This window comes from Streptomyces sp. P9-2 (genome assembly GCF_051903975.1).
Lineage (GTDB): Bacteria > Actinomycetota > Actinomycetes > Streptomycetales > Streptomycetaceae > Streptomyces > Streptomyces cellulosae.
Genome location: NZ_CP192633.1, coordinates 1,587,916 through 1,642,470, shown reverse-complemented (window position 1 = coordinate 1,642,470; position 54,555 = coordinate 1,587,916). Strand labels below are relative to the sequence as shown.

Annotated in this window: 53 protein-coding genes, 7 tRNA genes and 1 other RNA gene (2 of these 61 cut by a window edge); 33 read left to right on the top strand and 28 right to left on the bottom strand. The window is 73.2% G+C overall.

All coding sequences use genetic code 11. The features are described 5' to 3' along the window. The 3 genes in view from purL to purS are tightly spaced (each overlapping or abutting the next) and all read right to left on the bottom strand, a layout consistent with a single transcriptional unit that may run on beyond the window. Positions 1–1,241, bottom strand: the 5' portion of a protein-coding gene (purL, locus tag ACQY0Z_RS07740; RefSeq protein WP_439812008.1) for a phosphoribosylformylglycinamidine synthase subunit PurL. 1,018 nt of this gene lie to the left of the window's left edge; only the first 1,241 of its 2,259 coding nucleotides appear in the window; the start codon lies at positions 1,239–1,241; its stop codon lies beyond the left edge, outside the window. Then, the gene (purQ, locus tag ACQY0Z_RS07735; protein ID WP_048460403.1) at positions 1,238–1,918 is read right to left on the bottom strand and encodes a phosphoribosylformylglycinamidine synthase subunit PurQ; all 681 of its coding nucleotides are present in this window, start codon (positions 1,916–1,918) and stop codon (positions 1,238–1,240) included. Before purQ ends, purL begins: the two co-directional genes overlap by 4 nt. Further along, on the bottom strand, positions 1,915–2,178 hold the full coding sequence (gene purS, locus ACQY0Z_RS07730) for a phosphoribosylformylglycinamidine synthase subunit PurS (RefSeq protein WP_006133353.1): 264 nt from the start codon (positions 2,176–2,178) through the stop codon (positions 1,915–1,917). Before purS ends, purQ begins: the two co-directional genes overlap by 4 nt. A 355-nt stretch (positions 2,179–2,533) precedes the next feature. Here purS and ACQY0Z_RS07725 point away from each other — a divergent pair, with 355 nt between their 5' ends. From ACQY0Z_RS07725 to ACQY0Z_RS07690, 8 genes are all read left to right on the top strand, one after another. Beyond that, on the top strand, positions 2,534–2,851 hold the full coding sequence (locus tag ACQY0Z_RS07725) for a histone-like nucleoid-structuring protein Lsr2 (RefSeq protein WP_006133354.1): 318 nt from the start codon (positions 2,534–2,536) through the stop codon (positions 2,849–2,851). A gap of 181 nt (positions 2,852–3,032) precedes the next feature. Next, positions 3,033–3,104, top strand: a tRNA-Gly gene (locus tag ACQY0Z_RS07720). 80 nt (positions 3,105–3,184) lie between these two features. Next, positions 3,185–3,257 (top strand) — tRNA-Gly (locus tag ACQY0Z_RS07715). A gap of 147 nt (positions 3,258–3,404) precedes the next feature. Next, positions 3,405–4,376, top strand: coding sequence for an ABC transporter ATP-binding protein (locus tag ACQY0Z_RS07710; RefSeq protein ID WP_189897290.1), 972 nt, complete (start codon positions 3,405–3,407; stop codon positions 4,374–4,376). After that, on the top strand, positions 4,373–5,149 hold the full coding sequence (locus tag ACQY0Z_RS07705; RefSeq protein WP_189897288.1) for an ABC transporter permease: 777 nt from the start codon (positions 4,373–4,375) through the stop codon (positions 5,147–5,149). The genes ACQY0Z_RS07710 and ACQY0Z_RS07705 overlap by 4 nt, the downstream gene beginning before the upstream one ends. Positions 5,150–5,231: 82 nt before the next feature. Then, complete coding sequence (locus ACQY0Z_RS07700; RefSeq protein ID WP_254585770.1) at positions 5,232–6,470, top strand: sensor histidine kinase; 1,239 nt, start codon at positions 5,232–5,234, stop codon at positions 6,468–6,470. Continuing rightward, positions 6,467–7,081, top strand: a complete 615-nt coding sequence (locus tag ACQY0Z_RS07695) for a response regulator transcription factor (RefSeq protein ID WP_189897283.1) — start codon at positions 6,467–6,469, stop codon at positions 7,079–7,081. Before ACQY0Z_RS07700 ends, ACQY0Z_RS07695 begins: the two co-directional genes overlap by 4 nt. A 25-nt stretch (positions 7,082–7,106) precedes the next feature. Further along, positions 7,107–7,179, top strand: a tRNA-Gly gene (locus ACQY0Z_RS07690). 98 nt (positions 7,180–7,277) lie between these two features. On the opposite strand, the gene ACQY0Z_RS07685 is transcribed toward ACQY0Z_RS07690, so the two are convergent. The 6 genes from ACQY0Z_RS07685 to ffs all read right to left on the bottom strand — a co-directional run bounded on the left by ACQY0Z_RS07685 (position 7,278) and on the right by ffs (position 16,222). Beyond that, a complete protein-coding gene (locus ACQY0Z_RS07685; RefSeq protein ID WP_439812007.1) occupies positions 7,278–8,177 on the bottom strand; it encodes a phosphoribosylaminoimidazolesuccinocarboxamide synthase in 900 nt (299 codons plus the stop codon). A 179-nt stretch (positions 8,178–8,356) separates the two neighbouring features. Beyond that, positions 8,357–9,721: a N,N-dimethylformamidase beta subunit family domain-containing protein gene (locus tag ACQY0Z_RS07680; protein ID WP_439812006.1), complete on the bottom strand. Its 1,365-nt coding sequence runs from the start codon at positions 9,719–9,721 to the stop codon at positions 8,357–8,359. A 184-nt stretch (positions 9,722–9,905) separates the two neighbouring features. Further along, positions 9,906–11,669, bottom strand: coding sequence for a hypothetical protein (locus ACQY0Z_RS07675; RefSeq protein WP_381726671.1), 1,764 nt, complete (start codon positions 11,667–11,669; stop codon positions 9,906–9,908). A gap of 287 nt (positions 11,670–11,956) precedes the next feature. Then, the gene (gene purD, locus ACQY0Z_RS07670) at positions 11,957–13,210 is read right to left on the bottom strand and encodes a phosphoribosylamine--glycine ligase (RefSeq protein ID WP_439812005.1); all 1,254 of its coding nucleotides are present in this window, start codon (positions 13,208–13,210) and stop codon (positions 11,957–11,959) included. Between the two features lie 588 nt (positions 13,211–13,798). Beyond that, complete coding sequence (locus ACQY0Z_RS07665; RefSeq protein WP_439812004.1) at positions 13,799–16,075, bottom strand: DNA polymerase III subunit gamma and tau; 2,277 nt, start codon at positions 16,073–16,075, stop codon at positions 13,799–13,801. A gap of 48 nt (positions 16,076–16,123) precedes the next feature. Next, an RNA gene (ffs, locus tag ACQY0Z_RS07660) (signal recognition particle sRNA small type) lies at positions 16,124–16,222 on the bottom strand. A gap of 72 nt (positions 16,223–16,294) precedes the next feature. On the opposite strand from ffs, the gene ACQY0Z_RS07655 reads away from it, so the two are divergent. The 3 genes from ACQY0Z_RS07655 (at position 16,295) to ACQY0Z_RS07645 (ending at position 18,701) form a co-directional block, all read left to right on the top strand. Next, a tRNA-Ser gene (locus ACQY0Z_RS07655) sits at positions 16,295–16,382 on the top strand. Between the two features lie 215 nt (positions 16,383–16,597). Continuing rightward, positions 16,598–16,819 carry a hypothetical protein gene (locus ACQY0Z_RS07650; RefSeq protein ID WP_019527018.1) on the top strand — a complete coding sequence of 74 codons (222 nt, stop codon included), beginning with the start codon at positions 16,598–16,600 and terminating at the stop codon, positions 16,817–16,819. A gap of 337 nt (positions 16,820–17,156) precedes the next feature. After that, entirely contained in the window at positions 17,157–18,701 is a 1,545-nt protein-coding gene (locus ACQY0Z_RS07645) for a PH domain-containing protein (RefSeq protein ID WP_439812003.1), read from the top strand. A gap of 15 nt (positions 18,702–18,716) precedes the next feature. Here the strand turns inward: ACQY0Z_RS07645 and ACQY0Z_RS07640 are convergent, their stop codons facing one another. The 5 genes from ACQY0Z_RS07640 to ACQY0Z_RS07620 all read right to left on the bottom strand — a co-directional run bounded on the left by ACQY0Z_RS07640 (position 18,717) and on the right by ACQY0Z_RS07620 (position 24,552). Continuing rightward, on the bottom strand, positions 18,717–20,468 hold the full coding sequence (locus ACQY0Z_RS07640) for a copper resistance CopC/CopD family protein (protein WP_439813350.1): 1,752 nt from the start codon (positions 20,466–20,468) through the stop codon (positions 18,717–18,719). 137 nt (positions 20,469–20,605) lie between these two features. After that, positions 20,606–21,385, bottom strand: coding sequence for an SDR family NAD(P)-dependent oxidoreductase (locus ACQY0Z_RS07635; RefSeq protein WP_439812002.1), 780 nt, complete (start codon positions 21,383–21,385; stop codon positions 20,606–20,608). Then, complete coding sequence (locus ACQY0Z_RS07630; protein WP_189897224.1) at positions 21,382–21,861, bottom strand: cupin domain-containing protein; 480 nt, start codon at positions 21,859–21,861, stop codon at positions 21,382–21,384. The genes ACQY0Z_RS07635 and ACQY0Z_RS07630 overlap by 4 nt, the downstream gene beginning before the upstream one ends. Then, on the bottom strand, positions 21,858–22,466 hold the full coding sequence (locus ACQY0Z_RS07625) for a GNAT family N-acetyltransferase (protein ID WP_439812001.1): 609 nt from the start codon (positions 22,464–22,466) through the stop codon (positions 21,858–21,860). Before ACQY0Z_RS07625 ends, ACQY0Z_RS07630 begins: the two co-directional genes overlap by 4 nt. After that, complete coding sequence (locus ACQY0Z_RS07620; RefSeq protein WP_439812000.1) at positions 22,459–24,552, bottom strand: penicillin acylase family protein; 2,094 nt, start codon at positions 24,550–24,552, stop codon at positions 22,459–22,461. Before ACQY0Z_RS07620 ends, ACQY0Z_RS07625 begins: the two co-directional genes overlap by 8 nt. Positions 24,553–24,633: 81 nt before the next feature. On the opposite strand from ACQY0Z_RS07620, the gene ACQY0Z_RS07615 reads away from it, so the two are divergent. From ACQY0Z_RS07615 to ACQY0Z_RS07600, 4 genes are all read left to right on the top strand, one after another. Further along, positions 24,634–25,356: a siderophore-interacting protein gene (locus ACQY0Z_RS07615; RefSeq protein WP_439811999.1), complete on the top strand. Its 723-nt coding sequence runs from the start codon at positions 24,634–24,636 to the stop codon at positions 25,354–25,356. Between the two features lie 44 nt (positions 25,357–25,400). Then, entirely contained in the window at positions 25,401–26,003 is a 603-nt protein-coding gene (locus ACQY0Z_RS07610) for an HhH-GPD-type base excision DNA repair protein (protein ID WP_189897220.1), read from the top strand. A gap of 192 nt (positions 26,004–26,195) precedes the next feature. After that, positions 26,196–26,492: a type II toxin-antitoxin system VapB family antitoxin gene (locus tag ACQY0Z_RS07605; protein ID WP_004943146.1), complete on the top strand. Its 297-nt coding sequence runs from the start codon at positions 26,196–26,198 to the stop codon at positions 26,490–26,492. Positions 26,493–26,624: 132 nt separating this feature from the next. Next, positions 26,625–27,245 (top strand): LytR C-terminal domain-containing protein, encoded by a 621-nt coding sequence (locus ACQY0Z_RS07600; RefSeq protein WP_189897359.1) that lies wholly within the window; start codon positions 26,625–26,627, stop codon positions 27,243–27,245. A gap of 38 nt (positions 27,246–27,283) precedes the next feature. Here the strand turns inward: ACQY0Z_RS07600 and upp are convergent, their stop codons facing one another. Beyond that, on the bottom strand, positions 27,284–27,919 hold the full coding sequence (gene upp, locus ACQY0Z_RS07595; RefSeq protein WP_189897219.1) for a uracil phosphoribosyltransferase: 636 nt from the start codon (positions 27,917–27,919) through the stop codon (positions 27,284–27,286). A gap of 137 nt (positions 27,920–28,056) precedes the next feature. Between upp and ACQY0Z_RS07590 the strand changes: the two genes are divergently transcribed. From ACQY0Z_RS07590 to ACQY0Z_RS07555, 8 genes are all read left to right on the top strand, one after another. Then, the gene (locus tag ACQY0Z_RS07590; protein ID WP_381728538.1) at positions 28,057–28,290 is read left to right on the top strand and encodes a hypothetical protein; all 234 of its coding nucleotides are present in this window, start codon (positions 28,057–28,059) and stop codon (positions 28,288–28,290) included. 762 nt (positions 28,291–29,052) lie between these two features. Next, complete coding sequence (locus tag ACQY0Z_RS07585) at positions 29,053–29,589, top strand: tRNA adenosine deaminase-associated protein (protein WP_019527030.1); 537 nt, start codon at positions 29,053–29,055, stop codon at positions 29,587–29,589. Positions 29,590–29,654: 65 nt separating this feature from the next. After that, on the top strand, positions 29,655–30,086 hold the full coding sequence (gene tadA, locus ACQY0Z_RS07580; protein WP_254588035.1) for a tRNA adenosine(34) deaminase TadA: 432 nt from the start codon (positions 29,655–29,657) through the stop codon (positions 30,084–30,086). A gap of 45 nt (positions 30,087–30,131) precedes the next feature. Further along, positions 30,132–30,216, top strand: a tRNA-Ser gene (locus ACQY0Z_RS07575). Positions 30,217–30,317: 101 nt separating this feature from the next. Next, positions 30,318–30,494 carry a hypothetical protein gene (locus ACQY0Z_RS07570; RefSeq protein WP_019527032.1) on the top strand — a complete coding sequence of 59 codons (177 nt, stop codon included), beginning with the start codon at positions 30,318–30,320 and terminating at the stop codon, positions 30,492–30,494. Then, positions 30,494–30,787 carry a Dabb family protein gene (locus tag ACQY0Z_RS07565; protein ID WP_254588027.1) on the top strand — a complete coding sequence of 98 codons (294 nt, stop codon included), beginning with the start codon at positions 30,494–30,496 and terminating at the stop codon, positions 30,785–30,787. The genes ACQY0Z_RS07570 and ACQY0Z_RS07565 overlap by 1 nt, the downstream gene beginning before the upstream one ends. A 189-nt stretch (positions 30,788–30,976) precedes the next feature. Further along, positions 30,977–31,813, top strand: coding sequence for an RNA polymerase sigma factor SigF (locus ACQY0Z_RS07560; protein WP_189897216.1), 837 nt, complete (start codon positions 30,977–30,979; stop codon positions 31,811–31,813). Positions 31,814–32,059: 246 nt separating this feature from the next. Continuing rightward, on the top strand, positions 32,060–32,962 hold the full coding sequence (locus ACQY0Z_RS07555; protein ID WP_189897215.1) for an RNA polymerase sigma factor SigF: 903 nt from the start codon (positions 32,060–32,062) through the stop codon (positions 32,960–32,962). Between the two features lie 191 nt (positions 32,963–33,153). On the opposite strand, the gene ACQY0Z_RS07550 is transcribed toward ACQY0Z_RS07555, so the two are convergent. Then, on the bottom strand, positions 33,154–33,348 hold the full coding sequence (locus tag ACQY0Z_RS07550) for a hypothetical protein (RefSeq protein ID WP_189897214.1): 195 nt from the start codon (positions 33,346–33,348) through the stop codon (positions 33,154–33,156). A gap of 195 nt (positions 33,349–33,543) precedes the next feature. On the opposite strand from ACQY0Z_RS07550, the gene ACQY0Z_RS07545 reads away from it, so the two are divergent. The 5 genes from ACQY0Z_RS07545 to ACQY0Z_RS07525 all read left to right on the top strand — a co-directional run bounded on the left by ACQY0Z_RS07545 (position 33,544) and on the right by ACQY0Z_RS07525 (position 38,492). Further along, on the top strand, positions 33,544–34,035 hold the full coding sequence (locus ACQY0Z_RS07545; RefSeq protein WP_189897213.1) for a MarR family winged helix-turn-helix transcriptional regulator: 492 nt from the start codon (positions 33,544–33,546) through the stop codon (positions 34,033–34,035). A gap of 13 nt (positions 34,036–34,048) precedes the next feature. After that, on the top strand, positions 34,049–36,586 hold the full coding sequence (locus ACQY0Z_RS07540) for an MFS transporter (RefSeq protein ID WP_381726505.1): 2,538 nt from the start codon (positions 34,049–34,051) through the stop codon (positions 36,584–36,586). A 127-nt stretch (positions 36,587–36,713) separates the two neighbouring features. Then, positions 36,714–37,535 (top strand): YceI family protein, encoded by an 822-nt coding sequence (locus ACQY0Z_RS07535; RefSeq protein WP_381726504.1) that lies wholly within the window; start codon positions 36,714–36,716, stop codon positions 37,533–37,535. Between the two features lie 145 nt (positions 37,536–37,680). Beyond that, positions 37,681–37,986: an STAS domain-containing protein gene (locus ACQY0Z_RS07530; protein WP_254588036.1), complete on the top strand. Its 306-nt coding sequence runs from the start codon at positions 37,681–37,683 to the stop codon at positions 37,984–37,986. Positions 37,987–38,021: 35 nt separating this feature from the next. Beyond that, on the top strand, positions 38,022–38,492 hold the full coding sequence (locus tag ACQY0Z_RS07525) for a PPOX class F420-dependent oxidoreductase (RefSeq protein ID WP_189897210.1): 471 nt from the start codon (positions 38,022–38,024) through the stop codon (positions 38,490–38,492). Positions 38,493–38,522: 30 nt separating this feature from the next. Here ACQY0Z_RS07525 and ACQY0Z_RS07520 read toward each other — a convergent pair whose 3' ends face one another. The 8 genes from ACQY0Z_RS07520 to ACQY0Z_RS07485 all read right to left on the bottom strand — a co-directional run bounded on the left by ACQY0Z_RS07520 (position 38,523) and on the right by ACQY0Z_RS07485 (position 48,998). Further along, positions 38,523–39,296, bottom strand: coding sequence for a TetR/AcrR family transcriptional regulator (locus ACQY0Z_RS07520; protein WP_381726503.1), 774 nt, complete (start codon positions 39,294–39,296; stop codon positions 38,523–38,525). Between the two features lie 36 nt (positions 39,297–39,332). Further along, positions 39,333–40,886, bottom strand: coding sequence for an MFS transporter (locus ACQY0Z_RS07515; protein WP_189897208.1), 1,554 nt, complete (start codon positions 40,884–40,886; stop codon positions 39,333–39,335). A gap of 50 nt (positions 40,887–40,936) precedes the next feature. Further along, positions 40,937–43,219 carry a glycosyltransferase family 39 protein gene (locus ACQY0Z_RS07510; protein WP_439811998.1) on the bottom strand — a complete coding sequence of 761 codons (2,283 nt, stop codon included), beginning with the start codon at positions 43,217–43,219 and terminating at the stop codon, positions 40,937–40,939. Next, positions 43,216–44,724 (bottom strand): glycosyltransferase, encoded by a 1,509-nt coding sequence (locus tag ACQY0Z_RS07505; RefSeq protein ID WP_439811997.1) that lies wholly within the window; start codon positions 44,722–44,724, stop codon positions 43,216–43,218. Before ACQY0Z_RS07505 ends, ACQY0Z_RS07510 begins: the two co-directional genes overlap by 4 nt. Positions 44,725–44,738: 14 nt before the next feature. Continuing rightward, positions 44,739–46,280 carry a sensor histidine kinase gene (locus tag ACQY0Z_RS07500; protein ID WP_347226114.1) on the bottom strand — a complete coding sequence of 514 codons (1,542 nt, stop codon included), beginning with the start codon at positions 46,278–46,280 and terminating at the stop codon, positions 44,739–44,741. After that, a complete protein-coding gene (locus tag ACQY0Z_RS07495; RefSeq protein WP_189897205.1) occupies positions 46,277–47,017 on the bottom strand; it encodes a response regulator in 741 nt (246 codons plus the stop codon). Before ACQY0Z_RS07495 ends, ACQY0Z_RS07500 begins: the two co-directional genes overlap by 4 nt. Positions 47,018–47,095: 78 nt before the next feature. Continuing rightward, the gene (locus ACQY0Z_RS07490; RefSeq protein WP_254587609.1) at positions 47,096–48,064 is read right to left on the bottom strand and encodes an amidohydrolase family protein; all 969 of its coding nucleotides are present in this window, start codon (positions 48,062–48,064) and stop codon (positions 47,096–47,098) included. Between the two features lie 61 nt (positions 48,065–48,125). After that, positions 48,126–48,998 (bottom strand): DUF2797 domain-containing protein, encoded by an 873-nt coding sequence (locus ACQY0Z_RS07485; protein ID WP_254587608.1) that lies wholly within the window; start codon positions 48,996–48,998, stop codon positions 48,126–48,128. 197 nt (positions 48,999–49,195) lie between these two features. Here ACQY0Z_RS07485 and ACQY0Z_RS07480 point away from each other — a divergent pair, with 197 nt between their 5' ends. From ACQY0Z_RS07480 to ACQY0Z_RS07470, 3 genes are all read left to right on the top strand, one after another. Continuing rightward, entirely contained in the window at positions 49,196–49,627 is a 432-nt protein-coding gene (locus tag ACQY0Z_RS07480) for a DUF7144 family membrane protein (protein WP_189897203.1), read from the top strand. A gap of 38 nt (positions 49,628–49,665) precedes the next feature. Next, positions 49,666–50,154: a potassium channel family protein gene (locus ACQY0Z_RS07475; protein WP_189897202.1), complete on the top strand. Its 489-nt coding sequence runs from the start codon at positions 49,666–49,668 to the stop codon at positions 50,152–50,154. A 275-nt stretch (positions 50,155–50,429) separates the two neighbouring features. Then, the gene (locus ACQY0Z_RS07470; RefSeq protein ID WP_347226115.1) at positions 50,430–51,815 is read left to right on the top strand and encodes an FAD-binding oxidoreductase; all 1,386 of its coding nucleotides are present in this window, start codon (positions 50,430–50,432) and stop codon (positions 51,813–51,815) included. Here the strand turns inward: ACQY0Z_RS07470 and ACQY0Z_RS07465 are convergent. Next, the gene (locus ACQY0Z_RS07465) at positions 51,761–52,384 is read right to left on the bottom strand and encodes a hypothetical protein (protein ID WP_347226116.1); all 624 of its coding nucleotides are present in this window, start codon (positions 52,382–52,384) and stop codon (positions 51,761–51,763) included. The two genes, ACQY0Z_RS07470 and ACQY0Z_RS07465, sit on opposite strands and share 55 nt — an antisense overlap. A gap of 182 nt (positions 52,385–52,566) precedes the next feature. On the opposite strand from ACQY0Z_RS07465, the gene ACQY0Z_RS07460 reads away from it, so the two are divergent. Then, positions 52,567–53,061 (top strand): PP2C family protein-serine/threonine phosphatase, encoded by a 495-nt coding sequence (locus ACQY0Z_RS07460; protein WP_347226117.1) that lies wholly within the window; start codon positions 52,567–52,569, stop codon positions 53,059–53,061. A 173-nt stretch (positions 53,062–53,234) separates the two neighbouring features. On the opposite strand, the gene ACQY0Z_RS07455 is transcribed toward ACQY0Z_RS07460, so the two are convergent. The 3 genes from ACQY0Z_RS07455 to ACQY0Z_RS07445 form a co-directional block, all read right to left on the bottom strand. Then, the gene (locus ACQY0Z_RS07455; RefSeq protein WP_189897200.1) at positions 53,235–53,786 is read right to left on the bottom strand and encodes a hypothetical protein; all 552 of its coding nucleotides are present in this window, start codon (positions 53,784–53,786) and stop codon (positions 53,235–53,237) included. 105 nt (positions 53,787–53,891) lie between these two features. Beyond that, positions 53,892–53,964, bottom strand: a tRNA-Arg gene (locus ACQY0Z_RS07450). 197 nt (positions 53,965–54,161) lie between these two features. After that, positions 54,162–54,252 (bottom strand) — tRNA-Ser (locus tag ACQY0Z_RS07445). Positions 54,253–54,430: 178 nt separating this feature from the next. Between ACQY0Z_RS07445 and ACQY0Z_RS07440 the strand changes: the two genes are divergently transcribed. Beyond that, on the top strand, positions 54,431–54,555 hold the 5' portion of the coding sequence (locus ACQY0Z_RS07440; protein ID WP_254587604.1) for an SSI family serine proteinase inhibitor. It continues 364 nt past the right edge of the window; 125 of the gene's 489 nt are visible here — the first part of the coding sequence; it begins with the start codon at positions 54,431–54,433; its stop codon lies off the right edge, out of view.

The following is a 54,555-nucleotide window of genomic DNA, read 5'->3' as shown; positions in this document are numbered from 1 at the left end:
TGCGGGCGGGGCAGCTTGCCGGCGTCGTCCGCCTGCAGCTCGTCCTGCCAGGCGGGGCGGGCGTAGGGGCGCTCGTAGGTGGGGCCCTCGTGGGCGACCGTGCGCGGGTCGACGTCGACGATCTTCTCGCCGTGCCAGAAGATCTCCAGGCGGTCGCCGTCGGTCACCTCTCCGATGACGGTGGCGATGACGTCCCACTTGTCGCAGATCTCGAGGAAGCGGTCGACCTTGCCGGGCTCCACGACGGCGCACATGCGCTCCTGCGACTCGCTCATGAGGATCTCCTCGGGCGAGAGCGTGGAGTCGCGCAGCGGGACGTCGTCCAGCACGACGGTCATGCCGCCGGAGCCGTTGGAGGCCAGCTCGGAGGTGGCGCAGGACAGGCCGGCCGCGCCGAGGTCCTGGATGCCGACGACGAGCTTCTCGGCGAAGGCCTCCAGGGTGCACTCGATGAGCAGCTTCTCCTGGAAGGGGTCGCCGACCTGCACCGCGGGGCGCTTCGACGGCTTGGCGTCGTCGAAGGTCTCGGAGGCGAGGATCGACGCGCCGCCGATGCCGTCGCCGCCGGTGCGGGCCCCGTAGAGGATGACCTTGTTGCCGGCGCCGGAGGCCTTGGCGAGGTGGATGTCCTCGTGCCGCATGACGCCGATGGCGCCCGCGTTGACCAGCGGGTTGCCCTGGTAGCAGGCGTCGAAGACGACCTCGCCGCCGATGTTGGGCAGGCCCAGGCAGTTGCCGTAGCCGCCGATGCCGGCGACCACGCCGGGAAGCACCCGCTTGGTGTCGGGGTGGTCGGCCGCGCCGAAGCGCAGGGGGTCGACCACGGCGACCGGGCGCGCGCCCATCGCGATGATGTCGCGCACGATGCCGCCGACGCCGGTGGCCGCTCCCTGGTAGGGCTCGACGTACGACGGATGGTTGTGCGACTCGACCTTGAAGGTGACGGCGTAGCCCTGGCCGACGTCCACGACGCCCGCGTTCTCGCCGATGCCGACGAGCAGGGCGTCGGACTCGGGGGCCTTCTCGCCGAACTGGCGGAGGTGGACCTTGGAGGACTTGTACGAGCAGTGCTCGGACCACATGACGGAGTACATGGCGAGTTCGGCGCCGGTCGGGCGGCGGCCGAGGATCTCCACGACCCGCTCGTACTCGTCCTTCTTCAGGCCCAGCTCGGCCCAGGGCAGCTCGACGTCGGGGGTCGCGGCCGCGTGCTCGACCGTGTCCAGGGGCGTCTTGCTCATGCGTTGACCAGCTTCTTGAGGATCGACGTGAAGAAGGGCAGGCCGTCGGTACGGCCCGTACCGATCAGCGACTCGACGGCGTGCTCGGGGTGCGGCATGAGACCGACGACGTTCCCGGCCGCGTTGGTGATGCCGGCGATGTCGTTGAGCGAGCCGTTCGGGTTGAAGTCGAGGTAGCGGAAGGCGACGCGGCCCTCGGCCTCCAGCTCGTCCAGCGTCCGCCGATCGGCGACGTAGCGGCCGTCCATGTTCTTCAGCGGGATGTGGATCTCCTGGCCGGCCTCGTAGTCCGTGGTCCAGGCGGTGTCCGCGTTCTCCACCCGCAGCTTCTGGTCGCGGCAGATGAAGTGCAGGTGGTCGTTGCCCAGCATGCCGCCGGGGAGCAGGTGCGCCTCGGTGAGGATCTGGAAGCCGTTGCAGATGCCGAGGACCGGCAGACCGGCCTTGGCCTGGTCGATGACGGTGTCCATGACCGGCGAGAAGCGCGCGATGGCGCCGGCGCGCAGATAGTCGCCGTAACTGAAACCGCCGCAGAGCACCACGGCGTCGACCTGCTTGAGGTCCTTGTCCTTGTGCCAGAGGGCGACGGGTTCGGCACCCGCGACGCGGATCGCGCGCTGGGTGTCCCGGTCGTCGAGACTGCCCGGGAAAGTGACGACGCCAATACGAGCGGTCACTTGGCCGCCTCCGCGACTTCCTCGACGCGGACGGTGAAGTCCTCGATCACGGTGTTGGCGAGGAAGGATTCGGCAAGATCATGGATACGGGCGAGCGCGGCCTCGTCGACCGGCCCGTCAACTTCCAGTTCGAATCGCTTTCCCTGACGGACGTCCGAGATCCCTTCGAAACCCAGACGCGGCAGTGCGCGCTGCACCGCCTGGCCCTGGGGGTCGAGGATCTCCGGCTTGAGCATGACGTCGACTACGACGCGTGCCACTGGCACTCCCGGTGTGTGGTGCTGAGCAGGTCCCTTCAGACTACCCGCACAAAATTTCTACGCGAGTAGAGTTGTAGGAAACTACGTGAGCGCCGTCACGATTCGGCATCGCGGGGAGACGCGCTGGAAAAGATCCGGGAAAGATCGGCGTTCTTCCTCACATCGCTATTGCGCCCGGACACGCGGGAAGATTTAGTCGGGCTTCCCATTGCATTGCCGGGCACTGTACAAATGAATTGTCATTAGCAGATACTTTGCCCGATTACAGGCGGACAGCCGACATCTCGGCGACCGTACCGGCACGTCGTCACGGACGTCCGGACGGAAGAGGTGTCGCACGAAGGGACCGATATTCGTGGCGCAGAAGGTCGTGGTCACTCTCTTCGACGACATCGACGGCTCGGAAGCGGCGGAAACGATCGCCTTCGGGATCGACGGCACGTCGTACGAGATCGACCTGAACGAAACCAATGCCAGGAAACTGCGCGAGGCGCTCGAGCCCTACGTGGACGCCGGCCGCAAGCGCGCCCGCTCCGGCAAGGCCTACCGGCAGACCGAGGTCGCCCCGGACCCGGCGGCCGTGCGCGCCTGGGCGCAGGCGAACCGGATGGACGTCCCGGCCCGCGGCCGCATCCCCAAGAAGGTCTACGAGGCGTTCGCCGCGGCCCGCTGAACCGCGGCCGGCCCCACACGCGAGGTCGCACCCGTGTGCGGGGCGGACCCCGGCCGGGTGACCCCCGCCGACGGCCGGTCACCGGGCGCTCCGGGCAACCGACTTGCGCATCCCCCCTGCTGATCAGCTAAAGTCTGGAGCACGCCGAGGGGCGAGGCCGAAAGGCCCGGTCCGAGGACACGCGGGTGTAGTTCAGTAGTAGAACATCCCCCTTCCAGGGGGAAGGCGCAGTGTGCAATTCCTGTCACCCGCTCTGCACCGCCTCACCAACCACTCTTGTGGATCAGGTAAGATGGTGCTCGCGCCGATCGGTGAGAGCCGGTCGGAGGCAATGCGGACGTAGCTCAGTTGGTAGAGCGCAACCTTGCCAAGGTTGAGGTCGCGAGTTCGAGCCTCGTCGTCCGCTCGGGAACAAGGCCCCGGTCCATCGGACCGGGGCTTTTTCGTGTGCCCGCTTCAAGAAGGCCTCTCCGTACGGCCATCTGACATTTGTCATGTCCGGTGATGACACCGCGCACTGCCGAGCTCCTCCGTCCACCGCGAAGCTCGAGGCATGGAAACCAACGGACTTGAGCACGTGATCGAGGTCACAGGGCTGCGACGCGTCTACGGGGGCGGGTTCGAAGCGGTGCGCGGGATCGACTTCACCGTGCGACGCGGGGAGATCTTCGCCCTGCTGGGCACCAACGGCGCCGGCAAGACCTCCACCGTCGAACTCCTCGAAGGACTCGCCCCGCCGGCCGGCGGACAGGTCCGGGTCCTCGGCCACGACCCCTGCACCGAGCGCGCCGCCGTACGGCACCGCACCGGCGTGATGCTCCAGGAGGGCGGCTTCCCCTCCGAGCTGACCGTCGCCGAGACCGCCCGCATGTGGGCCGGCTGCGTCAGCGGCGCCCGCCCCGAGCGGGAGGTCCTCGAAATGGTCGGCCTCGGCTCCAAGACCGACGTCCGGGTCAAGCAGCTGTCCGGCGGCCAGCGCCGCCGCCTCGACCTGGCGCTCGCGCTGCTCGGCGACCCCGAGGTGCTGTTCCTCGACGAGCCGACCACCGGCCTCGATGCCGAAGGCCGCCACGACACCTGGGAGTTGGTGAGCGCCCTGCGCGACGCCGGCACCACGGTGCTGCTCACCACGCACTACCTGGAGGAGGCCGAGAACCTCGCCGACCGGCTCGCGATCATGCACGACGGGCGGATCGCCGTCACCGGCACCCCGGCCGAGGTCACCGCGGCCGAGCCGTCCCGGATCACGTTCGACCTGCCCGACGGCTACCACCTGGGCGACCTCCCCCCGCTCGGCCCGATGGGTGTGAGCGACCACACCGTGGACGGCCGCACCGTCCGGCTGCGCACCCGCGAGCTGCAGCGCGCGGCCACCGACCTACTGGTGTGGGCACGGTCCGCGGGCGTCGAACTGCGCCGGCTCGACGTGCGCTCGGCCTCCCTGGAGGAGGCCTTCCTCACCATCGCCAAGGACGCCTCGGCCGTCGCGCCGCACGGCGTGACCACCGAGGAGTACGCGGCATGAGCACCACCACGACCACCCCGGCCGGCCGGATGGCGTCCCTGGCCCGGGCGGAGATGACCCTGCTGGGACGCAGCAAGGGCACCCTCTTCGCCGCCCTGTTCGTGCCGCTGATTCTGCCGCTCAGCGTGCGGTCCGCCGCCGAGGAGATGGACCTCGCGGAAGCCGGGCTCACCCCCGGCGAGCTCGTCCTGCCCGCCGCCGTCGGCTTCTCGCTGCTGTTCGCCGTGTACTCCTCGCTCGTCGGCGTCTACGTCGTCCGCCGCGAGGAGCTGGTGCTGAAGCGGCTGCGCACCGGCGAGCTGCGGGACGCGGAGATCCTCGCCGGGTCCGCGCTGCCGGCCGTCCTCACCGGTCTCGCGCAGTGCCTGTTGCTGATCACGGGCTGCACCGTGCTGCTCGACCTGTCCGCACCCTCCTCGCCCCACCTGGCCGTCCTCGGGCTGCTGCTGGGCCTCGTGATCAGCGCGGCGCTCGCCGCCGTCACCGCGAGCTGGACGCGTACCGGCGAGAGCGCCCAGGTCACGCCTATGCCGCTGCTGATCGTGTCGATGCTGGGCTCCGGAATGTTCGTCCCGCTGGAGCTGTTCCCGGACCGTCTGGCGTCCGTCTGCGAACTGCTGCCGCTGACCCCGGTCGTCAGCCTGGTGCGCGGCGGCTGGACCGGCGGCCTCACGGCCGGGGAGTCCTTCCAGGCCCTCGCGATCGCCCTCGCCTGGACCGTCCTGGCGGTGTTTGCTGTACGGCGGCGGTTCCGCTGGGAGCCGCGGCGCTGAGGCGCCGGACACAGGGGCGGACGCGCGCACCGCGACGACACGGTGCGGCGGCAGGACACATCGGCAGGGACAGGAGCGGCGGATGGGCGGCCCGGGAGGCTGGTGGCGGCGTAAGAGCACGCCCGCCAAGGTCGAGACGTACACGCGGTGGTCCTTCCACCTCATCGCGCTGTCCGAGCCCACGGTGATCGCCGTGACCGCGTTCGGCCATCTGGAGGCGCGCCTCGCGCTGCTGTCGATGGTGCCGGTGGCGGCGCACGTCGCGCTGGCCATGGTGACCGCCTCCCGCGCCCTGGACTGGACGGTCGGCCGGCGTCCCCAGCCGCTGCGGCTGCTGTGGGCGCTCGGCGCCGCGACCGCCGTGGTCGCGACGGCGGCCGTCGTCCTCGGCAGACACGGCCCCGGCGGGCCCGCCGAGGACACCGGCACCGTCCTGGGCTCGGTCTTCGGCGCCACGCTCTGCTACGGCGTCGGACTGATGGCCCTCGGCCTGAAGGACCGGCGGCGCGTCGTGTGGCTCGTCACCGGGTTCGGGGCGGGCGCGGGCCTGGTCGCCTGGGCGGCCGGCATGCCCGCCCTCGCCGCGCTGGCCACGGCCGCGTTCGTGACGGCAGCGAGCGGCTTCTTCGCCGCCACCTCCGCCTTCTCGATCTGGCTGCTCAACGCCGTCTACGCCCTCGACGAGGCGCGCGAGACCCGCGCCCGGCTCGCGGTCGCCGAGGAGCGGCTGCGGTTCGGGCGCGACCTGCACGACGTCATGGGCAGGAACCTCGCCGTGATCGCGCTGAAGAGCGAACTGGCCGTCCAGCTAGCCCGGCGAGAGCGGCCCGAGGCGGTCGAGCAGATGATCGAGGTGCAGCGCATCGCCCAGGAGTCCCAGCGGGAGGTGCGCGAGGTGGTGCGCGGCTACCGCCGGGCCGACCTGGAGGCCGAACTCCATGGCGCCCAAGGCGTGCTGCGCGCGGCCGGGATCGACTGCGAGGTCAGCGGCGACACCGACGGACTGCCCGCCGAGGTGCAGTCCGCCCTGGGCTGGGTCGTACGGGAGGCGACCACCAACGTGCTGCGGCACGGCGACGCGAAGAAGTGCACCGTCACGGTGCTGAGGCCGGAGGGGCGTGTGGTGCTGACGGTGCGGAACGACGGGGCGACCGGCCCGCACGGGGCGCCCCGTACGGGCGGAACGGGGCTGGCCGGGCTGCGGGAGCGGCTGTCCGCCGTGGGCGGCACGCTCGACGCCGGGGAGGCCGGGGACGGCGAGTTCCGGCTCGTCGCGGAGGTCCCGTTGACCGCGCGGCCCGCGCTGGAGGTCGCCTCGTGACCGCACCGGTGCGGCTGCTGCTCGCCGACGACGAGCATCTGATCCGCGGGGCGCTGGCCGCCCTGCTGTCCCTGGAGGACGACCTGCTGGTGGTCGCCGAGGCCGCGTCCGGCCCGGAGGCCCTGGCGATGGCGCGGGCCCACGCCCCGGACGTCGCCGTGCTGGACCTCCAGATGCCCGGCGCGGACGGTGTGAAGGTCGCCACAAGCCTGCGGACGGAGCTGCCGGACTGCCAGGTGCTGATCGTGACCGGGCACGGGCGCCCGGGGCACCTGAAGCGGGCGCTCGCCGCGGGCGTGCGCGGGTTCGTGCCCAAGACCGTCAGTGCCCAGCGGCTCGCGGAGATCATCCGCACCGTGCACGCGGGAAACCGCTACGTCGACCCCGAGTTGGCCGCCGACGCGATCGCCGCCGGCGACTCCCCGCTGACCGCGCGCGAGGCGGAGGTGCTGGAGCTGGCGGCGGACGGGGCGCCCGTGGCGGAGATCGCGGAGCGGGCCCGGCTGTCCCAGGGCACCGTGCGGAACTATCTCTCCTCCGCCGTCTCGAAGCTCGGCGCGGAGAACCGCCACACCGCGGTGCGTCTCGCCCGCGAGCGCGGTTGGGTATAGTGGTGCTCGCGCCACGGCGCAGCAGGCGAACGTAGCTCAGTTGGTAGAGCGCAACCTTGCCAAGGTTGAGGTCGCGAGTTCGAACCTCGTCGTTCGCTCAGAGGACGAAGGCCCCGGTCGATGACCGGGGCCTTCGTCGTGCGTGCCGCCAACGTCCCCCGGGGCCGGAGGCGCGTCCCCCGGCCCCGGCCGTGCGTCAGCTCCAGGTGGTGCCCGTCAGACGCTCGTACGCCTCGACGTACTTCGCCCGGGTGGCGTCCACGACCTGCTGCGGCAGCGGCGGCGGGGGCTGCTCGCTCCTGCGGTCCCAGTCCGACTCCTCCGAGGTGAGCCAGTCGCGCACGAACTGCTTGTCGTACGACGGCTGCGGGCGGCCCGGCTCCCACTGCTCGGCCGGCCAGAAGCGGGACGAGTCCGGTGTGAGCACCTCGTCCGCGATGACCAGCTCGTCCCCGTCGAAACCGAACTCGAACTTGGTGTCCGCGAGGATGATGCCCCGGTCGCGCGCGATGTCGCGGGCGCGGGAGTAGGCGGCGAGGGTCGCCTGGCGCAGCTGGGCGGCGGTCTCCGCGCCGACCTGGCGGGCGACCTCCTCGTAGGAGACGTTCTCGTCGTGCTCGCCGACGGCGGCCTTGGTGGCCGGGGTGAAGATCGGGGCGGGCAGCTCGGAGCCGTCGACCAGGCCCTCGGGCAGCGCCAGTCCGCAGACCGTCCGGCTCTCGTTGTACTCGGCGAGGCCCGAACCGGTGAGGTAGCCGCGGGCCACGCACTCCACCGGCACCATGCTCAGCGACTTGCACACCAGGGTGCGGCCCGCCCAGTCGGCGGGGGCGCCCTCCGGGAGGTCCGTGCTCAGCACATGGTTGGGGAGCAGGTCGGCGAGCTGGTCGAACCACCACAGGGAGAGCTGGGTGAGCACCCGGCCCTTGTCCGGGATCTCCGTGGGCAGCACCCAGTCGTAGGCGGAGATGCGGTCGCTGGCGACCATCACGAGGTCGCCCGCCTCGTTCCGGTACAGCTCGCGCACCTTGCCGGTGTGCAGATGCACCAGGCCCGGAATCTGGATCGGCTCGGGCTTGTCGACGAATCCGGACACGGTTCCTCCGCGTGGTTGAACAGAAGGGACGCCCGCAGCGCTCCCGGCTCCCGCGCACGCTCCCGGAAGGGCGGTGCCGGGAGGGGGCCGGACGGTACGTCGATTCTCCCGTATGTGCGGACGGGACGGCGGTCGGGGTGGTGCGGGCGGGTCGGACGGGCGCGGTCCCGCGCGCCCTGTCAGTCGCGTTTGCAGATGCGGTCGAGCAGGTTGGCGGTGGCCCGCTGGACGCGGGGGTCGGCGTGCCCCGGCCGGTCCAGTGCCGGGGACCAGGCGAGCGTGCCCGAGGCGAACACCCAGGCGCCGGACGACGCGCGGTACAGGGACGTCTCCTGGTGGCGGCGGGCGCCCTGCCGGTCGCCGTACGGGGAGTGCGCGAGCAGGATCCGCTCGTCGTGGGCGGGCAGCGGGGTGCGCGGGTAGTAGCGGTCGGCCCCGCCCGCGACCAGGCCGTCGACGACGTCGCCCTCGTGCGCGCCGGTCCCCTCCCACAGCCAGTGCCCGGCGTTGCGCACGATCAGCGGGCGCGGCCTGGGCACCGGGCCGGCGTACTGGATGCCGAGCAGGAGCTGCTCCGCCCGGTCGTGCTCCCGCCACAGCGCCGGTCCGGACTGGCCCCGGCGCCTGCCGCAGGTCAGCAGGCGGTCGGGGCCGGAGGGCGCGGGTGCCAGCTCGATCTGCCGGTGCAGGGTGCGGGCGGAGAGGAACACCAGTGAGGTGCCGTGGTCTCGGGCGCGCTCCACGGCCGCGCGCATCTCCGTCGTCCAGTACTCGTCCGGGCCGGGGAAGACCAGACCCCGGTGGCGGGCCGGGTCGACGCGGCCGGCGTGCAGGTCGCGGGCGGTGGCGTAGGCGAGGTCGTAGCCGTAGCGCTCGGCCCAGCGGATCACGTCGTAGGCGTGCCCGGCGTGCGGCGGGAGCCCGTCACCCGCGTAGGGGCGGTCGAAGGTGACCGTCGTGACCGGGTCGGCCGCCTCGTGCTCGTCGTGGGCGAGGGCGAGGCTCGCGCCTGTGCCGCCGTCCGCCGCCGGGTACGGGTTGTACGCCTGCCAGGTGAGGTCCGGCAGCACCAGCAGCAGATCGGCCGGGCGGTCGTCGCGCACGGTGAACGGGACGTGCGCGCGGTGCCGCCCGTCCTCCGTGGCCAGCACGGCGACGTACGCTCCGGCGCTCCAGTACGCCGGGACCGGCAGCCGCCAGGACAGCCACCAGTGGTGGCAGGAGACGGTGCGTCCCGCGGCGAGCGGCGGGAGCTGCGCGGTGCCCTGGAGGCGGGGGCTGGCGGCCATCTCGGTGGCGCCCCGGCCGTCGTGGTGGCCGATGCGGTGGACCGTGACGCGGAACGGGCGGGGCGGGTGGACGGTGACGTGGAAGTCGACGGAGTCGCCCGGGGCGACGGCGGAGGGCGAGGCGAAGCCTTCGACACGGCCGTCGGTGGCGTGCGAGGGCCGTGTCGGCCAGGGGAACGTGACGGGGGCGAAGGGGTCGCCGCCGTCGGGTGCCGGTGCCCCTGTCGCTTCGTGGCGGACTCGCTCCGGTCGCATGACCGTTTCCCCCTCCCCTGGGCGTGAACGGCCCCAGCACATCACATTCCGCACGGGTGCCGTCACCGTTCGTCGTGTGTGCGTTGAAGTGGAGGAATGCGCTCCGGACGGGGGATGCGCAACGGATCGGACGGGGCGTGTGACGGGCGCGCGGAGGGCGGATCAGGCGAGGCGCGCGTCCGGCTCAGGCGAGGCGTACGGGCTTCTCCGGGCGTATGCCCTGCCGGGTGAGCCAGTCGCGCAGGCCCGAGGGGTCGCCGTCCTCGATGAGGGTCAGCACCTGCGGCGGGAGGTCCGTGGCGCGGGCGCCGCCGACGAGGAGGGTGGGTCCGTCGAGCCAGTCGAGACAGGGGGCGGCTCCGACCGTGTCCATGGCCGCGCAGCAGACCATCGCGGTGATGTGGTCGGCGAGCAGTTCGCGCCCGGTGCGGGGCGGCTGAAGGGGGAAGAGGGGGAGCGCGCGGTCGTCGCGGAGGGGGTCGGGATCGGGTGCCCCGGCGCCCTGCGGACCGGCGGGTACGGCGGCCGCGGCGGCCTCCTCACGGGCCAGCTCGGCCGTGAGGCGCGCGGCCAGGGCGGCGCTGTGGGCGGTGCCTGCGGCGAGGTCGTCCTCGTCCGGGGCGAGGACGTCGGCGGCGGACACGGGCGCCGGGGGCAGGTCCGGCGCGGACGTCAGGTGAGTCAGGACGCGGGCGAGGGTGGGGCCGTCGGGGGCCTGGGTCCCCTCGCCGGCGGGCGGTACGCGCAGGGCGTCGAGTATCCGGTGGAGGCGGGCGGCGTCCGTGCGCCACTTGCGGTCGACGACCTCCTCCGGGTAGTCGCCCCAGTGGACCGGCGACCAGTCGGGGCCGGTCTCCGCCGGGCCGCCGTGGAAGAGGCGGGCGGCGAGCAGGGAGGTGGCCTCGTCGACCGCGCCGGGCTCCTCGAGCAGGTCGCAGGCGGGACGCTCACCGAGCCGGGAGGCGAACCCCTCGGCCAGCCGGTCACGCCGCGACAGCTCGGTGAGGGCGGCGACCACACCCGCGTTGAGCCGGGCCGGCCAGCGGCCCATCCGCCAGGCGGGCAGCGCCACCCGGGTCAGCAGCCGGTCCCAGCCCGCGTAGGCGAGGCCGACCTGCTCCTGGGCGACGATCCGCAGCCCGTAGTCCACGGCCTTGGCGCGCTCGGCCGCCGCGGCGGCGACCCCGCGCTCCATCTCGGCCGCGTGCACCCGGCTGCCGTGCAGCAGCAGGCGGGCCACCCAGCCGACCCCGGCGAGCACCGCGCGGGACACCGGCCCGCGGTCCGGCGCCGACGTCACGGCGACCGCGGCGTCCAGGCCCCGGACGAAGCGCCGGGCGGCGGCTATGTCCGGGTGCGCCGACGGTCCCGTCCCGGCGACGACCGGGGCGAGCAGGGCGCGCAGCTCGGCCACCCGCATCCACCACAGGAACGGCGAGCCGATGACCAGCACGGGAGCGGCGGGCGAGCGGCGGGACGGCCGGCCCGCGTGGGCCACGTCGCCGTGGTCCTCGGGCGGCGGGGGCGCGTGCGCCGGATGCGTACGGTCCTCCAGCCAGCTGTCGCAGTCCGGGGTGAGCGCTATCGCGGAGGGCGCGGGGACGCCGAGGCGGTCGGCGAGGTCCCGCACCATCCGGTACAGGTCCGGGGCCGCCTCCTCGGCGATCGGCACGGTGGGGCTGACGGCGGGCCGGGCGCGGGCGACGACCAGGGCGACCCCGGCGGCGAGCAGCAGCACCAGCACGGCGAGGGGCGTGACGATCCGGCGGGCGAGATCCCAGCCGGGGCCGGTCAGATGGCCGGTGGACCCGCCGACCAGGAGGATCACCGCGGCGGCTGCGGGCAGCAGGGCGACGGCCAGCGCCCGGCTGCGGACGCGCAGCACGGCCAGCGCCCGGGCCCGGGCGCCCGGGGCGCCCTGCTCTCTCCCCGCACCGCTCATGCTCATGGCCCGCCCTCACCCCCTCCCGGCGCCTGACACAGTCCTGGCTTGCCCATGCCCCCACTGTGGCACCCGCCTCCGACATCGCAATGCCGGTGGGCCAAGTGCCGGAACGCTTGCGCGGCACCCTAGTTGGGGCCCCGGCCTCCGTCAGCCGGATGGCACATCGCTCACTCGATGGAATGGCTTTGGGGAGAGGTGGTCGACGGACGGCAAGGGTCAGGCCCCGAATCCTGGAGCGGATCCGGGGCCTGTGCCGACCGTGTGCCGACCGGGGGCGTCGTGCGGGCCGCTTACGCGTCCTCCGCCGCCTTCTTCGCGATGTCCGTGCGGTGCTGGGAGCCGTCGAGGCGGATGCGGGAGACGGCGCGGTAGGCGCGGTCGCGGGCCTCGGTGAGGTCCTTGCCGGTCGCCGTCACGGACAGCACGCGCCCGCCCGCGCTGACGACCGTGTCGCCCTCGAGCCGGGTCCCGGCGTGCAGGACGTACGCGTGCGGGGCGTCCTGGGCGGCGACCTCGTCGAGGCCGGTGACGGGGTCGCCGGTGCGCGGGGTGCCGGGGTAGTTGTGCGAGGCGACGACCACGGTGACCGCGGCGTCGTCGCTCCAGCGGATCGGCTCCAGGTGGGCGAGGTTGCCGGTGGCGGCGGCCATCAGCAGCCCGGCCAGCGGGGTCTTCAGCCGGGCCAGGACCACCTGGGTCTCGGGGTCGCCGAACCGGGCGTTGAACTCGATCACGCGGACACCGCGCGAGGTGATCGCCAGACCGGCGTAGAGCAGACCGGAGAACGGCGTGCCGCGGCGGCGCATCTCGTCCACGGTCGGCTGCAGCACCGACTGGACGACCTCGTCGACCAGCTTGGGGTCGGCCCAGGGCAGCGGGGAGTACGCGCCCATGCCGCCGGTGTTCGGGCCCTCGTCGCCGTCCAGGGCGCGCTTGAAGTCCTGCGCGGGCTGGAGGGGCACGACGGTCTCGCCGTCGGTGACCGCGAAGAGGGAGACCTCGGGGCCGTCGAGGAACTCCTCGACGACGACGCGCTCACACCCGGCGGCGTGCGCGCGGGCCGCCTCGGCGTCGTCGGTCACGACGACGCCCTTGCCGGCCGCGAGCCCGTCGTCCTTCACGACGTACGGGGCGCCGAAGGCATTGAGGGCCGCGTCGACCTCGTCGGGGATGGTGCAGACGTAGGAGCGGGCGGTGGGCACGCCGGCCGCCGCCATCACGTCCTTGGCGAAGGCCTTGGAGCCCTCGAGCCGCGCGGCCTCCTTGGAGGGGCCGAAGACGGGGATGCCCGCCCCGCGCACGGCGTCGGCGACCCCGGCGACCAGGGGCGCCTCGGGGCCGACCACCACGAGGTCCGCGCCCAGCCGCTGGGCCAGCGCGGACACGGCGGCGCCGTCGAGGGCGTCGACCTGGTGCAGCTCGGCGACCTCGGCGATGCCGGCGTTGCCGGGCGCGCAGTGCAGCGCGGTGACATCGGGGTCGAGGGACAGGGAGTGGCACAGGGCGTGTTCGCGGGCGCCGCTGCCGATGACGAGGACCTTCACGGGGGTCAGCCTAACGGCAGACGGCGGGCGGTCTTTGTGCGGGCTTCCGAACGGGTGGGGTGGGGGTGGTTGTGTGTTTCTCCAAAGGGGCTGGTCAGGGGGCGCGGGGTTGCCCCGGGGGGAGCTGGGCTCGGGAGGCGGCGCCGGGATGCCCGAGGCGAGGTCGGGACGGGGATGCCTGGGGTGCCGGGTGCGGGAGTCCGGATGGCGGCGCCGGGGTGCCAGGAGCTGTCCGGACGGCGGCACAGGGGTACCGCGGCGAGGTCCGGGCGGGGATGCCGGGGTGCCGGGCGCGGGAGTCCGGCGAGCGGCGCCGGGGTGCCAGGAGCTGTCCGGACGGCGGCACAGGGGTACCGCGGCGAGGTCCGGACGGGGACGCCGGGGTGCCGGGCGCGGGAGTCCGGAGAGCGGCGCCGGGGTGCCAGGGGCTGAAGTCCGGACTGGGACGCCGGGGTGCCGGGGGAGCCGGGCGGACGCCGGGATGCCGGGGGGCCGGGGCCGGGCGGACGCCGGGGTGCCGGGGCCGGGGCCGGGCGGACGCCGGGGTGCCGGGCTGAGGCCAGGACGGCGGGTCCCCGCCCGTCGTGACTACTCGTTCGTGAACTCCTCGACGACCGTCGCGCCCAGCTCGCGGACGAGGAGCTCCTGCCCGGAGAGGGCGGACTCGTCGAGGTCGGGGTCGTCGTCCTCCGGGATGTCGTCCTCGGGCGACACCGGCGGGGGCGGCTCCGGGGCGGCGGGCCGGGAGGGGGCCGCCGGGGCGGGTGCGGAGGGCGCGGGGGACGGGGACGTGGGGGCGGACGGCTGGGGGGCGGAGGGGCGTCGGGTGTCGCCGGGACCACCGGGGACGCCGCCGCTGGATGCTCCGTAGCCACCGCTGCTTGCCGGTGCGCCGTAGCCGCCGCCTCCGCTGCTGCGGCCGCCGGACGACGGGCCGCCCGCCGGGCCGGACGGGGCGGAGCCGCCACCGCCGGACGGGTCGACGACCGCCTCGATCTTCCACTGCACGTTGAACTGCTCGGTCAGCGCCTGACGCAGCACGTCCTCGCTGCCGCTGCTGAGGAAGTTGTCGCGGGCGCCCGCGTTCACGAAGCCGAGCTGGAGGGTCGTGCCGTCGAAGCCGGTCACCTGGGCGTTCTGGCTGAGCAGGATCCAGGTGAAGCGGCGGCGGTTCTTGACCGTCTCCAGGATGTTCGGCCAGAGCATGCGGGGGTCGAGGCCGCCGCCTCCGCCGCTGGGAGGCCCGGCCGGCGTGGCGGGCGCCGAGGGCGCGGGGGACGGAACCGCGGGGGCCGACGGGGCGGTGGGCTGCGGTGACTGGGCGGGCCTGCTCGCGCCGCCGCCCGCGGAGGCGGCCGTGGGCCAGCCGCCGGGTCGCCGGCCCGCGCCTGCGCCGCCTCCACCCGCGGGGGTGGCGGTGGGCCAGGCGCCGGGGGCGGGGGTGGCAGGTGCCGGGGGTGCCTGGGGGGCGGCCGGGGGCGGAGTGGGCGCCTGCGCCTCGGCCGGAGCCGGAGGAGGTGTGGGTGCAGGGGGGACCGCGGGCGTCGGCTGCCCCTGGGCCCGTACGGCGGCGCGGGCCGCGGCGGGACCGCCGCCGGGCTCGACGACGTGGTTCGAAGCCGGAGCGGCGGCCCCCTGGTGGGCCTCAGGACCGGGGACGTACCCCATGGCGGGCACACCCGCCGCCGCACCGCCCGCCGAGAACTGCACCCCGCGCTCGATACGGTCCAGCCGTGCCATGAGCGAGCGCTCGTCGCCGTACGCGGCGGGAAGCAGCACGCGCGCGCAGATCAGCTCCAGCTGGAGCCGCGGCGAGGTGGCGCCGCGCATCTCGGTGAGACCGGCGTTGACGATGTCGGCGGCGCGGCCGAGCTCGGCGGGCCCGAATGTGCCGGCCTGCGCCTGCATGCGCTCGAGGACGTCGGCGGGGGCGTCGATGAGGCCCTTGTCGGCGGCGTCGGGCACGGCGGCGAGGATGACGAGGTCACGCAGCCGCTCGAGCAGGTCGGCGACGAAGCGGCGGGGGTCGTTGCCGCCCTCGATCACGCGGTCGACGACCTCGAAGGCGGCGGCGCCGTCACCGGTGGCGAAGGCCTCGACGACGGAGTCGAGCAGCGAGCCGTCCGTGTAGCCGAGCAGGGAGGTGGCCATGGCATAGGTCACGCCCTCCTCCCCGGCGCCGGCGAGCAGCTGATCCATCACGGACATGGAGTCACGCACGGAACCGGCGCCGGCGCGGACGACGAGCGGGAGCACTCCCTCCTCGACGGCGATGCCCTCCTTCTGGCACACCTCGCCGAGGTACTCGCGGAGCGTGCCGGGCGGGACCAGCCGGAACGGGTAGTGGTGCGTACGCGACCGGATCGTCCCGATGACCTTCTCGGGCTCGGTGGTCGCGAAGATGAACTTCAGATGCTCCGGCGGCTCCTCGACGACCTTCAGCAGCGCGTTGAAGCCGGCCGACGTGACCATGTGGGCCTCGTCGATGATGTAGATCTTGTACCGGCTGGACGCGGGCCCGAAGAACGCCTTCTCGCGCAGGTCACGGGCGTCGTCCACACCACCGTGGGACGCGGCGTCGATCTCGATGACGTCGATCGAACCGGGGCCGTTGCGCGCGAGGTCGCGGCAGGACTGGCAGGTGCCGCACGGGGTGGGGGTGGGTCCCTGCTCGCAGTTCAGGCACCGCGCGAGGATCCGCGCACTGGTCGTCTTGCCGCAGCCGCGGGGTCCGCTGAACAGGTACGCGTGATTGACCCGGTTGTTCCGCAGCGCCTGCTGCAGCGGGTCGGTGACATGCTCCTGCCCGATGACCTCGGCGAAGGACTCGGGTCGGTAGCGGCGGTACAGCGCGAGAGACGACACGCCTACGAGGTTATAGGCGAGCGCCGACAACCGGACCGGCCGCCGGAGAACGCAAGCGCCCCCCACGCACCCGCCAGAGCCGACCTACCCTTGCTGCCTTCCGGCCCTGGGGGAGTTCAGTCAGATAGCGCCGCGTGAGGGGCTACGCAGAGGCTACCTCATCCGCCGGGGCGGGAACGAGTTCGCGAGCACTCCTCTCGGTCATGTAATGTTTCCGGCGGAGGATTCGCCTAGAGGCCTAGGGCGCACGCTTGGAAAGCGTGTTGGGGGCAACCCCTCACGAGTTCGAATCTCGTATCCTCCGCCAGTGCCTCACCGGGCACGATGTCGAAGGGCCCCACCGTTCGCGGTGGGGCCCTTCGACGTTCTCGGCACCTGCTCCGCGCAGCGTGACCCCCGTCACATGCACGGAGGGCACCCTTATCCGCGCCACCCCAGGTCAGCGGCATGGCGCGATCGTCCCCGCCGAGATCTGTGCGCACGGACACAGCGGCCCGGGCCCGTGGTGGCGCATACTGAGACATGACTAAGCCCGCGGCACCGAAGCGTCATCTGCCCACCAGCCCCTTCAAGGTCCCGGTCGCACCGGCCCCCAAGCACTTCGACACGGGGGACCAGGTCACCCACGACGTGTACGGCCTCGGCCGGGTGGTCGGCATCGAGGACGGAGTCGCGGCGCTCGTGGATTTCGGCTCGACGCAGATGCGGATCCTGAGCCCGTACCCCAAGATGACCAAGCTCTAGAAACACCGTGCCCGGTCAGGGCATGCCAGGCCCGCTCAGCGGCCTGCAAGGAAAGGCAGACCTCTCATCGACTCCACATCGCTGTTCTCGGCCCCGGAAGGGCAGACACACAGCTCCACCGCCTCGCCCCGTCCGACGACCCAGCCCTTCCAGGCCCCGGACTTCGGCGAGGACGAGACCTTCTGGGCCGAGGACGCGGAGCAGCCCGCCCAGGACCCGAAGGCGCGGCGGCCCAAGTCCGCCTAGCGCGGTGTACCGGCCCGGCAGCGTCGCGCACCTGAACACTGCCGTGGTCCGGACATGCCTCCGCATGTGAGGCGATGGCACGCTCCCCCGCATGAGCAGCGTGCCTGACGTGACGTGCCGTACCCGGTCGAAGCGGCCCCCGTGGTTCTTCGTCGGAGCCGGCGCGGCCGGGCTGGTCCTGGTCGTCGCCCGTCTGGCGATGACGGGCGGGGTCCCCGACGTGTGGGTCCTCGCGGGCGTCGTTCTCCTCCCGCTGGGCGTGGGAGGCGCGTACGCCGCTGCCGTCCGCGTCCACGCCGACGCGGACGGACTGTCGTACCGCACGCTGCTGCGCCGCCGCCGTGCGCGGTGGGAGGACGTCGCGGACGTACGGGTGTACGTGCAGCACCTGCGTCACGGCGACACGCACCGCGTCGAGGTCGTGACGCGCGGCGGTCGCGTCTGGCGCCTGCCCCTGCCGGTGGGCCCGTCCTCCGAGGGCCGGGACACCTTCGACGACACCGTGGAGGCGCTGCGCGCGCTGCACCGGCGGCACGGCACACCCGAGTCGGAACATCTCGTCGTGATCACCGGGAGCGCGGCCGGGCGCCGTGTCGGTCCGGCGGCCTGGATGTGTGCCATGTTCCTCGCGGGCGCCGCGCCGGCCGCGTGGTTCGTCCCCGTGGTGGCGGAAACCGAGCTGGCATGGACGTCGGCCGTCCCGTGCGCGGCGGAAAGCTCCGAGCACGACCGGGACTGCCTGACGACGCTGTCCGCGGTGATCGCCCGCACCGACGTGAGGAAGCCCAAGGGAAGCAGCTACCTCTACTTCGCCAACGGGCGGCCGGTCGACCGGCTGGCGGTGTCGCGGGAAGGGGCCCAGGGGTTCGAGGCCGGCGACCGTGTCGAACTCACCGTCTGGCGCGGTGCGATACGGGAGGTCATCGGCGAGGAGCATGTGTGGCGCGAGCACTTCCCCGCCGCCGGTGGGATCACCGTGACTGCCGCCCTGTGCGTGCTGGCGGCCGGCATGTCGGGCGCCGTGGTCGTGCAGCGCCGTCGCGGACGCCGTCTGCCCGCCGACGAGGTCCTGCCGTCGTCGGCGCCGTACGCCGTCGCCCTCGCCGCCACGGCCGTGTGGGCGCTGCCGTACTGCTACCGGCATCCGACGCTGGCGCCGGACACCGCCCGGGACATCGCCTGGGCCGGGCTGGGGTCACTGGTCTCGCTCGCCCTGTTCCTCTGGGCCGTGCGCGCGACCCGTGTCCGTACGCCCGCCACGGCCCCCGCGGCCTCGACGGACACCGCCCCCGACGACGAGGACGTCTTCCTGCCCGCTCGCTTCCTGGAGTCCACCGGCTACAACCCGAACGGTTTCGGCACCCACATCGTCCTGGGCCCCGACGGGCCCGCCGTCACACCCCACCCGGGCCCGGGCCGGTTCGCGACACGCCCGATCCCGGTGCGGCGGCTCACCGTCACGTCGGTCCGCCGTCCACGCGGCGGTGAGGGCGACCTCGTGCCGAGGAGCTGGGACGTCGCCGAACTGGACGACGAGGGCAGACCCGTCCGACTCGCGGCCGCCCCCGACGCACTGGCCCGCATCCTGCGGGCGTTCACCGACGCGGAGAAGCGGACGCCGGCCGGGGAAAGCTAGCCCGTCGCCGTCGCGTCACCGCGTGATCCGCACCCCCCTCTCCACCGTCACCTGGTCGATCTCCGACACCCGGACCGTCAGCTTCATCGTCCAGGCGCCCTCCAGGGGGAGGGTGAGGTCGTTCGTGGCCCAGTAGCCGCCCCTGTCGGTGAGGCGTGCGTCGATGGGGCCCACGTCCTTGGACGGGAGGGTGAAGGTGACGCGGAGTTCCGGGACGGCGGTCAGGGCTCCCCGGGGGCCGAAGACCACCGCCTGGAGGCCGTTCTCGCCGACGCGGCCCGGGTCCATCGTGAGCTGGACCGTGCCGCTGCCGCCGGGCGTCCCCGTTTCGTACGGGACCGTCAGCGCCTGCGCCCCGGGCAGGCCCGCCACCTGCGGCTCGGGCGCCTTCGCCGCCTCCGCCTCCGCGCGGGACGGCAGTGTGCCGGTCAGCACCGTGGTGACCAGCAGGACGGCCACCGCGACCACCACCTCCGCCAGGACGGAGCGGCGCAGGGCGCGGCGGTGGACGGCTTCCGGTTCGGCGGTGGTCACCTGCGTCACGTGCGTGGTCCTCGGTTCGGGGGGCGGGCCCGACGCGCCCACCAGCGCCGGTACGCGTTCCTCGGCCGCCGCCGGGCGGGCCAACAGCGCCGTCCAGCGGCGGGACAGCGCCGCCGCGAGCAGCAGGAACACCGTCGCCGCCAGCTTCACCGCGAGCGTGCGGCCGTACGCGGTGTCCGGCAGGGCGGACCAGGAGCCCAGGCCCCGCCAGGACTGGTACGCGCCGGTGACGACCAGCACCGTCACCGACGTGAACGCCAGGCGCGAGAAGCGGGCCACCGTCGCGTACGGCGGTGGTGTCTGCGCCCGGTGGAGGGTGAGCAGGAGGGCGGTGAGGCCGCCGAGCCAGGCGGCCATCGCCAGCAGGTGCAGCACCGACGACGTCATGGCCACCGGCACCTGGATCCCGGCCGACGCGTGCTCCGCCGACGCCCACGTCAGGGCCAGCGACACCGAGAGGACCGCGCCCGCCGTCGTTCGGGTGCGGAGACTCCTCCTGCGCAGGAACGGCACGAGCGGCGCCGCCGTCAGGAGCAGCAGTACGCGGGTCATGAGGGCCATGCCCGGGCGGCCGCTCAGCGTGTCCGGGAAGCTCGACAGGTCCAGTGCCGTCCCCGGCGACGTCCCCTTCTCGTACGGCGCCCGCAGCACCAGCAGTCCCGCCGTCGTCACCAGCAGCGTCCACCAGCCGAACAGCAGCGGCGCCCGCAGCGGACCCGTGTCCGGCGGGCGGCACAGGGCCGCGAACGCCGCCGTGCCGATGAGCAGCGCCGCCGCGATGTAGGCGAGGTAGCGGCCGGTGTCGTACAGGCTTTTGGTGACCGGGTGTTCGGCGTGGTCGGCGGGGGCCGCCGGAGGGGTGGGGGACGGCTTGCCGACGGAGAAGGTGAACGCGCCCGAGACCGGGTGGCTGTCCGCCGAGACCACCCGCCACGCCACCGTGTACGTGCCCTCGTCGAGGTCCCGGGGCAGTGCGGCGCGGGCCGTGTCGGCGGCGCCGGCCGCGTGTTCGGGTTCCTCCACGTGGACGCGGCGGTTGTCGGGGCCGTAGATCCGGAAGGAGTCCTCGAGCAGGCCCACGGACTCGGTGAACGTCAGGGTGATGTGCGTGGGCGCCGTCTTGACGACGCTTCCGTCCTCGGGGTCGCTGGCGCGCAGGGCCGCGTGGGCACTCGCCGGGGCCGCGCCCGCGAGGAGAAGCGTCAGCAAGGTGCCCAGCAGCACCAGCGCCCGTATGCACAGGGACCGGTCGCCCGTCGCCCCGTCGCGCCGTCGCTCCACGTCGTACCCGCCTCCCGGCCGTTCGCCTCCGGTGGAGTACGGACGGGACGCGCGGTCCGCTCAATGCAGCGGTCAGGGATTCACCAGGTCGGGCGGGACGTCGCCCCTCCGTCGACCACCAGGTCGTGGCCGGTCACCCAGGACGCGAGCGGGGAGGCCAGGAACACGCAGGCGTCGCCGACGTCCTCCGGGCGGCCGAGGCGGCCCACGGCGGACGCCTCCCGCCAGCGGCGTACGCCCTCCGGCCAGGCGTCGGCCAGGCCCTCACGGTCGATCAGGCCGGGCGACACCGTGTTGACGCGCACGCCCCAGGGGCCGAACTCCAGCGCGGCCGAGCGGGCGTGCATCACCACCGCGGCCTTGGACGCGCCGTAGTGGGCGTGGCCGGGAGCCGGGAAGCCGGCCTCGACGGAGGCGATGTGGGTGACGGAGCCGCCGCCCTGGTCGCGCATCAGCCGGGCCGCCGCCTGGGTGCAGGCGAAGACGGAGGTGAGGTTGGTGTCCACGACCGCGCGCCACTCGGCCGCCGTCATCCCGGCGAGCTCCTGGACGGGCTGGACGCCCGCGTTGTTGACCAGCGCGGTGAGCCGGCCGCCGAACCGTTCGGCGGCCTCGGCGACGAGCCGGTGGCAGTCGTCCTCGTCGGTCAGGTCGGCCTTCAAAACGACGGCCCTGCCGCCCGCGTCCCGGATGGCGACCGCCGTCTTCTGGGCGGACGCGACGGAGGTGCGGCAGTGCAGCGCGACGGCCGCGCCCTCCTCGGCGAGCCGGCGGGCGATCCCCCGGCCGACGCCTCCGCCGGCCCCGGTGACCAGGACGACCTGGCCGTGCAGCAGTCCCCGCCCGCCCAGCCCGCTCATGGGCGGCCCAGCTCCGCGACGAGGTCCGCCCGGTCGGGGTAGCGGGCAGCCAGTTCGGCCGGGTCGCCGTGTTCGTAGCCGTCGTAGGTGAAGCCGGGGGCCGTCGTGCAGCCGAACAGGGTCCAGGAGCCGCCGTCGGCGACGCGGGCGCCCATCCAGGTGCCGGCGGGGACGGTGAGCTGGACGTGCTGGCCGCCGAGCACGTCGGGGCCGAGGACCGGGGTGCTGCTGGTGCCGTCGGGGGCGAGCAGCAGCATCCGCAGCGGGTCGCCGAGATAGTGGTGCCAGGTCTCGTCGGCGGGCAGGCGGTGCAGGGCAGAGTAATCGCCGGGCGCGTCGGTGAGCAGGGCGACGATGGCGGTGCCCTCGGGGCGGCCGTCGGGCCGGGCGGGACCGGCCCAGGTCTGCCGGAACCGGCCTCCCTCCCGGGGGATCGGCTCCAGTCGGAAGTGGGCGACGAGCTCGTCGGGGGTCACCCTCCGAAGGCTACCTCCCGCGTGAGGAACGCGAGTTGTGCTCGCTTCTCCGGGAGGTACACGTCCGGCAGGTCCACCTCCGGCAGCACCACCCGGGGTCCGGTGGTGAAGCCCTGCCGCGCGAACCGGGCGATCGCCTTCTCGTTGGCGACGTCCGGGTCGACGACGATCCGCCGCCGGTCCAGACCCAGCAGGACGTACGTCGAGACGGCGGCCGCCAGTCCGGCGGTCCAGCCGGAGCGGCTCCCGCCCGGCTGCGGGGGCGCGAGCAGCAGGTGCATGCCGATGTCGCCCGGCTCGACGGGGTAGCACTCGCCCACCCGGTCGGCCTCCGGCTCGTACGTCTGGAGCAGTCCGGCCGCCTCGCCGTCCTTGACGAGGAGGTACGCGTGGTGGGAGTCGAGGGTCTCCATGTGCGCGTAGATCTCGCGGACCTGCTGCTCGGTGAGGCCGTTCATGCCCCAGAACACGGCGCGTTCCTCGCTCACCCAGCGGTGCAGCAGGGGCGCGTCGGCGGCCGGGTCCAGCGGCAGGACGCGCACGGTGCCGAAGCCGCCGACCGTCTGCTCGTGGACGGCCGGGCGGGAGGCGTACGGGTCAGACATCGGTCTCCTTCGTCAGTTGCGCCCAGTCGGTGACGACCGGGGCCAGGTCTCCGGCGAGCCACAGGGGCTGCTGGTCCCGGTGGTGGGGCGAGCCGGGGCGGCCCGAGGCGCCGTGCGGCACCACCCAGCGGCTGTCCTCGCGCCGGGCCAGGTCCCAGACGTAGCGGGCGGCGGGGCCGCGGGCGGCGAGGTCGGTGACGCCGGGCACGGCGGAGGTGCACAGGACGCAGTCGTGGTCGCCGGACAGGACGGGTTCCTCCCGCGGGTCCTCGGGCGGGAGGGCGCGCCAGGGCGCGAGGCGGTGGGTGTCGCCCCAGGTGCCGGCGGGCGGCGCGGCGGCCACCTCCTCCAGGGCCGCGCGGACGACGGCGGGGCGGTCGATGCCGAACAGGTCCCGCGCGGAGAGCAGGTGCTCCAGGGCGAACCCGATGCGCGGGACCAGCGCGAGCCAGGGGCGGAAGACGTCCGGGTACGGCGGCGGGGCAGCGGCGGGCGCGAGGGCGGGCTCGGCGGCGAGACGGCGCACGACCGCGCTGCGCAGGGCCGAGAAGACGGCGGCGTCGGCGCTGTCCGCGTCCATGTGCCGGTCCCAGGCGAGGAGCCGCTCGCGCAGGGCGGACGCGGGTGCGGTGAGGTCGGGGGCGTCGAACGCGGCGAGGTGGTCCAGGAGGGGCGCGGCGGAGGCGAGGTGGGTGTCGGTGTGGATCGCCGCCATGTCGGCGGCGGACCAGCGGTGCCGGCGGGCGAGCAGGGCGGCGATGCGGCGGGCGCGGTGCGGCGGGGCGAACTCCACGCCGAGCGGGGCCGCGGGACCGCGCTGGTTGGCCATCACGGCGACCCCGTCGTCGAGCCCGGCGCGGGGCGTCTCGTGCCAGCCGCGCCACTCGTGGCCGGGTTCCCACGCGGGCACCAGGCGGACGCGGTTGGCGTCGGAGCGCACGGGGACGCGGCCGGCCACCCGGTGCAGGGCGCCGCCCTCGGTGTCGGCGGCGAGGACGACGTTGACGGGCTCGGCCCACAGGTCGGCGGCGCGGTCCACGTCGGCGACCCGGCGGGCCCGCAGCAGCGGCAGCAGGGCGCCGAAACCGAGGTCGCCGGTGACACGGGGCGGGTACCGCAGGGCGACGGCGAGCGGGGGCTCCCCCGGCTCGGGCACCTCGCCGTCGAGACCCTCGGGGCCGCCGATGACGACGGGCCCCCGCTCGGTCTCGATCACCTCCACCTCGACGGGGTCCTCGCCCGCGACCTCGACGGTCTCGGTGTGCCGGGCCGCCCGCCGCCACACGCCGTCCGGGCCGAGCGCCTCGATGCCGGCGCCGGTGCGGCGCAGCCGCTCGCGGTAGAGGTCCTGGTAGTCGGCCATGGCGTTGGTGATGGCCCAGGCGACCGTGCCGGCGTGGCCGAAGTGGGCGATGCCGGGGACACCGGGCACGGCGAGGCCGACGACGTCGAACTCCGGGCAGGACAGCCGGATCTGCTGGTAGACGCCGGGGTCCTCGATGAAGCGGTGCGGGTCGCCGGCGACGACCGCCTGTCCGGTGACCGTGCGCTCCCCCGCGACCAGCCAGCCGTTGCTGCCGGAGGTGCCGGGGCCGTCGGCGGCGAACAGGCCCACCGCGTCCGAGCCGAGGCGCGCGGCGGCGTGGTCGCGCCACAGCTTGGCGGGGAAGCCGGCGAAGAGGAGGTGCGTGGACAGCCACACGGCCAGCGGCGTCCACGGCTCCCAGCGGCCGGGGAGGACGCCGGCGCGGGCGAACTCCGGTGCGTCGTGCCCGTCGAGGCCCTCGTTGACGCCGGTGACGTACGCCCGGATCCAGTCGGCGGTCTCCGGGTCGTGTGCCTCCAGGCGGGCGAGGCAGCGGCGGGCGGTGTCGGCGACCCGGGCGCGCCGGACCAGCACGTCCCAGGGCAGCTCCCCGGCGCCGAGGAAGGAGGCCGAGGTGCCCTGGGCGCGGTGGCGCTCCACCTCGATCTGCCAGCCGCGGTCACGGGCGGTCACCAGGCCCTGGAGACGCGCGAGTTCACGCGCGCCGTCCGCCCGCAGATGGGGAATCCCCCAGGGGTCCCGGAAGATCGCACCGGACACTGTGCCCTCATTTCACTTTAGGTTAGGCTCCCCTAAGTCAACCGTGACGTGACGGGATCGTACGCGAAGGGTGAAGGCGCGATGGGGCAGGGGCGGGGTTGGGAGGGCGCGGTCCTCAGACTGCTGCGCGCGAAGGACTTCGAGTTCACGGTGACCGGCGCCGAGGACGTCACCGCCGACTACCGGCGGATCGCCTTCACCGACGGCGGAATGCTGGCCACGACCGGCGTCCACCCCACGATGTGGGTACGGCTGTGGTTCGACAACGCGGGCAAGCCGCACCAGCGCGCGTACACCCTGGTCGACCCCGACCCGGAGGCCGGCACCTTCGCGCTGGAGTTCGCGCTGCACAAGGGGTGCGCCAGCGACTGGGCGCGGGCGGCGAAGGCCGGGGACACCGTCGAGGCGACCGTGCAGGGCACGGGATTCGACCGCCCGGACCCCTCCCCGTCGCATGTCTATGCGGTCGGCGACCCGGCCTCGCTGCCGGCCGTCAACTCCCTGCTGGGCGCCCTGGGTGACGCCCCGGCGACCGTCTGGTTCGAGGGCTCGCTGGACGGGCTGCCGTTCACGGGCGACCCCGCGCGGCACGAGGTGCGCGAGGTGCCCCGACGGGACGCGGGTGCGGCCCTGCTGGAGCGCGTCCGCGCCGAACTGCCCGGCCTGCTGGCGTCCGGGGCGGACCCGTACGTGTGGATCGCCTGCGACACCGCGACCACCCGCGCGCTGGGCGCCTTCGTCCGCAAGGAGCTGGGCCTGCCCAAGCAGCGGGTGCAGGCGCTCGGGTACTGGCGCGCGAGCTGACCCGCGACGCGCGATCAACGGGGCGACGCGCGATCATCGGGGGCATGGACGTCACACTGCACCTCGCCCAGGACCCCGACGCCGACCGGCTGCTGGGCCGCAGCCCGCTCGCCGCGCTGATCGGGATGCTGCTGGACCAGCAGATCCCGATGGAATGGGCGTTCAAGGGCCCGGCGACGATCGCGCAGCGGCTCGGCTCGGACGACCTCGACGCGCACGAGATCGCCGCGTACGACCCCGAGGCGTTCGCCGCGCTGCTCTCCGAGAAGCCCGCGGTGCACCGCTACCCGGGGTCCATGGCCGGCCGCATCCAGCAGCTGTGCCAGTACCTCGTCGAGCACTACGACGGTGACGCCGAGGCCGTCTGGCGGGGCGTCGACGACGGCAAGGAGCTGCTGAAGCGGCTCCAGGACCTGCCCGGGTTCGGCAAGCAGAAGGCGCAGATCTTCCTCGCCCTGCTGGGCAAGCAGCTCGGCGTCCGCCCCGAGGGCTGGCGGGAGGCGGCCGGCCCGTACGGCGAGGAGGAGTCCTTCCGCTCGGTCGCGGACATCACGGGCCCGGAGTCGCTGGCGAAGGTGCGGGCGCACAAGCAGGAGATGAAGGCGGCGGCGAAGGCGGCCAAGGCCGCGAAGAAGACGGGGGCGTGACCGGCGCCCGTGGGCCCGCCTCCGGTCCCGTACCGGGGGCGGGTATGCGGGCCGGGGGTGGCGAACGGGGCGGCCGTGGAGGGCGCACGATGGGCGCGCGGACCGTTTTCTGACGGTTTCCGGCATCTTTTACGGCGGCGTACTGCGTCGCCATGGCTGCGCCCGGAACGTCTCGACCGGTAGGCTTTCCGTGTGATCTTCAAGCGCATCGGAAACGGCCGGCCGTACCCCGACCACGGCCGGGAAAGCACCCGGCAGTGGGCGGACGTGGCGCCGCGCCCGGTCCGCCTCGATCAGCTCGTGACGACCAAGCAACAGCTCGACCTCGAGACCCTTCTCGCCGAGGACTCGACCTTCTACGGCGACCTCTTCGCGCACGTCGTGAAGTGGCAGGGCGATCTGTACCTCGAGGACGGACTGCACCGCGCCGTGCGGGCGGCGCTCCAGCAGCGCCAGGTGCTCCACGCGCGCGTTCTCGAACTCGACTGACGCCCGTCGAACCCCCTGGCGGCCCGGTTTGGCCCTTTCGGGTTGGACTGCACCCAGTCGAATGATCATCTAGTAGGCATAGCAGCCCGGGCGCACTACGCTGCGCTCATGAGCATGCTCACTCCACCCGGCATGGGCGGCCAGTACCGCATCACGGGTGACAAGTACCCGCGGATGCGCCGGCCCCGGCGGCGCGGCAAGCTCGTCGTGCTGACCGTCGTCTCCGTCGCCGTGCTCGGCGTGGGCGGCTGGGGCACGCTGCAACTCATCGACGTGTTCACCGGCGGCGACTCGGCCTCCGCGGCCGGCACGAAGTCCGCCTGCGGCACCAAGGCCAAGCCCTCGGCGTCTCCTGCCGGGGCCGCCGAGCCGCTGCCCCGGCCGAACACGATCACCGTCAACGTGCTCAACGCCACCACCCGCAGCGGGCTCGCCCAGAAGACCGCGGACGAGCTGAAGAAGCGCGGCTTCCGGATCGGCGAGGTCGCCAACGCGCCCGCGACGTTCGACAAGAAGGTCAAGGGCGCCGGCGTGCTGCTCGGTCCCGCGACCGCGCTGGACACGGCGCTGCCGGTGCTGGGCACCCAGCTGGCCGACGCCGAGCGGCGTACGGACCAGGCCCGAAAGGGCGCCGAGCTCGACCTGATCATCGGCGACGCGTTCCGGGGGCTCACGGCGAAGGCGGACGCCGACAAGGCGCTGACCGCACTGGCCAACCCCGAGCCGGCGCCCGCCTCGAAGAAGAACTGCTGAGCCCGGCCCTCGGAGGGCCGGCTGCGTGAGCGGCGGGGTTACTCCGCGGCTCCGTACATGCGGTCGCCCGCGTCGCCGAGGCCCGGGACGATGTAGCCCTGCTCGTTGAGGCGCTCGTCGACGGACGCCGTCACGACGGTGACCGGGGTGCCGGCCAGCTCGCGCTCCATGACCTCGACGCCCTCCGGCGCGGCCAGCAGCACCACGGCGGTCACGTCGTCCGCACCGCGCTTGATCAGCTCCTGGATCGCCGCGACGAGCGTGCCGCCGGTCGCCAGCATCGGGTCCAGGACGTACACCTGGCGCCCGGAGAGGTCGTCCGGCATGCGCGTGGCGTACGTGGAGGCCAGGAGCGTCTCCTCGTTGCGCACCATGCCCAGGAAGCCCACCTCGGCGGTCGGCAGCAGCCGGACCATGCCGTCCAGCATGCCCAGGCCGGCCCGCAGGATCGGCACCACCAGGGGGCGGGGGTGGGACAGCTTCACGCCCGTGGTCCGCGCCACCGGCGTCTGGATGTCCACCTGTTCGGTGCGCACGTCGCGCGTGGCCTCGTAGGCGAGCAGGGTGACCAGCTCGTCGGCGAGACGGCGGAAGGTCGCGGAGTCGGTGCGCTGGTCGCGCAGCGTGGTGAGCTTGTGGGCGACCAGGGGGTGGTCGACGACGTGGAGACGCATGGCGTCAACCCTAACCGGGACGCGGAGGGCCGGCGTCCCCGCGCGTGGCAAGGGGATGGGGCGCTCGTCACCCCTTCGCTGGCGTCAAACCGCCCGGTCGGGGGAAGGTGGGAGGGACGGACTGGGGTGATGAAGTGATGCCTGAGCAGGAGGATCGTGGGAATCCGTCGACTTCGGCCGGGGCGGCCGGGGGTTCCCGGGACGAGGGCGCCGGGGGCGCCGTGGACTGGGAGGCCGAGCGTCGGCGGCGGCGTGCGCGGTTTCTGAGGGAGCTGGCGGAGGCGCGGGCGTTGCGGGACCGGGTGCAGCCTCGGCGGGCGAAGGCGGCGCGGTTGCGGCATGCGATGCGGATGCGGACGTTTCGCTGGTAGCGGGGGTTCTCAGCCGCCGGCGCCTGTGCCGGCCAGGGGGTGTTTGCGCAGCCCGGCGCCGACGGGGTGCCGTCGCGCCCCCCTCCCCCACCCTCGGCTTCGCTCGCGCGGGAGGTACCCCACCGCCCTGGGGGCACCTCCCAGGGCCCTTAAGGCAGTGGGGGAGGCACGACTGCCCGCGGCTTGCGGGAGCTGGGCCCGCGGCTTGCGGGAGCCGTGGCCGTGGCGGGAGCCGCCCTCCGGTACCGATACTCGCGGATTGCGGCAGCCCGGCCTGCGACTGGCGGGACCCGCGCCCGCGGCCTGCGGAAGCCGCAGCCGCGGCGGAAGCGCGGCCCTTCGACACGAACGCCCGCGACTGGCGGCAGCTGGGCCCGCGATGGGCCGGGGGGGCCGTGCCCCTGGATGGCGGGAGCCGTGCCCCTGGATGGCGGGGGGCCGTGCCCCTGGGGACGGCGGGAGCCGTACCGCGGCCGGCGGTCGTCGCGACACGCGGGTTGCCCCGTAGGCAAAGGGGCCTGGGGTCCCTTTGACGTGCCGCGCTCCGGTGGTGGGGTTGGGCGCGTACGATCCGGTCTGGTGGTGACAAGCACGCTGGACCGCGATCCAGACTGCCGGACACAGGGAGCGGAAGACGTCCCCTGACGGCCTTGTTTCTGCCACGATTCCCAGTGGGCGGGGTCTCAGCTCCGCGTACCCGCCCGCACACCTCCGCCGGGGGGACCCCCAACCGGCACGCCTATGACCAGTGGGAGAGTCACGGTGTACTTCGCCGCACTGCTCGCGCGCACCGAAGACGGGTGGGAAGCGAGCGACACAGAGCTCGACGATGTGGAAACCCTGTCTGATCTGGCCGACCTGGCCCGGGAAGCCTCTCCTGACGAGGACACGGTGCTCGTGCTGATCGAGCAGGAGGACGGCTGGTTCGGCGTCGTCCGCGTGGACGGTGAGGAGGATCCCAGGATCTACGTCTCCGACGCCGCGGCGGCCGCCCGCAGCAGCTACGGGGAGATCCTGCTCACCGACGAACTGCTCGGCCGGGAGCCCGGGGACGACGGCCCCGACCTGGACGCCCTCGACCTCGACGGCACCGAGGACGGTGAGCCGGACGACGAGGACGCGGACGGCGGCCCGGCCGCGGCGTCCGGCGAGTCCGTGCCGCACGGCCCCGTCGGGGACGCGCAGGTCCTGGAGGACCTGGGCGTCACCGAGAAGGAGCTGCGCTCCATGACCCAGGACGCGGTCTCGGAGATCGCCGAGGCGCTGGGCGCCTCGGAGGTGCTGGAGACCGTCCGCTGACCGTGCCGACCACCACCCCCGCGCCCGGCCTCCCGGACCCGGTGCGCGACCGCTGGCGGGAGCCGATGCGACTCGCCCTGGACGAGGCCCGCCGGGCCGTCCCGGGCGGGGACGTCCCCGTCGGCGCCGTCGTGCTGGCCGCGGACGGGGTCACCGTGCTGTCCCGCGCGCACAACGAGCGCGAGGCGACCGGCGACCCCACGGCCCACGCGGAGGTCCTCGCGCTGCGCCGGGCCGCCGGGCGGGCCGGGGAGTGGCGGCTCGCCGGCTGCACCCTGGTGGTCACGCTGGAGCCCTGCACGATGTGCGCGGGCGCCGTCCAGCAGTCCCGGGTCGACCGGGTGGTCTACGGCGCCCGGGACGAGAAGGCCGGCGCGGCCGGATCGCAGTGGGATCTGGTCCGGGACCGGCGCCTCAACCACCGCCCCGAGGTGATCGAGGGCGTGCTCGCCGAGGAGTGCTCCGGGCTGCTCACGGAGTTCTTCCGGGGACGCTGAATACCGATTTCGATCCACGCGCCACCGTGCTGTAAGGTCTCCCTCGGTAGCGTGTCCGAGCGGCCGAAGGAGCTCGCCTCGAAAGCGAGTGTGGCGCAAGTCACCGAGGGTTCAAATCCCTCCGCTACCGCTTGAGAAGGGCCCCGTCGTCAGACGGGGCCCTTCGTGCGATCATGGGCCCGCTCGATGCGCGCGTGACAGCAGTGACAGCCGTGACAGGGGAGGGCCGCGATGGCGGTGAACGCGAAGAAGGCCGCCGTCTATCTGGTGGTGGTCTTCGTGCTGTACGTGATCATCACGGACCCCGAGACCGCCGGCGACTACGTCACCATCGGGTTCCAGGGCATCTCGGACGCCGCGAAGGCGATCGGCGACTTCATGACCTGGCTGGCCGCAGGAGGCAAGTGATGATCCGGCACCTGGTGCTCTTCAAGCTGAACGAGGGCGTCCGCCGCGACGACCCGAAGGTCGTCGAAGGCGTGGAGGCCTTCCGGGCACTGGAGGGGAAGATCCCGGAGATCCGCTTCTGGGAGTGCGCCTGGAACATCAGCGACCGCCCCATCGCCTACGACTTCGCGATCAACTCCGCGTTCGACGACGCCGAGGCACTGCGCCGCTATGTCGAGCACCCGGACCACCAGGCGGGCGTCGGCCTGTGGCGCGAGTTCGCCACGTGGGTGATCGCCGACTACGAGTTCTGACGCCCCCTCCGCGCACCGCGCACCGAGGCCCCCTGCCGTGCCGGCAGGGGGCCTTGCCGCGTCCGGCGCCCGTCTGCGGCCCTCAACACGGAATATGCGGTGCTTGCACACAGTGAGTCAGTCTTGTGATGCTATGACCGCTTTTGACGGATGAGTTGACGGACGATGTGAGCGAATGAAGAGGTGGCGTTGACCGTGTCGGCCAGTTCCGCGCCGCCCCAGGACGAGGTGTCCCCCGACGCGGTCCAGACCCCCGCCAAGCGCCGTGGCGCGGACACCCGCGCCCTGACCCAGGTGTTGTTCGGTCAGCTCAAGAACCTGGAGCCGGGCACGCCGGAGCACGCCCGCGTGCGGGCGGCGCTCATCGAGGCGAACCTCCCGCTCGTGCGTTACGCGGCCGCCCGCTTCCGCTCCCGCAACGAGCCGATGGAGGACGTCGTCCAGGTCGGCACCATCGGCCTCATCAACGCCATCGACCGCTTCGACCCCGAGCGGGGCGTGCAGTTCCCGACCTTCGCGATGCCGACCGTCGTCGGCGAGATCAAGCGGTACTTCCGCGACAACGTCCGCACCGTCCACGTACCGCGCCGGCTGCACGAGCTGTGGGTGCAGGTGAACAGCGCGACGGAGGACCTCACCACGGCGTTCGGGCGCACCCCGACCACCGCCGAGATCGCCGAGCGGCTGCGCATCTCCGAGGACGAGGTGCTCTCCTGCATCGAGGCCGGCCGGTCGTACCACGCCACCTCGCTGGAGGCCGCGCAGGAGGGCGACGGGATGCCCGGCCTGCTGGACCGGCTCGGCTACGAGGACCCCGCCCTGGACGGCGTGGAGCACCGCGACCTCGTCCGGCACCTCCTCGTGCAGTTGCCGGAGCGGGAGCAGCGCATCCTGCTGCTGCGTTACTACAGCAATCTGACGCAGTCCCAGATCAGCGCCGAGCTGGGCGTCTCGCAGATGCATGTGTCCCGGCTGCTGGCCCGCAGCTTCCAGCGGCTGAGGTCCGCAAACAGGATCGACGCGTAACCCTGAAGAGCGAATCGCCCGACGGCGCGAATCTTCGCTCTTTCCGTCCGATACTCCGTCAGACCCCTTGTTTCCAGGTCTGATTCGCGTCTCGGATGTCGACATGTCACTACAGCGCGTTGCCGACATGTGACATTCTGCCGGAAGCGCGTTTGCCGGAGCCTCGGCGCCGGTATTCAGGTGAAGGCTGCGTTCCTCGGTTCGGGAGCGTTCGCCGCGACCGTCCCGCGACCCAAAGGGGGTGGCATGTCCGCAGAACAGGGCAGCTCGAAGGTGCTCACGCTCGCGGAGAGCGAGTCAGCTCCCCATGCTCTCGACGCACTCGGCCCCATCGACGAGGGCCCGGCCCTCGCCTCCACACCCGCTCCGGACCTCCCGGACACGGCGGCCCTCGACACCCGCACCCTGTCCCGCTCCCTGTTCCTGCGGCTCGCCGTGCTCGACGAGGACAGCCCGGAGCGGGCCTACGTCCGGGACACGCTGATCGAGCTCAACCTCCCCCTCGTGCGGTACGCGGCGGCGCGGTTCCGCTCGCGCAACGAGCCGATGGAGGACATCGTCCAGGTCGGCACCATCGGGCTGATCAAGGCGATCGACCGCTTCGACTGCGAACGGGGCGTGGAGTTCCCGACGTTCGCGATGCCGACGGTGGTCGGGGAGATCAAGCGCTTCTTCCGCGACACGTCCTGGTCGGTGCGGGTGCCGCGCCGGCTCCAGGAGCTGCGGCTGGCGCTGACCAAGGCCGGCGACGAGCTCTCCCAGAAGCTGGACCGCTCCCCGACGGTGAGCGAACTCGCCGCCGTGCTGGGGGTGTCCGAGGAGGACGTCGTCGACGGCCTCGCGGTGGGGAACGCCTACACGGCGTCCTCGCTGGACTCCCCCGCCCCGGAGGACGACGGCGGCGAGGGCTCCCTGGCGGACCGCCTCGGCTACGAGGACACGGCGCTGGAGGGCGTGGAGTACCGGGAGTCGCTGAAGCCTCTGCTGGCGAAGCTGCCGCCGCGGGAGCGGCGGATCATCATGCTGCGGTTCTTCGCGAACATGACGCAGTCGCAGATCGGCGAGGAGGTCGGCATCTCGCAGATGCATGTCTCGCGGTTGCTGACCCGCACCCTGGCCCAGCTGCGGGAGGGGCTCATCTCGGACTGACGTCCGCGGACGTGCTTGTGAGCGCGGGGGCGCTCGGCTCCTTCTGGGCCGAGCGCCCCCGCGCTTCGTCGCGGGCTGCGCCGTGGGCCGGACGCATCTGTGCCGGGCGCGGGCCGGTAGGGGCCGGTCGCGCAGTTCCCCGCGCCCCTTGAGGGTGTGGCCGCCGAGGGGGTTGCCTCGGCGGCCTCCTTTTACTTCAGTGCGAGCCAGGCCACCGCTGCGACCACTGCCACGGCGACCACGATGCCGAGGATCAGGCCGACGCGGGGGCCGCCGCTCGTGGCCGCCGGCTGCCTGGCCTCGGGGGCCTCGTCGACGAACGCGCGGAACATCTGGGTGCTGCCGGCGGGGTCGTGATTGCCCTGCGGGCCCTGGGTGTTAGCCATGGACCGAGACCCTAGCGAATCGGCGTCCGGCACCCCAAGCGGGGCGGGACCGGCCGGGTACACCCCGTCCCACCTGCGTGTTTACTGGTGCGATTGCTTGCCTTTGCCAAGTTTTTGGTCCGGACGGCCCGTTTTTATTTGCCTTCAGCAACCATGCATCCATACGGTTGCTTCAAGCAACGAAACGGAGGTGCCATGGCCGAGTCGGCACAGTACGAGGAGCTGGTCCGGCAGTTCAGTGCCTTCGGCGCCGTCAAACGGGAGATGAGCCGGCTGATGCCGTCGGACTGCCCGAGCGGCTCCGCGGCCGTGCTGACCGTGCTGGGCCGCCATGGCGACATGCGCATGGGCAGGCTCGCCGAGCTGCTGTCCGTGGACATGTCCGTCACCAGCCGGCACGTCGCCCATCTGGCGGAGCGCGGCTGGATCGAGCGCTCCCCCGACCCCGCCGACAAGCGGTCCCGCATCCTGCGCCTCACCCCGGCCGGCCAGACCCGGCTCGAAGAACTGTTCCGGCGCACGACCCAGCTCCTCGCGGAGCGGCTGAGCGACTGGTCGGACGAGGAGGTCGACGACCTCACCCGGCTGATGACCCGGCTCAGGGACAGCTTCGGCGACCCCCGCACCGTGCCCCGGCAGGCGCCTCCGCCACACGAACAGACCACCCGTACACCCGCAAGCACGTAAGAGAAGGAAGTCCATGGCAACGACCACACCGAACGGTGTGCGGGCTCATGCCAAGCACGGGGGAGGATCCTCCACGGACGCTCCGATGACCCATCGGCAGATCATGGAGGCGCTGTCCGGGCTGCTGCTCGGCATGTTCTGCGCCATCCTGTCGTCGACCATCGTCACCAACGCCCTGCCCGAGATCGTCTCCGACCTCGGCGGCGGCCAGAGCGCCTACACCTGGGTCGTCACCGCCTCGCTGCTGACGATGACCGCCTCCACCCCCCTGTGGGGCAAGCTCGCCGACCTCATCAGCAAGAAGGCCCTGGTCCAGACGGCCCTGGTGATCTTCGTGATCGGCTCGATCGTGGCCGGCACGGCGCAGAACCCGGGCATGCTGATCACCGCGCGCGCCATCCAGGGCCTCGGCGGCGGCGGTCTCGCCGCGCTGGCCCAGATCATCATGGCCGCGATGATCTCCCCGCGTGAGCGCGGGCGGTACTCCGGCTACCTGGGCGCGACCTTCGCGGTCGCGACCGTCGGCGGCCCGCTGCTCGGCGGCGTCATCACCGACACCAGCTGGCTCGGCTGGCGCTGGTGCCTCTACGTCGGCGTCCCCTTCGCGCTGATCGCGCTGGTCGTGCTGCAGAAGACGCTGCACCTGCCCCTGGTGAAGCGGGAGGTCAAGGTCGACTGGGCCGGCGCCTTCTTCGTCACCGCGGCCGTGAGCCTGCTGCTCCTGTGGGTCACCTTCGCCGACGACAAGTACGACTGGATGTCCTGGCAGACCGGTGCGATGGTCGGCGGCGCCGTCCTGCTCACGCTGGTCTTCCTGCTCGTCGAGTCCAAGGCGAGCGAGCCGATCATCCCGCTGCGTCTGTTCCGCAACCGCACCATCGCGCTGGCGTCGCTGGCCTCGCTGTTCGTCGGTATCGCGATGTTCGCCGGCACCGTCTACTTCAGCCAGTACTTCCAGCTCGCCCGGGACAAGTCCCCGACCATGTCGGGCGTCATGACCATCCCGATGATCGGCGGTCTGTTCATATCGTCGACCGTCTCCGGCATCGTCATCACGAAGACCGGCCGCTGGAAGGCCTGGCTGCTGTCCGGCGGCGTGCTGCTGACGGCGGGCCTCGGCCTGCTGAGCACCATGCGCTACGACACCCCGTACTGGCGCATCGGCGTCTTCATGGCGCTGATGGGTCTGGGCGTCGGCATGATGATGCAGAACCTGGTGCTCTGCACGCAGAACCAGGTGGCCGCGAGCGACCTGGGCGCGGCCTCCTCCGTGGTCACGTTCTTCCGCTCGCTCGGCGGCGCGGTGGGCGTCTCCGTGCTCGGCTCGGTGATGTCGTCCCGCATCAGCCACTACGCGGCGGACACCATCGGCACGCTCAGCCCGCAGGAGCAGGCGGCGGCCGCCAAGGCCTCCGGCAGCGGCACCATCCCCGACATGGACCTGCTGCCCCCGGGCATCCGCACCTGGCTGGAGAGCGCCTACGGCCACGGCATCGCCGACATCTTCCTGTACGTCGCGCCGATCGCCCTGCTCGGCTTCCTGGTGACGCTCTTCATCAAGGAGGTCCCGCTGCGGACCACCGGCGCGCTGGCCCAGGCCGCGCAGGAGCAGGCCGCCTCGTCCGGCGACCCGGTCGCCCCGACCGTCGCCGAGGCCGCCGCCGTCCCGGCCGGGGGCGCCGCCCCCGAGGGTTCGGCCGTCGCGGAGACGCAGGCCGCCGCGGAGGACACCTTCGCCAAGCCGGTGACCGCGGTCGCCACCGCCGCCCGGCCCGGGGAGTCCGCCTCCGCCGGAATCCCGGTGCGCGGCTTCGTCCGGGGCGCCGATTCCACCCCGGTGCCCCGCGCCGCGGTCACGCTGATCTCCCTGGGCGGCCGCCAGCTGGGCCGCTCCGTGGCCCAGGACGACGGCTCCTACGCGGTGGACGCCCCCTCGGCGGGGTCGTACGTCCTGATCGCCGCCGCCGACGGGCACCAGCCGCAGGCGTCGACGGTCGTGGTGAACGGCGAGCCGGTGTCCTACGACATCCTGCTCAGCGGCACCAGCGGCATGACCGGCGTGGTCCGCGCGGCGGACACCGGGCAGCCGGTGACGGACGCGATGGTCATCGTCACCGATGTGCGCGGCGACCTGCTGGCCACCGGGACCACCGGTGAGCAGGGCGAGTTCTCGTTCACCGAGCTGGTGCCGGGCGCGGTGACCGTGGCGGTGAACGCCGCCGGGTACCGGCCGCGCGCCCTGCCGGTGGAGATCGGCGCCACCGGCGTCACCCGGGTCGAGGCCGACCTGGAGACCGGCGCCCACGTCCGGGGCGTGGTCCGCGCCCCGCACGGTCCGCTGGCCGACGCCCGCGTCACCCTGGTCGACGCGGCGGGCAACGTGGTCGGCACGGCCACGACCGGCGACGACGGGGCGTACGCCTTCGCCGACCTGGACGGCGGCGAGTACACGGTGATCGCCACGGGTTACCCGCCGGTGGCGAGCGCCCTGACGGTGGCCGGCCCCGGTGTCGACGACCACGACATCGAGCTCGCCCACCCCGGCGAGTGACGAAGTTCCGGCCCGTGGCGGGCCCGCGCGTCCTGTAGCGGAGACGCGCCCCCGCCGCGGGCCGGTCGTATCACGACCTTTTCATGAGCCTTTTCAGGTCCATGAGCCATTTCAGGGAGAAGACGGGATGCCACTGACCGCGAGGATCCGCACCCGGGACGGATGGGCCGTGTCGCACGCGGTCGTCACGCTCACCGACGGGACCGGCAGCCAGGTGCTGCGCGCCGAGGCGGACGCCGAGGGCGCCGTCCGGGACGCCACCGAGCTGGCGCCGGGGGCGTACACGGTCGTCGTGACCGCGGTCGGGTACGCGCCCGCCGCCGCCAGCGCCCTCGTCACCGCGAGCGGGCGGGCGGAGATCGGGACGGTGACGCTGGCCAGGACCGGGGGCACGGAGCTGCCGCCGCCCGGCCCGTGGACCGTGGACCCGGCGCACAGCAGCGTGGCCGCCGCCGCCCAGCACCTGGGCATCTCCAGCGTGCGCGGCCGGTTCACCGACTTCACCGCCTCGGTGGAGATCGCCCCCGACGACGTCACCAAGTCCCGCGTGGAGGCGGTGATCCGGGCGGCGTCCATCGACACCGGCAACGCGATGCGCGACACCCATCTGCGGTCGCCGGACTTCCTGGACGTCGCGCGGTACCCGGAGATCACCTACCGGTCCACGGGGCTCACCCAGGCGGGCACCGACCGGTGGACCGTGCACGGTGAGCTGACCATGCGCGGCGTGGTCCGCCCGGTCGGCCTGGACCTGGCGTACCTCGGCACCGGCGCCGACCCGTGGGGCGGCACCCGGGCGGCGTTCCGCGCCACCACCGAGCTGCACCGCGAGGACTTCGCGATGAACTACAACCAGGTCGTCCAGGCCGGCATCGCCGCCGTCGGCACCACGCTGCGGGTGGAGCTGGACGTCCAGGCCGTGCAGGGGGAGAAGCTCCCGGAGGCCTGAGCACGACGCCCGGGACCTGCACCGCTTCCGGTCTCGTCCCGGGCGTGGTGCAATGGGTGGAGGGTCAGGAAGCGGCTCATTCGATTCCGGACGACCATGTCAGGTGAACGCCGTGACCCTTCCGCCCTTCTCCTCCGAGCGCGTGATGCTCCCGCTGCCCTCGGAGATCGACGCCCGCAACGCCGACGGCCTGCTGCCGCTGATCATGTACCAGGCCCGCTCCGGCTCCGAGGGGCCCGCGCGGGTGATGGTCCTCGACCTGTCCGGGACCCGCTTCATGGACTCCCAGGGCATCCGCCTGATCAACGACGCCCGCAGGCTGCTGCTCCCCCACACCCGGGTGCACGTGGTGGCCCTCCCGGAGTCCGTCGCGAGCCGCGTCCTGGAGGTGACCGGGCTGCGCCGCGACGTGCCCGTGTACGACAACCTCCCCGAGGCGATGGCGGCCTGAGCCCCGTCCGGCGGGTCACGACCTAGGCTGACGCCATGGCACCCGACATCGCGACCAACACCCGCGTCTCCCTCGACGAGTTGCTCGACTTCGTACGTCCCCGGCACCGCGCGATCCTGCTCACCCGCCGCTCCGACGGCGGACCGCAGGGGTCGCCGCTGACCTGCGGGGTCGACGACTCCGGGCGGATCGTGGTGTCCACCTACCCGGAGCGCGCCAAGACCCGCAACGCCAAGCGGGACCCTCGGGTCGGCCTGATCGTCCTCAGCGACGACTGGAACGGTCCGTGGGTGCAGATCGACGGCACCGCCGAGGTGCTGGACGTGCCCGACTCGGTGGAGCCGCTGGTGGAGTACTACCGGAACATCGCCGGTGAGCACCCCGACTGGGACGAGTACCGCGCGGCGATGGTGAAGCAGGGCAAGTCGCTGATCCGGATCACCCCGGAGCGCTGGGGTCCGGTGGCGACGGGCGGCTTCCCGGCGCGGCTGGCGGAGAACGAGTAGCGGCGGCTTACCGGGGGCACGCGCCCTAGGTCAGCCGCGCCCGCGCGCGACCATCGCCTCGATGCCGGCGATCAGCAGGTCGAGGGCGAAGGTGAAGTCCCGTTCGAGCATCTCCTCCACCGTGTCGCCGCCCCGCGCCTCCATGATGCGGGCCGAGCGGCCGATGACGTCGGAGGCGTCCGGGTCGCGCAGCACCTCGGTCATGGCGCGGTGGTGGTACTCGTCGGCGGTCAGGCCCGTCGACGCCACCCGGTCGCGGAAGTGGCCCTCCACCGTGCCGTGTCCGTACACGAACTGGAACACGGCGGCGATCGCCCCGGTCACCTCGTGCTCGGGCAGACCGGTACGGCCGAGGACCCGCTGGACGGCGCCCGAGAACCGCAGCGCGTGGGGGCCGATGTTGAGGAAGCGGCCGACGAGCGCCGGCAGCCAGGAGTGCCGGACCAGCAGCGCCCGGTACTCGCGGGCCAGCGCGCGCAGTTCGTCGCGCCAGTCGGCGCCGGAGTCCGGGTCGGGCAGGGCGAGTTCGCCGAAGGCGCGGTCCAGGGCCAGTTCGAGCAGGTCGTCCTTGGTGTCGACGTACCAGTAGACGGACATCGCGGTGACGTCGAGTTCGGCGGCGAGGCGGCGCATGGAGAACTTCTCCAGGCCCTCGGCGTCCAGCAGCCGCACGGTGGCCTCGGTGATCCGGTCCCGGTCGAGGCCGGACGGCTGGCCGCCGCCGCGTCTGCCGCCCCGCTCCCGGTCCTCCAGCCAGACACTGGGCCGCGGCGCCTTCCCGGACCGCTGGTCTGCCCTCACCATGGCGCACCTTCCTCGACTCGCGGACGCCGGTTCATGCTAGGCGTCCGCCTGGGTCCGCGCGGCGCGCGCGTCGGCGCGGTCGGCGCGATGCAGCAGCGACGCCGCGAGCAGGCCGCCGAGCAGCACCGCGACCGAGCCGACCAGGAGGCTCGTCTCCAGACCCGAGGAGAACGCCCCGGTGATCTCGGCGCGTTCGCGGTCCGAGCCGGCCGCGGCCAGCGCCGCCGGCAGCGAGGCCGCCGCGACCGGCACCAGGGCGGCGAAACGCGCGTTCAGCACGGCGCCGAGGACGGCCACGCCGAGTCCGTTGCCGAACTCGGCCAGGGTGCCGTTGATCCCGGCGCCGACGCCCGCCTTCTCGCGCGGCACGGAACTCATCACGGCGTGCGCCATCACCGGGCTGCCGATCGCGGTGCCCGCGCCGATCAGCACCAGGCCGAGCAGGGTGCCGCCGTAGCCGTGTCCGGTGAGCGTGGCGATCGACACCAGGCCGGCCGCCATCAGTCCCATGCCGACCGCTATGGACAGCGGAGTGCCCATCTTCGCCGACCACTTGGTGCCCACGCCGGTGAAGTTGAGGGCGACCACGGTCAGCGCCATCGGCGCGGTGCGCAGCCCCGCCTCCAGCGGGCCGTAGCCGAGGACGAACTGCAGGTACTGGGTGAGCAGGAACAGCGCGCCGCCCATCCCGAAGGTGATCAGCACCAGACCGCCGACCGCGCCGGTGAAGCGCCGGTTGCGGAAGAAGTGCGGGTCGAGCATCGGGTACGGGATCCGGCTCTCCCAGTACGCGAAGACGCCGAGCACCACGGCCGCCGCGCCGGCGGTGGCGAGCACCCTGCCGGACGTCCAGCCGTGCTCGGGTCCGGAGATGATCGCGTAGACCAGGGCCGTCATGCCGATGGTGGAGAGCACCGCGCCGACCAGGTCGGGCCGGTCACCCTGCCGGTTCCGGGACTCCGGGACGTACGCGGCGACGGCGGCCAGCGCCAGGGCCGCGACCGGCAGGTTGATCAGGAAGATCGAGCCCCACCAGAAGTGGTTCAGCATGAACCCGCCGACCAGCGGACCGGCCGCGAAGCCCAGGGAGTTGACGGCGCTCCAGATGCCGATGGCCTTGGGCTGCTCCTCGGGCGTGAAGATCTGCATGACCACGGCGAGGGTGGTGGTGAGCAGCAGCGCCCCGCCGACGCCCATGCCGGCCCGCGCGGCGATCAGCTGCCCGGAGGACTGGGCGAGACCCGCCGCCAGCGACCCCGCGCCGAACAGGGCGAGGCCCACGATCAGCATCTTCTTGCGGCCGTAGCGGTCGGCCGCGTTGCCGGCGCTGAGCAGCAGGCCCGACTGCACCAGCGAATAGGCGTTGATCATCCACTGGATGTCGGCGGTCGAGGCGTCCATCTCCCGGGTGAGGGAGGGGATCGCCACGTTCAGCACCGTGTTGTCGAGCAGCACGGTGAGCTGGGCGAGACAGATGACCCCGAGAATCAGCCAGCGCCGCGCGTGCCCCCGGGGAGCCCCGTCCGCCGGTGCGGTGTCCGGGGACGGGTCGGGGGCCGCGGCGGGCTGCTGCTGCGAGGACGTGGTCATGCTGTACACCGTAGAACAGCCCTCTTACGGTGTACAACGCGGGGGCGGGGTCAGCTTTCGGACGTGGGGCGGGTGAGGTCGTAGAAGGTGGCGGAGCCGGCGGTGACCTGGGTGAAGTTCTCCTGGACCCAGGCGGTGATCTGGGAGGAGGTGCCGGTGCCGTCCGCTCCGCCTCGGCCGCCGCCTCCGCCGGTGCCTCCGCTCGAGACGAAGTAGTGGATGCGGCCGTCCTTCACGTACTGCTGGAACTGGGCGAGGGTCGGGGACGGGTCGGTGCCGTTGAAGCCGCCGACCGCCATGACCGGTTCACCGGTGGCGAGCTGGTAGCTCGCGGCGTTCTGCGCGCCGACCGCCGCGGCGGCCCAGGTGTAGTCGTCGGCGTCCGTCTCCAGCAGCTCGCGTGCCTCGGCGTCGACGGAGGTGCCGCCGAGGAGGCCGCCCATGCCGGCGCCGCCGCGCGATCCCCGGCCGGGGGTTTCTGTCGTGGTGCCGTCGGTGGTGCCGGGTGGGGTGCCGGTGCCGTTCCGGCCCGACGGGGCGCCGCCGGGGAAGCCGCCGGTGCCGTTGGTGGCGGGCGGATTTCCGGTGGGCGGGGTGCCGTTCTGGGCGCCGCCGTTCTGGCCCTGGGTGCCGCCTCCGCCTTGGGCTCCGTCCCGGCCGCCGTTCTGACCGTCGCCCGGGCCTCCGCCCTGGGGACCACCGCCGCCGCCCCTGCCCGTCGACGCGGGACCGGCCGTGACGATGGAGCCGGAGTGGCCCTCCCGCACGGTGCTCAGGGTGTACGCCGTCGGGCCGGCCAGGGAGGCCGCGAGGCCGAGGCCGGCCGCCGCGAGCACCACCCGGCGTCCCGCCCGGCCCGCGAAGACCAGCCCGAGCGCGGCGGTCAGCCCGCCCACCAGGACGATCCAACGCAGCCACGGCAGGTGGTCGGGTGTGCGCGCGAGGAGGACGCAGCCCCAGGCCGCGGTCGCCGTGACGGCCGCCGCGAGGACGAGGGCGGCCCAGGTCTCCCGCCGCCGCTGCCACAGGGCGGCCGCGCCCATGCCGGTCACGGCCGCGAGATAGGGGGCCAGGGCGACCGTGTAGTACTGGTGGAAGATGCCGGCCATGAAGCTGAAGACGGCGGCGGTCGTCAGCAGCGAGCCGCCCCACACGAGGAACGCCGCACGGGTGATGTCGGTCCTGCCCGCCTTACGGGTCAGGTACAGGGCGGCGGCCAGCAGGATCAGCGCGGCGGGCAGCAGCCAGGAGATCTGGCCGCCGACGTCGTCGTTGAACATCCGGTCCCAGCCGGTCTCGCCCCAGCGGCCGCCGCCGCCCGCGCCGCCTCCGCCGCCGCCGACGCTGCCGGTCTCCTCGCCGTTGAGACGGCCGAGGCCGTTGTAGCCGAAGGTCAGCTCCAGGAAGCTGTTGCTCTGCGAGCCGCCGATGTACGGCCGTGAGGACGCCGGCCACAGCTCCACGACCGCGACCCACCAGCCTCCGGACACCACGAGCGCGACGGTCGCGAACGCGAGCTGTGCGAACCGCTTGCGCGGGCGTACGGGGGCACAGACGGCGTAGACCACGGCCAGCGCAGGGAGGATCAGGAACGCCTGGAGCGTCTTGGTGAGAAAGGCGAAGCCGATGGCGACGCCCGCCCACACCAGCCACTTGGTCCGGCCGTCCTCCAGGGCGCGGACGACGAGGTGACAGGCGACGGCCATGAGCAGGGCGAGCAGGGCGTCCGGGTTGTTGAAGCGGAACATCAGCGCCGCGACCGGCGTCAGCGCGAGGACCGCTCCCGCGAGGAGGGCGGCGCCGTGTCCGGCACGGCGGCGCACGGACGCGTGCACGACGGCGACGGTGCCGACGCCCATCAGCACCTCGGGCGCCAGGATCGCCCAGGAGCTGAGCCCGAACAGCCGCACGGAGAGGGCCATCGGCCAGAGCGCGGCCGGGGGCTTGTCCACGGTGATGGCGTTCGCGGCGTCGAGCGACCCGAAGAAGAAGGCCTTCCAGGACTGGCTGCCCGCCTGCACGGCCGCGGAGTAGAAGGAGTTGGCGTAGCCGGAGGCGTGGAGGTTGTAGAGATAGAGCAGGCCGGTGGCGAGGAGCAGCGCGAAGAGGGCGGGGCGGGCCCAGCGGGGGTGGTTGGTGGCGGTGACCAGGGCGTGCTTCGGTTGCGCGCCCGGCGGTGCGGGCTGGGAGCCGTCGGCGGTTTCGGGGTACGTGCCGGACGGCGCGGACGCCGGGTGGAGGCCGTCGGCGGTGGTGCCGGCTCCGTACGGCGCGGGCGCGGGATACGGCGCCCCGCCGGCGGGATCGGCCTGCGGGTCGTGTGAGGGGGTCATCGGGTGGTCCTCGGGTCGTGGTCGGTGTGCCGGGCGTGGCGCGGTGCGCGGGCCGGGGCGGGTGGGGGCGTGACCTGCGGATCCGGCTGGGGCGTCGGCCGGGCCCAGGGAGCGGGGCCGGTTTCCGAGGTGGTCCAGGAAACCGCCTGCCCCGATGTGGCACCGCGCCAGGTCTCCGTCCGCGTGGTCGGCGAGGCCCCCGACGGGCCAGGCGCCGTGGCGTCCCGCTCGGGCGTCGCACCCGGCTGCCGGGACCCCGTGTCAGAGGCGCGGTCCGGGAAGACCCAGGCCCGGAACAGCAGGAACCGCAGGACCGTCGCCGCCAGGTTGGCCGCCACCAGGACCGCCAGTTCCGTGGAGTGGGCCGGGTCGCCGCTCGCCGTGTCGAGGGCGGCGAGGGAGCCGCTGGTCAGGGCGAGGCCGATGGCGAAGACCACCAGACCCTGCGCCTGGTGGCGGACCATCCCGCCGCGCCCCCGCACCCGGAAGGTGAGCCGGCGGTTGGCGGCGGTGTTGGCGACCGCCGACACCAGCAGGGCGAGCCCGTTGGCGAGCTGGGAGCCGGTGACGGTGCGGAAGGCGCTGTAGAGGACCAGGTAGAACACCGTGGACAGGACGCCGACGGCGCAGAAGCCGACGAGCTGGCGGGCCAGTCCGCGCGGCACGTCCGCGAGGGTGCGGTCGCGCGGGTCGTCGCCGAAGGGCCGGGAGAGGCGGTCCAGCGGCAGCGCGCCGGTGGCCAGCGCCCTGCCGACCCGCCAGACGCCCTTCAGGTCCTCGGTGGCCGTCCGCACGATGTGGACGGTGGAGTCGGGGTCGTCGACCCAGTCGACCGGCACCTCGTGGATCCGCAGCCCCGCCCGCTCGGCGAGCACCAGCAGCTCCGTGTCGAAGAACCAGCCGCTGTCCTCCACCAGCGGCAGCAGCACCTGCGCCACGTCACGGCGGATCGCCTTGAACCCGCACTGCGCGTCGGAGAAGCGCGCCTGGAGCGAGCCGCGCAGGATCAGGTTGTAGCTGCGGCTGATGAACTCCCGCTTGGCGCCCCGCACCACCCGCGCGCTGCGGCTCAGCCGGGAGCCGATGGCCAGGTCGGAGTGGCCGGAGATCAGCGGGGCGACCAGCGGCAGCAGGGCGTTGAGGTCGGTGGACAGGTCCACGTCCATGTAGGCGAGGACGGGCGCGTCCGAGGCGGACCAGACGGTCCGCAGCGCCCGCCCGCGGCCCTTCCGCTCGAGCCGGACGGACCGCACCTCCTCGATCCGCCGCTCCAGGTCGGCGGCGATGAGCGGGGTGCCGTCCGTGGAGGCGTTGTCGGCGATCGTGATGCGGAACGCGTACGGGAAGGTCCGGGTCAGATGTTGGTGGAGCCGGCGGACGCAGGGCTGGAGGTCCTTCTCCTCGTTGAACACGGGGACGACGACGTCCAGGACCGGTGTGCCGGCCGAGGCGGCCGGAAGGTGCTCCCGAGCCGGCAGCGTGCCGGTGAAAGAGTCGGTTCGCATGGGACCGACCCTCGTCAACTGCCCTGTCGTGCCTCTGTGGTGAGGCTGTGCCACGGCTGTGAGTGCGGCGCGTCCGGCACTCCCGGGGCGGCGGGCAGGCGGAGGGTGAACGCCGTCCGCCCCGGCACGCTGTCGACGGTCACCGAGCCGCCGTGCGCGGCCGCCACCGCCTGCACGATCGCCAGCCCCAGGCCCGTCGATCCGGTGGCCCGGGTGCGGGCCGAGTCGCCGCGCGCGAACCGTTCGAAGACGTGCGGGAGCAGCTCGGGCGGGATGCCGGGCCCGTCGTCGGCGACGTCCACCCGCAGCCAGGGGCCCTCGCGGCGCACCCGCGCGGTGACGGTGGTGCCGGGCGGGGTGTGGGTGCGGGCGTTGGCGAGCAGGTTCACGAGGACCTGCTGGAGGCGGGCGGCGTCGGCGGTGACCGGCGCGGGCGCGTCGGGCAGATCCAGGCGCCAGTGGTGGTCCGGACCGGCCGCGCGGGCGTCACTGACGGTGTCCACGACCAGCGGCACCAGGTCGGTCTCCTCGAACCGCAGGGGCCGGCCCGCGTCCAGGCGGGCGAGCAGCAGCAGGTCCTCCACCAGCAGGGTCATCCGGCCGGCCTCGGACTCGATACGGCGCAGCGCGTGCCGGGTGTCCGGGCCGACCTCCTCCCGGCCGCGCCGGGTGAGTTCGGCGTAGCCGCGGATGGAGGCGAGCGGGGTGCGCAGCTCGTGGCTGGCGTCCGCGACGAACTGCCGTACCCGGGTCTCGCTGAGCTGGCGGGCGTGCAGGGCGCCGTGGACGTGGTCGAGCATGCGGTTGAGGGCGGCGCCGACCCGGCCGACCTCGGTGTGTGGATCGCATTCGGACTCCGGCACGCGCTCCTTCAGCGTCACCTCGCCACGGTGGAGGGGGAGTTCGGCGACGCGGGTGGCGGTTGCCGCGACCCGGCGCAGCGGGCGGGTGGCGACGCCGACGATGACGGCGCCGGCCAGGGACGCGGCGACGAGTCCCGCGGCGGTGACGCTGATCTCCACCAGGATCAGGGTGGTGACGGTGGCGTCGACGTCGGCGGTGGGCACGGCGACGTAGAAGGCGCCGTTGGGGCCCTCCTCGTAGACGACGCGGTAGCTGCCTAGACCGGGGAGGTCGGCGGTGTGCTCCTGCCGGTCGCGCGGCACGTCCTCCAGGGCGGCGAGCTGGGCGGTGGTGAGGCGGCCGGCCTCGGGTGTGCGGACGCCGTTCACCTCGCGGGAGTTGCTGACCACCCCGTCGGTCACCGCGCCGTCCACGACGGTGGCGCCGACGGTGCCGAACATCTGCGGTCCCCTCGTCACGAAGTCGAGGGCGTCCGCGTGCGGGCCGGGGCGCGGCCCGTCGTCGGCCGGGCCGCCGGTCGCCCGCATCGCCACCTCGCGCAGCTGCCCGTCGAGCTGCTCGTACAGGTGCGAGCGCAGGGCCAGGGCGGTCACCGTGCCGATCACCGCGCACACCACCGCGATCAGGGTGACGGACGCGACGACGAGCCGCGTCCGCAGGGTGCGCGGACGCGGCCGCCCCGGTCCGCTCACGACACCGCGGGCTTCAGCAGGTAACCGGCGCCGCGCCGGGTGTGGATCATCGGCTCCCGGCCCGCGTCGATCTTCCGGCGCAGATACGAGATGTACAGCTCGACGACGTTCGCCTGGCCGCCGAAGTCGTAGGACCAGACGCGGTCGAGGATCTGCGCCTTGCTGAGCACCCGGCGCGGGTTGCGCATCAGGAAGCGCAGCAGCTCGAACTCGGTGGCGGTCAGGTGGATGCTCTGGCCGCCGCGGGTCACCTCGTGACTGTCCTCGTCCAGGGTGAGGTCGCCGACCACCAGCAGGGCGTCGGAGCGGCGGTCGGTCGCGTAGGAGCGGCGGATCAGCCCGCGCAGCCGCGCGACGACCTCCTCCAGGCTGAACGGCTTGGTCACGTAGTCGTCGCCGCCCGCGGTCAGCCCCGCGATCCGGTCCTCGACGGCGTCCTTCGCGGTGAGGAACAGCACCGGCACGTCCGGCAGTTCGCGGCGCAGCCGGCCGAGGACGGTGAGCCCGTCCATGTCCGGCAGCATCATGTCCAGGACGACGGCGTCGGGCCGGAACTCGCGGGCCGCGCGCAGGGCGCCCTGCCCGTCGCCGGCGCTGCGGATCTGCCAGCCCTCGTAGCGCAGGGCCATGGACAGCAGTTCGGTGATCGACTGCTCGTCGTCCACCACCAGCACCCGGACGGTGCTCCCGTCCGGCCTCAGCAGTTCGGTGCGCCCCTGGGGCGAGATCGTGGTCATACCGGACACGATCGGCCGGTCCCCTGAGAGCACCCTTGCGTCTGTCTGTGTTTTCCCTGAGAAATCCACAGGCGGTTCTCAGGCAGGGGGCTCCGGGGCGTGTGGGGCGTCCGGCAGGCCGAACAGCCGGGCCGCGTTGTCGTGGCACACCGCCCGCAGCCAGTCGTCGCCGAGCCCGAGGTCCGCGAGGACGTCGAGCTGATGGGCGTACCGGTAGGGGATGTTGGGGAAGTCGGTGCCGAGCAGGACGCGGTCGCCGAGGGCGGCCAGGCGGGGGAGCGCCCGCCTGGGGAACGGCGCCATCCGCTCACTGAAGCCGGTGAACGCCATGGTGGTGTCGAGGCGGACCTCCGGGTACCGCTCGGCCAGGTCGAGGAAGTCCTCGTACTCGGGCATGCCCATGTGGGCGACGATCAGCCGCAGCCGGGGGTGGCGGGCCAGCACGCGGGCGACGGGCTCGGGGCCGGTGTGCTTGCCGGGGGCGGGGCCCGAGCCGCAGTGGACCACGACCGGTATGCCCGCCTCGGCGAGCAGCCCCCAGCAGGCGTCGAGCGCCTCGTCGGAGGGGTCGTACGCACCGACCTGAACGTGCGCCTTGAAGACGCGCGCCCCGTTCTCGACGGCCTCGCGGACGTAGTCGGCGGCGCCGGGCTCGGGGAAGAGGGTGGAGGTGTGCAGGCAGTCGGGGGTGCGACGGGCGAAGTCGGCGGCCCAGTCGTTGAGCCAGCGGGCCATGCCCGGCTTGTGCGGGTAGAGCATCGAGGTGAACGCGCGCACGCCGAACGCCCGCAGCAGCGCGGCCCTTTCGGCCTCCTCCGCGCGGTATGTGATCGGCCACTCGATGCCACCGGTGAGCGGCCCGAGTGCGTCGAAGTACGCCCACACCTTGTGGAGGACGCGCTCGGGCATGAAGTGCGTGTGCACGTCGATCAGGCCGGGGAGGCCCAGGTGCTGCCAGAAGCGGCGGACGTCGGCGGTTTCGGCCGTGCCGGTGGTCCCGTCGGTCTCATCGGGTGTGACGGGCGGAGTCGGAGGGTGCGCGCTCATGCCGGACACGATCACCCGCGAGGGCGGCATCGGTCCAGCCCCCGGCCTCGCTGCCCACCGCTCAGAACAGCCCGTCCTGCCCCGTCGGCCGCTCCTTCAGCGCCCGCACCGGCACCTCGACCCGGCGTCCCCCGGCCGGGACCAGGTCCCAGCCGGGCAGCAGGCGCGTGTCCAGCACGAGGACGCCCCGGTCCGTCGCCAGATGCAGATCTGGCCCGGCGGCCGCCACCAGCTCACCGCTCACCGCGCCCCCGGCGGCCAGCTCCCCCACCACACCCACCGGCGCCGGAGCCTCCGCCAGCCCGAAGGCCTCCACATGGTCGACGGGACGGAAGGGCGCGGGGTCGAGCGACTCCGGCCAGCCGGTGAGGGCGAGCGCCCGCGCGTGCAGCCCGGCTATCCCGGCCGCCCGCTCCTCCCCGGTCGCCGGGAGCACCGCCCGCGCCGCGCGCTTGGCGGCGTAGGGGACGCGGTCGGGCACCCGCAGCGCGGCGCGCAGCAGCTCCTCGGTGCGGCGCGCCGCCATCAGCGGTCCCGTGCCCAGCCAGCTGAAGCAGACCGCCCCCTGCTCCAGCAGCCGGGCGGATCCGCGCCGCTCTGCGGTGATCCCGACCTTGGTCATCCCGGGCCCGAACCACGCCAGGTAGACCCGGTACGGCCGCGGGTCGTCCGCGAGCGTGTCGGCGGCCACCGAGTGCGCCCGGTCCAGGCGGGCGCACTCCTCGCAGCGCGGCCCGGTGCTCCGCGCGGACACTCGCGCGGCGAGCGGACACATGGTCCCCCGTGCTCCCACACAGGTCCGCGCACCCCCTTCCGCGACCCCGAAGGCCACCGTCTTCCCCCAGGTCAGCGCCGAGCGCCGGCCCCCGTCCCAGATCAGCACGGGACCGCCCGCCGTCCAGCTCAGCCCCGTACACCGCCATGCCTGTGCCATCCCGGCCGAGACTAGAGGGGACCACTGACAACGGGCCGTGGCCGCCGGAGCCGGCCTGGACGAGAACCCGTACGGGAACCTGTCCGGGCATCCGGACGCGAACTGACCCCCGCTCACCCGCCGAGGTGCCGCGCGGGGCCCGTGGTGCCAGTCTGAGAAGGATCGAACCGCTCGGGGACATCCGGAAGGTCGAGAACATGGCCAGCAATGTCAGCGGTACGGGCTTTCGCGGGGCGGGCCGGGAGGCCGAGAGCCCCTGGGCGGCGAGCTGGACGGTGGCCGCCGCGTTCCTGATGGTGTTCGGCGGTGTCATGGCGATCTTCGAGGGCATCGCCGCCATCGCCCGGGACGACGTCTTCGTCGCCACGCCCAACTTCACGTACGAGTTCAGCCTGACCGGCTGGGGCTGGGTGCATCTGATCCTCGGCGCCCTGGTGGCCGCCGCGGGCCTGGCGCTATTCAAGGGGGCCACCTGGGCGCGCGCCGTGGGTGTCGCCCTGGCCGGGCTGAGCATGATCGCCCACTTCGTGTGGCTGCCCTACCAGCCGGTGTGGTCGATCGTCCTGATCGTCATCGACGGCTTCATCATCTGGGCCCTGTGCGCACCCCGCCGCGAGAACCCGGCGTAGAGCGCGGGCCCGGGAACCGGTCCGGCGCCTGGCCGTGGGTGATCCAGGCGGCCGGGCTGACCGCGATGGTCGCCGCCTACTTCCTGCTGCCGCTGGACCGGCTGGGCCCGCGCCGGCCGGTGTTGAGCTGGGTGCTCTTCGCGGCGGCCCTCGCGCTGATCGCCGTCCTGCTGCTGGTGCAGGTCGCCCGGGTGCTGCTGAACGTCCCGGGCGTCCGTCCGGGGATGGTGATCCCGCCGCTGATGTGCCTGTCCGTGCTGGTCTTCGCGACCGCCTACCAGGGTCTCGCCCAGCGCCCCGGCGAACTGGACGGCATCGGCACACGCCTGGACGCCCTCTACTTCACGATGGTCACGCTCGCCACCGTCGGCTACGGGGACATCACGCCGCGCGGGCAGTCCGCGCGCCTGGTCGCGATCCTGCAGATCCTCTACAGCTTCATCTTCCTCACGGCGGCGGCCACCGCCCTGACCAACCATCTGCGCAACGCCCTGCGCCACCACGGGAATCCGGACCCGCCACGCTGATTCGCGCCCACGTCGCGCACTCATGTGGCTGGCGTCACACTGAAAGAAGCAGGGTGCGCCTCGGACCCCCGGGGACCGCATCCCCCAGGACCCCGGACGAACACCGGCCGCCGGTCTCCTCGCGAGGCCCGGGACGCCTCCGAGCCCCGGGACGCTTGCGAGGCCGGGCCGCTTCCGAGGCGCGGAACGCCCCGGTGACCCGTGACGCCGGTTCGTCCGCCCGCGGGCCCGCATCCGGTTCCGCACTGCTCCAAGGGGTGTCCGCCATGAGCGGCATGGACGCAACCGCACTGGACAATCTGCGCGAGGCCCTGCGAGGCCCCCTCGTGACGCCGCAGGACGCCGAGTACGACGAGACCCGCTCCATCTACAACGCCATGATCGACCGCCGTCCCGCCGCCATCGCCCGCTGCACGGGCACCGCGGACGTGCGTACGACGATCGCCTTCGCCCGGCAGACGGGCGCCGAGCTGGCCGTGCGCGGCGGCGGGCACAGCGGCCCGGGTCTCTGTCTGGTCGACGGCGGGCTCACCCTCGACCTGTCCCTGATGCGCTGGGTGCGCGTCGACCCGCTGAACAGGACGGCCCAGGTGGGCGGGGGCAGCGTGCTGGGCGACCTGGACCACGAGACGCACAGCTTCGGGCTCGGCGTGCCGGCCGGCATCAACTCCACCACCGGCGTGGGCGGCCTCACGCTGGGCGGCGGCCACGGCCACCTCACCCGGAAGTACGGTCTGACGATCGACAGCCTGCTCGCCGCGGACGTGGTCCTGGCCGACGGCGGCGTCGTCACCACCACCGAGAAGGAACACCCGGACCTGCTGTGGGCCCTGCGGGGCGGCGGCGGCAACTTCGGTGTGGTCACGTCCTTCACGTTCCGGCTGCACCCGGTGGACACGGTCGGCGTGGCGGCCACCGTGTGGCCGGTCGAGCAGACGCAGGAGGTGCTGCGCTGGTACCGGGAGTTCCTGCCCTCGGCGCCCGAGGACCTCAACGGCTTCTTCGCCGTCATGGCCGTCCCGCCCGCACCGCCGTTCCCCGAGCCGCTGCACGGGAAGAAGGTGTGCGGCGTCATCTGGTGCTACACCGGCGACCTGGAGGGCGGACGCCTGGACGACGTGCTGTCCGTGGTGAACGACCCGGCCCCGCCGGCCTTCCACTTCGCCACGCCGATGCCGTACCCGGTGCTCCAGACGATGTTCGACGACCTCGTCCCCAAGGGTCTCCAGTGGTACTGGCGCGGTGACTTCTTCGACACGGTCACCGACGAGGCCATGGCGGTGCACGAGCGGTTCGGGCGGGAGCTGCCGACCGGCCTGTCGACCATGCACCTGTACCCGATCGACGGGGCGGCCCACGACGTCGCCCCGGGCGAGACGGCCTGGGCGTACCGGGACGCGACCTGGTCCGGCGTCATCGCCGGCATCGACCCCGACCCCGCCAACGCCGACCTGATCCGCCGGTGGTGCGTCGACTACTGGTCGGCCCTCCACCCGCACTCCATGGGCGGCAGCTACGTCAACTTCCTCGGCGAGTCCGAGGAACCGGACCGCGTCCGCGCCACCTACCGCGACAACTACGCCCGCCTCGCCGCCGTGAAGCACACCTACGACCCGGACAACTTCTTCCACGCCAACCAGAACATCCCGCCGGCGGCCTGAGCGGCGCCGGGCCGGGCGGGTCGCCAACGGACCCGCCCGGTGGCTGCGCGGGAGGGCATGCCGAAGACTGGGGCGCAGGACGCTACGGATCGACCGGGGGCCCTGCGGATGGAGCGGTACCAGCGCACGAAGCGCTCCAGGCGGCTCGCCTGGTCCCGCGCCCTGCCGCCCGCCGTGGTGGTCGTCGCGGTCGTCGTCGACCTCGCCTGGCCGCCGTTCAACACGTTCCCGCTGCTGGCGACCGTGTCGCTGATCGCGGCGCCGATGTACCCGCTGCCCTGGACGATCACGAGCGGCGCGGTGGCCTGCCTGACCGGCTGGCTGCTGTCGTTCCGTGAGAACGAGGAGGTGCTCTCCCGGGCGAACGTCATCGGCTTCACGACCCTCCTCACTCTGACGGTCGTGGCCGCGTTCCTCAACCGGATGTTCGCCCGCGAACGGGAGCAGCTGCGGACGTCGCGCCAGGTGGCGGAGGCGGTCCAGCGCGCGATGCTGCCCACCGTGCCCGAGCGGGTCCGGGGGCTGGCCCTGGCCGCCCGGTACCAGGCCGCCCAGGAGGAGGCCCTCATCGGCGGCGACCTGTACGCCGCGCACGAGACGCCCCACGGGCTGCGCCTGGTGATCGGGGACGTCCGCGGCAAGGGCACCCAGTCGGTCTCCATGGTCAACACCCTGCTGGGCGTCTTCCACGCGGCGGCCCTGCAACTGCCGGACCTGCCGTCGGTCGTGCAGGCGGCGGAGATCCAGGTGCATGCAGGACCTGAAGGCCCGGGAGGAGGAGATGCCGTTCGAGGACTTCGTCACCGCCGTCTTCGTCGAGATCCTCCCCGACCGGTCCGCGTTCCGCATGGCGAACCGGGGGCATCCGACACCGCTGCTGGTCCACGACGGCCGGGTGACCGCGCTGGAGCCGAAGGAGCCGTCGCTGCCGCTGGGCCTGGGCGACCTGGCCGGCCCCGTCGTCCCGGTGGACTGCTACGACCTGCCTCCGGGCGCCACGCTGGTGCTCTTCACCGACGGCATCATCGAGGCCCGTGACCGCACCGGCGCCTTCTTCGACCCGGTCCCCCCGCTCACCTGCCCGCTCCCCCCGAATCCAGGTGCGGTGCTGGACGCCATGCTGGCCGCCCTGTTCCGCCACACCGACGAACTCGGGGACGACGCGGCGGCCCTGGCGATCACCCGCCTCCCGGACGAGGAGACGCCCGCGGCCGTACGGTCTGAACCCGCTCCTCGCATCTGGTGACCCGAGTCGGAGATTCGTCGGCAGTAGGCGGCGAATCTCCGACTCAGGTCACCAGGCCGCACCCACGGTGAGTAGGGAGTCCACCCGACCGAGAAGCCGCCCGACCGGCTGCGGATCTCCAGCGTGTGCTCCCCTGCCTCCGGCGCGGGCAGCTGGCGCGGCCCGCTCTCCGGTCAGCGCACGCCCCGCTGTCCCAGCAGGCGAGCTTGCCGCTCCTTCAAGTGGGCGAACCCCTGACGGGCATACCCGGCGATCTCTTCGCTGGGGAAGGGAACCACCGAGAGGTGCTGGTCGAAGTCGCCCTGCTCCCAGCGGGCAGCCGTGATCTCGTAGCCCGACACGTGGGCACACAGCTGCAGCAGGATCGGCGGCATCGCCGGCTCCCTCAAGAGGTCGGCGTGCCTGATGACGAGATCGCGCATGGCGCGGATGTTGGGCAGGAAGACGGTGGTCACCCACAGCCGCCACTCGGCCAGCTCCTCCTCGGTGGGGGGTGTCTCGTGATCGAACGGCGAGCGACCGCCAGGACGGGCATTGCGCTCCTTGAACGCCTGGAAGCTGCGGCTGTTGGCTTCCGTGAGGGCGAACAGTGGCCCGTAGAAGTCGCTGAGCTGGCGGTTCACACGTGCGAGGCGTTCCTGGCGCTGCGCCAGGCGCAGACCGTTGAGGTAGGTGGCGACGTAGCCGACGAACGCGAGCCCGATGGTGGCAACCAAGGCGATCATGCGCGGCGATGCTAACCAGGAAGAGTCACCGTGTCAGTGAGAACCGTGGTCACCTACTCATGCCAGAGGCCCCGCCGGGCGAACCGGCGGGGCCTTTGAACTGTGTGCACTCGGCAGGATTCGAACCTGCAACCTTCTGATCCGTAGTCAGATGCTCTATCCGTTAAGCTACGAGTGCTTGTCTCTTCATTTGTCTCGCCGCTCCCGGCCCTTTCGGCCCGCTCGCGGCGACAGGAAGAACATTACATGACTGCCGCCGCCATGTGAAATCCGATTGCCCTACCCCTTGTGACCTGCGGAAACGCGGTGTGGGGCCGGTATGACCGGGGGAACGGCGAAGCCCCGGCCGCTGGGACCGGGGCTTCGTGTTCGGGGCGGAGGCGGAGGGATTTGAACCCTCGATGGGCTTTAAGGCCCAAACCGCATTAGCAGTGCGGCGCCATAGACCGGACTAGGCGACGCCTCCATGCACAACCTGCTGCGCGCGGGCGCGAGTGGGTGGTGCGTGCCGATGATGACACAACCGTGTGGGGTGTCACCAATCGCCCCCCACGGTACTAGGCGGGGAGCCCGCAGGGCAAAGCCCTGGCGAACGGCACGCCGTCGTGGCGCAACGTCCCGGCCGCCGGCGCGTTGATCACGGCATGACTGCCTTGTCTTCGTCTTCCTTCTCTTGCTCACCGACCCCGTGGCGGCTCCTCGCCGGGACCGCCGCCCTCGTCGCCGTCCTCGCCTCGCTCGCCGCGTCCCCCTCCCCGGCGCGAGCCGC

Coding starts and splice junctions, on each gene's coding strand:
- ACQY0Z_RS07710 (WP_189897290.1), top strand. CDS start 3,405: ATGGAAACCAACGGACTTGAGCACGTGATCGAGGTCACAGGGCTGCGA.
- ACQY0Z_RS07705 (WP_189897288.1), top strand. CDS start 4,373: ATGAGCACCACCACGACCACCCCGGCCGGCCGGATGGCGTCCCTGGCC.
- ACQY0Z_RS07700 (WP_254585770.1), top strand. CDS start 5,232: ATGGGCGGCCCGGGAGGCTGGTGGCGGCGTAAGAGCACGCCCGCCAAG.
- ACQY0Z_RS07680 (WP_439812006.1), bottom strand. CDS start 9,721: ATGCGACCGGAGCGAGTCCGCCACGAAGCGACAGGGGCACCGGCACCC.
- ACQY0Z_RS07675 (WP_381726671.1), bottom strand. CDS start 11,669: ATGAGCATGAGCGGTGCGGGGAGAGAGCAGGGCGCCCCGGGCGCCCGG.
- ACQY0Z_RS07650 (WP_019527018.1), top strand. CDS start 16,598: ATGACTAAGCCCGCGGCACCGAAGCGTCATCTGCCCACCAGCCCCTTC.
- ACQY0Z_RS07645 (WP_439812003.1), top strand. CDS start 17,157: ATGAGCAGCGTGCCTGACGTGACGTGCCGTACCCGGTCGAAGCGGCCC.
- ACQY0Z_RS07635 (WP_439812002.1), bottom strand. CDS start 21,385: ATGAGCGGGCTGGGCGGGCGGGGACTGCTGCACGGCCAGGTCGTCCTG.
- ACQY0Z_RS07625 (WP_439812001.1), bottom strand. CDS start 22,466: ATGTCTGACCCGTACGCCTCCCGCCCGGCCGTCCACGAGCAGACGGTC.
- ACQY0Z_RS07615 (WP_439811999.1), top strand. CDS start 24,634: ATGGGGCAGGGGCGGGGTTGGGAGGGCGCGGTCCTCAGACTGCTGCGC.
- ACQY0Z_RS07610 (WP_189897220.1), top strand. CDS start 25,401: ATGGACGTCACACTGCACCTCGCCCAGGACCCCGACGCCGACCGGCTG.
- ACQY0Z_RS07600 (WP_189897359.1), top strand. CDS start 26,625: ATGGGCGGCCAGTACCGCATCACGGGTGACAAGTACCCGCGGATGCGC.
- upp (WP_189897219.1), bottom strand. CDS start 27,919: ATGCGTCTCCACGTCGTCGACCACCCCCTGGTCGCCCACAAGCTCACC.
- ACQY0Z_RS07590 (WP_381728538.1), top strand. CDS start 28,057: ATGCCTGAGCAGGAGGATCGTGGGAATCCGTCGACTTCGGCCGGGGCG.
- tadA (WP_254588035.1), top strand. CDS start 29,655: ATGCGACTCGCCCTGGACGAGGCCCGCCGGGCCGTCCCGGGCGGGGAC.
- ACQY0Z_RS07570 (WP_019527032.1), top strand. CDS start 30,318: ATGGCGGTGAACGCGAAGAAGGCCGCCGTCTATCTGGTGGTGGTCTTC.
- ACQY0Z_RS07565 (WP_254588027.1), top strand. CDS start 30,494: ATGATCCGGCACCTGGTGCTCTTCAAGCTGAACGAGGGCGTCCGCCGC.
- ACQY0Z_RS07555 (WP_189897215.1), top strand. CDS start 32,060: ATGTCCGCAGAACAGGGCAGCTCGAAGGTGCTCACGCTCGCGGAGAGC.
- ACQY0Z_RS07550 (WP_189897214.1), bottom strand. CDS start 33,348: ATGGCTAACACCCAGGGCCCGCAGGGCAATCACGACCCCGCCGGCAGC.
- ACQY0Z_RS07545 (WP_189897213.1), top strand. CDS start 33,544: ATGGCCGAGTCGGCACAGTACGAGGAGCTGGTCCGGCAGTTCAGTGCC.
- ACQY0Z_RS07540 (WP_381726505.1), top strand. CDS start 34,049: ATGGCAACGACCACACCGAACGGTGTGCGGGCTCATGCCAAGCACGGG.
- ACQY0Z_RS07535 (WP_381726504.1), top strand. CDS start 36,714: ATGCCACTGACCGCGAGGATCCGCACCCGGGACGGATGGGCCGTGTCG.
- ACQY0Z_RS07530 (WP_254588036.1), top strand. CDS start 37,681: ATGCTCCCGCTGCCCTCGGAGATCGACGCCCGCAACGCCGACGGCCTG.
- ACQY0Z_RS07525 (WP_189897210.1), top strand. CDS start 38,022: ATGGCACCCGACATCGCGACCAACACCCGCGTCTCCCTCGACGAGTTG.
- ACQY0Z_RS07520 (WP_381726503.1), bottom strand. CDS start 39,296: ATGGTGAGGGCAGACCAGCGGTCCGGGAAGGCGCCGCGGCCCAGTGTC.
- ACQY0Z_RS07515 (WP_189897208.1), bottom strand. CDS start 40,886: ATGACCACGTCCTCGCAGCAGCAGCCCGCCGCGGCCCCCGACCCGTCC.
- ACQY0Z_RS07510 (WP_439811998.1), bottom strand. CDS start 43,219: ATGACCCCCTCACACGACCCGCAGGCCGATCCCGCCGGCGGGGCGCCG.
- ACQY0Z_RS07505 (WP_439811997.1), bottom strand. CDS start 44,724: ATGCGAACCGACTCTTTCACCGGCACGCTGCCGGCTCGGGAGCACCTT.
- ACQY0Z_RS07495 (WP_189897205.1), bottom strand. CDS start 47,017: ATGACCACGATCTCGCCCCAGGGGCGCACCGAACTGCTGAGGCCGGAC.
- ACQY0Z_RS07490 (WP_254587609.1), bottom strand. CDS start 48,064: ATGAGCGCGCACCCTCCGACTCCGCCCGTCACACCCGATGAGACCGAC.
- ACQY0Z_RS07485 (WP_254587608.1), bottom strand. CDS start 48,998: ATGGCACAGGCATGGCGGTGTACGGGGCTGAGCTGGACGGCGGGCGGT.
- ACQY0Z_RS07480 (WP_189897203.1), top strand. CDS start 49,196: ATGGCCAGCAATGTCAGCGGTACGGGCTTTCGCGGGGCGGGCCGGGAG.
- ACQY0Z_RS07470 (WP_347226115.1), top strand. CDS start 50,430: ATGGACGCAACCGCACTGGACAATCTGCGCGAGGCCCTGCGAGGCCCC.
- ACQY0Z_RS07465 (WP_347226116.1), bottom strand. CDS start 52,384: ATGAGGGCCTCCTCCTGGGCGGCCTGGTACCGGGCGGCCAGGGCCAGC.
- ACQY0Z_RS07460 (WP_347226117.1), top strand. CDS start 52,567: ATGCAGGACCTGAAGGCCCGGGAGGAGGAGATGCCGTTCGAGGACTTC.
- ACQY0Z_RS07455 (WP_189897200.1), bottom strand. CDS start 53,786: ATGATCGCCTTGGTTGCCACCATCGGGCTCGCGTTCGTCGGCTACGTC.